Annotated in this window: 56 protein-coding genes (2 of these 56 cut by a window edge); 29 read left to right on the forward strand and 27 right to left on the reverse strand. The window is 67.9% G+C overall.

What is annotated here, in order from left to right:
• The 5 genes from BMX29_RS12425 to BMX29_RS12440 form a co-directional block, all read left to right on the forward strand.
• Positions 1 to 489, forward strand: the 3' end of a protein-coding gene (locus BMX29_RS12425) for a BCCT family transporter (RefSeq protein ID WP_092813261.1). Its footprint begins 1,173 nt before the window's first position; only the last 489 of its 1,662 coding nucleotides appear in the window; the start codon falls outside the window, past its left edge; its stop codon occupies positions 487 to 489.
• Between the two features lie 156 nt (positions 490 to 645).
• Positions 646 to 2,232 carry a GMC family oxidoreductase gene (locus tag BMX29_RS12430; RefSeq protein ID WP_092813264.1) on the forward strand — a complete coding sequence of 529 codons (1,587 nt, stop codon included), beginning with the start codon at positions 646 to 648 and terminating at the stop codon, positions 2,230 to 2,232.
• A 144-nt stretch (positions 2,233 to 2,376) separates the two neighbouring features.
• Positions 2,377 to 2,499 carry a hypothetical protein gene (locus BMX29_RS19760; RefSeq protein WP_280513624.1) on the forward strand — a complete coding sequence of 41 codons (123 nt, stop codon included), beginning with the start codon at positions 2,377 to 2,379 and terminating at the stop codon, positions 2,497 to 2,499.
• A 12-nt stretch (positions 2,500 to 2,511) separates the two neighbouring features.
• On the forward strand, positions 2,512 to 2,979 hold the full coding sequence (locus BMX29_RS12435) for a nidogen-like domain-containing protein (RefSeq protein WP_092813267.1): 468 nt from the start codon (positions 2,512 to 2,514) through the stop codon (positions 2,977 to 2,979).
• Complete coding sequence (locus BMX29_RS12440) at positions 2,949 to 4,883, forward strand: VWD domain-containing protein (RefSeq protein ID WP_092813269.1); 1,935 nt, start codon at positions 2,949 to 2,951, stop codon at positions 4,881 to 4,883. Before BMX29_RS12435 ends, BMX29_RS12440 begins: the two co-directional genes overlap by 31 nt.
• 166 nt (positions 4,884 to 5,049) lie before the next feature.
• Here the strand turns inward: BMX29_RS12440 and rpsU are convergent, their stop codons facing one another.
• The gene (gene rpsU / locus BMX29_RS12445; RefSeq protein ID WP_008885097.1) at positions 5,050 to 5,256 is read right to left on the reverse strand and encodes a 30S ribosomal protein S21; all 207 of its coding nucleotides are present in this window, start codon (positions 5,254 to 5,256) and stop codon (positions 5,050 to 5,052) included.
• A gap of 136 nt (positions 5,257 to 5,392) precedes the next feature.
• On the opposite strand from rpsU, the gene BMX29_RS12450 reads away from it, so the two are divergent.
• Together BMX29_RS12450 and BMX29_RS12455 are read left to right on the forward strand one after the other, a co-directional pair.
• Positions 5,393 to 6,100 carry a COQ9 family protein gene (locus BMX29_RS12450; protein ID WP_092813272.1) on the forward strand — a complete coding sequence of 236 codons (708 nt, stop codon included), beginning with the start codon at positions 5,393 to 5,395 and terminating at the stop codon, positions 6,098 to 6,100.
• Positions 6,101 to 6,178: 78 nt separating this feature from the next.
• Complete coding sequence (locus BMX29_RS12455) at positions 6,179 to 7,168, forward strand: NAD(P)H-quinone oxidoreductase (protein WP_092813275.1); 990 nt, start codon at positions 6,179 to 6,181, stop codon at positions 7,166 to 7,168.
• 349 nt (positions 7,169 to 7,517) lie between these two features.
• Here BMX29_RS12455 and purD read toward each other — a convergent pair whose 3' ends face one another.
• Positions 7,518 to 8,795, reverse strand: coding sequence for a phosphoribosylamine--glycine ligase (gene purD / locus BMX29_RS12460; protein WP_092813278.1), 1,278 nt, complete (start codon positions 8,793 to 8,795; stop codon positions 7,518 to 7,520).
• A gap of 431 nt (positions 8,796 to 9,226) precedes the next feature.
• On the opposite strand from purD, the gene xseA reads away from it, so the two are divergent.
• A complete protein-coding gene (xseA, locus tag BMX29_RS12465) occupies positions 9,227 to 10,780 on the forward strand; it encodes an exodeoxyribonuclease VII large subunit (protein ID WP_092813280.1) in 1,554 nt (517 codons plus the stop codon).
• A 340-nt stretch (positions 10,781 to 11,120) separates the two neighbouring features.
• Here the strand turns inward: xseA and BMX29_RS12470 are convergent, their stop codons facing one another.
• From BMX29_RS12470 to BMX29_RS12500, 7 genes are all read right to left on the reverse strand, one after another.
• Complete coding sequence (locus BMX29_RS12470; protein ID WP_092813283.1) at positions 11,121 to 13,319, reverse strand: 3-hydroxyacyl-CoA dehydrogenase NAD-binding domain-containing protein; 2,199 nt, start codon at positions 13,317 to 13,319, stop codon at positions 11,121 to 11,123.
• Between the two features lie 23 nt (positions 13,320 to 13,342).
• A complete protein-coding gene (locus tag BMX29_RS12475; RefSeq protein WP_092813286.1) occupies positions 13,343 to 14,554 on the reverse strand; it encodes an acetyl-CoA C-acetyltransferase in 1,212 nt (403 codons plus the stop codon).
• A 10-nt stretch (positions 14,555 to 14,564) separates the two neighbouring features.
• Entirely contained in the window at positions 14,565 to 15,209 is a 645-nt protein-coding gene (locus BMX29_RS12480) for a glutathione S-transferase family protein (protein ID WP_092813289.1), read from the reverse strand.
• A 404-nt stretch (positions 15,210 to 15,613) separates the two neighbouring features.
• Entirely contained in the window at positions 15,614 to 15,826 is a 213-nt protein-coding gene (locus BMX29_RS12485; protein ID WP_043845987.1) for a hypothetical protein, read from the reverse strand.
• 64 nt (positions 15,827 to 15,890) lie between these two features.
• Entirely contained in the window at positions 15,891 to 17,672 is a 1,782-nt protein-coding gene (locus BMX29_RS12490) for an acyl-CoA dehydrogenase (protein ID WP_092813292.1), read from the reverse strand.
• A gap of 26 nt (positions 17,673 to 17,698) precedes the next feature.
• Positions 17,699 to 18,109, reverse strand: a complete 411-nt coding sequence (locus BMX29_RS12495) for a MerR family transcriptional regulator (protein WP_092813295.1) — start codon at positions 18,107 to 18,109, stop codon at positions 17,699 to 17,701.
• 172 nt (positions 18,110 to 18,281) lie between these two features.
• Positions 18,282 to 18,653: a MerR family transcriptional regulator gene (locus BMX29_RS12500; protein WP_092813298.1), complete on the reverse strand. Its 372-nt coding sequence runs from the start codon at positions 18,651 to 18,653 to the stop codon at positions 18,282 to 18,284.
• A 169-nt stretch (positions 18,654 to 18,822) separates the two neighbouring features.
• Here BMX29_RS12500 and BMX29_RS12505 point away from each other — a divergent pair, with 169 nt between their 5' ends.
• From BMX29_RS12505 to BMX29_RS12515, 3 genes are read left to right on the forward strand one after another with little or no spacing between them, the layout of a single operon-like run.
• On the forward strand, positions 18,823 to 19,248 hold the full coding sequence (locus BMX29_RS12505) for a PaaI family thioesterase (protein ID WP_043845805.1): 426 nt from the start codon (positions 18,823 to 18,825) through the stop codon (positions 19,246 to 19,248).
• Positions 19,245 to 19,754 carry a PaaI family thioesterase gene (locus BMX29_RS12510; protein ID WP_092813301.1) on the forward strand — a complete coding sequence of 170 codons (510 nt, stop codon included), beginning with the start codon at positions 19,245 to 19,247 and terminating at the stop codon, positions 19,752 to 19,754. The genes BMX29_RS12505 and BMX29_RS12510 overlap by 4 nt, the downstream gene beginning before the upstream one ends.
• Positions 19,747 to 21,081, forward strand: coding sequence for an MATE family efflux transporter (locus tag BMX29_RS12515; RefSeq protein WP_092813304.1), 1,335 nt, complete (start codon positions 19,747 to 19,749; stop codon positions 21,079 to 21,081). The genes BMX29_RS12510 and BMX29_RS12515 overlap by 8 nt, the downstream gene beginning before the upstream one ends.
• On the opposite strand, the gene BMX29_RS12520 is transcribed toward BMX29_RS12515, so the two are convergent.
• Genes BMX29_RS12520 through BMX29_RS12530 form a run of 3 tightly spaced genes read right to left on the reverse strand, consistent with a single transcriptional unit; the run spans position 21,078 to position 23,615 of the window.
• A complete protein-coding gene (locus tag BMX29_RS12520; protein ID WP_092813307.1) occupies positions 21,078 to 22,079 on the reverse strand; it encodes a threonine ammonia-lyase in 1,002 nt (333 codons plus the stop codon). The genes BMX29_RS12515 and BMX29_RS12520 overlap by 4 nt on opposite strands.
• Positions 22,076 to 22,897 (reverse strand): alpha/beta fold hydrolase, encoded by an 822-nt coding sequence (locus tag BMX29_RS12525; RefSeq protein ID WP_092813310.1) that lies wholly within the window; start codon positions 22,895 to 22,897, stop codon positions 22,076 to 22,078. Before BMX29_RS12525 ends, BMX29_RS12520 begins: the two co-directional genes overlap by 4 nt.
• Before the next feature lie 31 nt (positions 22,898 to 22,928).
• A complete protein-coding gene (locus BMX29_RS12530; protein ID WP_092813313.1) occupies positions 22,929 to 23,615 on the reverse strand; it encodes a haloacid dehalogenase type II in 687 nt (228 codons plus the stop codon).
• 153 nt (positions 23,616 to 23,768) lie between these two features.
• On the opposite strand from BMX29_RS12530, the gene BMX29_RS12535 reads away from it, so the two are divergent.
• A complete protein-coding gene (locus BMX29_RS12535; RefSeq protein ID WP_244889228.1) occupies positions 23,769 to 24,299 on the forward strand; it encodes a hypothetical protein in 531 nt (176 codons plus the stop codon).
• Between the two features lie 268 nt (positions 24,300 to 24,567).
• Here the strand turns inward: BMX29_RS12535 and BMX29_RS12540 are convergent, their stop codons facing one another.
• From BMX29_RS12540 to BMX29_RS12550, 3 genes are read right to left on the reverse strand one after another with little or no spacing between them, the layout of a single operon-like run.
• Entirely contained in the window at positions 24,568 to 25,314 is a 747-nt protein-coding gene (locus BMX29_RS12540) for a TadE/TadG family type IV pilus assembly protein (RefSeq protein ID WP_092813316.1), read from the reverse strand.
• Between the two features lie 13 nt (positions 25,315 to 25,327).
• Positions 25,328 to 25,903, reverse strand: coding sequence for a TadE/TadG family type IV pilus assembly protein (locus tag BMX29_RS12545; protein ID WP_043845817.1), 576 nt, complete (start codon positions 25,901 to 25,903; stop codon positions 25,328 to 25,330).
• Positions 25,900 to 27,225, reverse strand: a complete 1,326-nt coding sequence (locus BMX29_RS12550; RefSeq protein WP_244889229.1) for a TadE/TadG family type IV pilus assembly protein — start codon at positions 27,223 to 27,225, stop codon at positions 25,900 to 25,902. The genes BMX29_RS12545 and BMX29_RS12550 overlap by 4 nt, the downstream gene beginning before the upstream one ends.
• Positions 27,226 to 27,685: 460 nt before the next feature.
• Between BMX29_RS12550 and BMX29_RS12555 the strand changes: the two genes are divergently transcribed.
• Complete coding sequence (locus BMX29_RS12555; protein ID WP_043845821.1) at positions 27,686 to 29,122, forward strand: Glu/Leu/Phe/Val family dehydrogenase; 1,437 nt, start codon at positions 27,686 to 27,688, stop codon at positions 29,120 to 29,122.
• 133 nt (positions 29,123 to 29,255) lie between these two features.
• The gene (locus tag BMX29_RS12560) at positions 29,256 to 29,576 is read left to right on the forward strand and encodes a hypothetical protein (protein WP_092813319.1); all 321 of its coding nucleotides are present in this window, start codon (positions 29,256 to 29,258) and stop codon (positions 29,574 to 29,576) included.
• Positions 29,577 to 29,650: 74 nt separating this feature from the next.
• Here the strand turns inward: BMX29_RS12560 and BMX29_RS12565 are convergent, their stop codons facing one another.
• Positions 29,651 to 30,682 (reverse strand): cation diffusion facilitator family transporter, encoded by a 1,032-nt coding sequence (locus tag BMX29_RS12565; protein WP_092813322.1) that lies wholly within the window; start codon positions 30,680 to 30,682, stop codon positions 29,651 to 29,653.
• Between the two features lie 134 nt (positions 30,683 to 30,816).
• Here BMX29_RS12565 and dnaG point away from each other — a divergent pair, with 134 nt between their 5' ends.
• The 3 genes from dnaG to BMX29_RS12580 all read left to right on the forward strand — a co-directional run bounded on the left by dnaG (position 30,817) and on the right by BMX29_RS12580 (position 35,196).
• Positions 30,817 to 32,793, forward strand: a complete 1,977-nt coding sequence (dnaG, locus tag BMX29_RS12570) for a DNA primase (protein WP_092813325.1) — start codon at positions 30,817 to 30,819, stop codon at positions 32,791 to 32,793.
• A 120-nt stretch (positions 32,794 to 32,913) separates the two neighbouring features.
• Entirely contained in the window at positions 32,914 to 34,911 is a 1,998-nt protein-coding gene (gene rpoD, locus BMX29_RS12575; protein ID WP_092813327.1) for an RNA polymerase sigma factor RpoD, read from the forward strand.
• A 12-nt stretch (positions 34,912 to 34,923) separates the two neighbouring features.
• Positions 34,924 to 35,196, forward strand: coding sequence for an HlyU family transcriptional regulator (locus BMX29_RS12580; RefSeq protein ID WP_092813330.1), 273 nt, complete (start codon positions 34,924 to 34,926; stop codon positions 35,194 to 35,196).
• A gap of 10 nt (positions 35,197 to 35,206) precedes the next feature.
• Here the strand turns inward: BMX29_RS12580 and BMX29_RS12585 are convergent, their stop codons facing one another.
• Positions 35,207 to 35,764 carry a VTT domain-containing protein gene (locus BMX29_RS12585; RefSeq protein WP_081749815.1) on the reverse strand — a complete coding sequence of 186 codons (558 nt, stop codon included), beginning with the start codon at positions 35,762 to 35,764 and terminating at the stop codon, positions 35,207 to 35,209.
• 65 nt (positions 35,765 to 35,829) lie between these two features.
• Here BMX29_RS12585 and BMX29_RS12590 point away from each other — a divergent pair, with 65 nt between their 5' ends.
• Positions 35,830 to 36,216, forward strand: coding sequence for a hypothetical protein (locus tag BMX29_RS12590; RefSeq protein ID WP_092813333.1), 387 nt, complete (start codon positions 35,830 to 35,832; stop codon positions 36,214 to 36,216).
• A 43-nt stretch (positions 36,217 to 36,259) separates the two neighbouring features.
• On the opposite strand, the gene BMX29_RS12595 is transcribed toward BMX29_RS12590, so the two are convergent.
• Positions 36,260 to 36,931 (reverse strand): SDR family oxidoreductase, encoded by a 672-nt coding sequence (locus tag BMX29_RS12595; protein WP_043845828.1) that lies wholly within the window; start codon positions 36,929 to 36,931, stop codon positions 36,260 to 36,262.
• Positions 36,932 to 37,137: 206 nt separating this feature from the next.
• Here BMX29_RS12595 and BMX29_RS12600 point away from each other — a divergent pair, with 206 nt between their 5' ends.
• The 4 genes from BMX29_RS12600 to ribD all read left to right on the forward strand — a co-directional run bounded on the left by BMX29_RS12600 (position 37,138) and on the right by ribD (position 39,647).
• Positions 37,138 to 37,389, forward strand: coding sequence for a hypothetical protein (locus tag BMX29_RS12600; protein ID WP_043845830.1), 252 nt, complete (start codon positions 37,138 to 37,140; stop codon positions 37,387 to 37,389).
• A gap of 105 nt (positions 37,390 to 37,494) precedes the next feature.
• On the forward strand, positions 37,495 to 37,929 hold the full coding sequence (locus BMX29_RS12605) for a secondary thiamine-phosphate synthase enzyme YjbQ (protein ID WP_092813335.1): 435 nt from the start codon (positions 37,495 to 37,497) through the stop codon (positions 37,927 to 37,929).
• A gap of 150 nt (positions 37,930 to 38,079) precedes the next feature.
• The gene (nrdR, locus tag BMX29_RS12610) at positions 38,080 to 38,553 is read left to right on the forward strand and encodes a transcriptional regulator NrdR (RefSeq protein ID WP_043845834.1); all 474 of its coding nucleotides are present in this window, start codon (positions 38,080 to 38,082) and stop codon (positions 38,551 to 38,553) included.
• Positions 38,550 to 39,647, forward strand: a complete 1,098-nt coding sequence (gene ribD / locus BMX29_RS12615; protein ID WP_342342391.1) for a bifunctional diaminohydroxyphosphoribosylaminopyrimidine deaminase/5-amino-6-(5-phosphoribosylamino)uracil reductase RibD — start codon at positions 38,550 to 38,552, stop codon at positions 39,645 to 39,647. Before nrdR ends, ribD begins: the two co-directional genes overlap by 4 nt.
• A gap of 7 nt (positions 39,648 to 39,654) precedes the next feature.
• Here the strand turns inward: ribD and BMX29_RS12620 are convergent, their stop codons facing one another.
• The 3 genes from BMX29_RS12620 to BMX29_RS12630 form a co-directional block, all read right to left on the reverse strand.
• Positions 39,655 to 41,637, reverse strand: coding sequence for a capsular polysaccharide biosynthesis protein (locus BMX29_RS12620; protein ID WP_092813338.1), 1,983 nt, complete (start codon positions 41,635 to 41,637; stop codon positions 39,655 to 39,657).
• Positions 41,638 to 41,678: 41 nt separating this feature from the next.
• Positions 41,679 to 42,833, reverse strand: a complete 1,155-nt coding sequence (locus BMX29_RS12625; protein WP_043845836.1) for a polysaccharide biosynthesis/export family protein — start codon at positions 42,831 to 42,833, stop codon at positions 41,679 to 41,681.
• A 391-nt stretch (positions 42,834 to 43,224) separates the two neighbouring features.
• Positions 43,225 to 44,517 (reverse strand): capsule biosynthesis protein, encoded by a 1,293-nt coding sequence (locus BMX29_RS12630; RefSeq protein WP_092813341.1) that lies wholly within the window; start codon positions 44,515 to 44,517, stop codon positions 43,225 to 43,227.
• 124 nt (positions 44,518 to 44,641) lie between these two features.
• Between BMX29_RS12630 and BMX29_RS12635 the strand changes: the two genes are divergently transcribed.
• A complete protein-coding gene (locus BMX29_RS12635) occupies positions 44,642 to 45,229 on the forward strand; it encodes a riboflavin synthase (protein ID WP_092813473.1) in 588 nt (195 codons plus the stop codon).
• A 137-nt stretch (positions 45,230 to 45,366) separates the two neighbouring features.
• Complete coding sequence (locus tag BMX29_RS12640) at positions 45,367 to 46,284, forward strand: cation diffusion facilitator family transporter (RefSeq protein ID WP_092813344.1); 918 nt, start codon at positions 45,367 to 45,369, stop codon at positions 46,282 to 46,284.
• A gap of 9 nt (positions 46,285 to 46,293) precedes the next feature.
• Here BMX29_RS12640 and BMX29_RS12645 read toward each other — a convergent pair whose 3' ends face one another.
• Entirely contained in the window at positions 46,294 to 47,502 is a 1,209-nt protein-coding gene (locus BMX29_RS12645; RefSeq protein ID WP_092813346.1) for an FAD-binding domain-containing protein, read from the reverse strand.
• Between the two features lie 189 nt (positions 47,503 to 47,691).
• Between BMX29_RS12645 and BMX29_RS12650 the strand changes: the two genes are divergently transcribed.
• The 5 genes from BMX29_RS12650 to BMX29_RS12670 all read left to right on the forward strand — a co-directional run bounded on the left by BMX29_RS12650 (position 47,692) and on the right by BMX29_RS12670 (position 51,284).
• Positions 47,692 to 48,324 (forward strand): ATP-dependent Clp protease proteolytic subunit, encoded by a 633-nt coding sequence (locus BMX29_RS12650; protein WP_043845843.1) that lies wholly within the window; start codon positions 47,692 to 47,694, stop codon positions 48,322 to 48,324.
• Between the two features lie 170 nt (positions 48,325 to 48,494).
• The gene (gene clpX, locus BMX29_RS12655; protein WP_043845845.1) at positions 48,495 to 49,760 is read left to right on the forward strand and encodes an ATP-dependent Clp protease ATP-binding subunit ClpX; all 1,266 of its coding nucleotides are present in this window, start codon (positions 48,495 to 48,497) and stop codon (positions 49,758 to 49,760) included.
• Positions 49,761 to 49,956: 196 nt separating this feature from the next.
• Entirely contained in the window at positions 49,957 to 50,409 is a 453-nt protein-coding gene (locus BMX29_RS12660) for a PRC-barrel domain-containing protein (RefSeq protein WP_092813348.1), read from the forward strand.
• A gap of 114 nt (positions 50,410 to 50,523) precedes the next feature.
• The gene (locus BMX29_RS12665; protein WP_043845849.1) at positions 50,524 to 50,907 is read left to right on the forward strand and encodes an NADH:ubiquinone oxidoreductase subunit NDUFA12; all 384 of its coding nucleotides are present in this window, start codon (positions 50,524 to 50,526) and stop codon (positions 50,905 to 50,907) included.
• A gap of 2 nt (positions 50,908 to 50,909) precedes the next feature.
• Positions 50,910 to 51,284 carry a DUF2155 domain-containing protein gene (locus tag BMX29_RS12670; protein ID WP_338110929.1) on the forward strand — a complete coding sequence of 125 codons (375 nt, stop codon included), beginning with the start codon at positions 50,910 to 50,912 and terminating at the stop codon, positions 51,282 to 51,284.
• Here the strand turns inward: BMX29_RS12670 and aat are convergent.
• From aat to acs, 5 genes are all read right to left on the reverse strand, one after another.
• Entirely contained in the window at positions 51,248 to 51,883 is a 636-nt protein-coding gene (gene aat / locus BMX29_RS12675; RefSeq protein ID WP_092813349.1) for a leucyl/phenylalanyl-tRNA--protein transferase, read from the reverse strand. The genes BMX29_RS12670 and aat overlap by 37 nt on opposite strands.
• Positions 51,880 to 53,235 carry an acetyl-CoA carboxylase biotin carboxylase subunit gene (gene accC / locus BMX29_RS12680; RefSeq protein ID WP_092813351.1) on the reverse strand — a complete coding sequence of 452 codons (1,356 nt, stop codon included), beginning with the start codon at positions 53,233 to 53,235 and terminating at the stop codon, positions 51,880 to 51,882. Before accC ends, aat begins: the two co-directional genes overlap by 4 nt.
• 8 nt (positions 53,236 to 53,243) lie before the next feature.
• The gene (accB, locus tag BMX29_RS12685) at positions 53,244 to 53,741 is read right to left on the reverse strand and encodes an acetyl-CoA carboxylase biotin carboxyl carrier protein (RefSeq protein ID WP_092813353.1); all 498 of its coding nucleotides are present in this window, start codon (positions 53,739 to 53,741) and stop codon (positions 53,244 to 53,246) included.
• A gap of 122 nt (positions 53,742 to 53,863) precedes the next feature.
• The gene (locus tag BMX29_RS12690; RefSeq protein WP_043845856.1) at positions 53,864 to 54,190 is read right to left on the reverse strand and encodes a hypothetical protein; all 327 of its coding nucleotides are present in this window, start codon (positions 54,188 to 54,190) and stop codon (positions 53,864 to 53,866) included.
• Between the two features lie 167 nt (positions 54,191 to 54,357).
• A protein-coding gene (gene acs / locus BMX29_RS12695; protein WP_043845857.1) for an acetate--CoA ligase crosses the window boundary here: on the reverse strand, positions 54,358 to 54,385 show its final stretch. 1,922 nt of this gene lie beyond the right edge of the window; only the last 28 of its 1,950 coding nucleotides appear in the window; the start codon falls outside the window, past its right edge — the gene reads right to left on this strand; its stop codon occupies positions 54,358 to 54,360.

Here is a 54,385-nt window from a genome sequence, read left to right on the forward strand (position 1 = left end):
CGCGAAGCCTACGGCGACGCGATGTTCGCTCTGCTGGACTTCTTCCCGGCGTCCGACCTGATGTCCGGATTCGCCATCGTGCTGATCGTGATGTGGTTCGTGACATCCTCCGACTCGGGCTCGTTCGTGATCGACATGCTCACCGCGGGCGGGGATCCCGATCCCCCGAAGGTGCAGCGGATCTTCTGGGCGATCTCGGAAGGTGCGGTCGCGTCGGTGCTGCTTCTGGCCGGAGGGCTCTCGGCCCTGCAGGCGGCGGCGGTGATCGCGGGCTTCCCCTTCGCGATCGTGGTGTTCCTGATCCTCATCGGGCTCTTCAAGGCGCTGTCCTGGGATCCGCTGATGATCTACCGGCACAACCAGAAATACCGCAGCGACGACGAGGCGGATCACGCCATGCCGAACGAGCTTCCGGGCGAGCTCTACGGCTCCGACCCGACACTGGCCAAGCCGCCGTCAGGCGGCACCGCGGCCAGCCCGGCCGAGTGATCCCGGCTTCCTGACCGATCGAGACGCCCCGCCTGACCCGGCGGGGCGTTTTCGCGTCGGGGAGGTGCGCAGAGCGGGCAACGCCTTGTGTTCCCCGGCCCCCCGCGCAACAGTCCGGCCCCGTGACATTCGGACCAAGGGGGAGGGCGCCACGCCATGCAGAGCGATTACGTCATCGTGGGGGCCGGCACCGCCGGATGCGTTCTTGCCCGTCGCCTCAGCGATGCCGGCCACAGCGTCACGCTGCTGGAGGCCGGGGGGCGCGACAACTACCACTGGGTCCACGTGCCGATGGGATACCTCTACTGCATCGGCAATCCGCGCACGGACTGGATGTACAAGACCGCGCCCGACAAGGGACTGAACGGCCGCTCGCTGCTCTACCCGCGGGGACGCATCCTCGGCGGGTCATCGTCGATCAACGGGATGCTCTACATCCGGGGGCAGGCGGCGGATTACGACGGTTGGCGGCAACAGGGCCTGACCGGCTGGGGCTGGGACGACGTGCGGCCCTATTTCCTGCGGTCGGAGGATTACGTCGACGGCGAATCCGAGCATCACGGCGCAGGCGGCCCGTGGCGGATCGAGAACCAGCGCCTGCGCTGGGACATCCTTGATGCCTGGGCCGACGCCGCCGAGGCCGAGGGCATCCCCAAGACCGACGACTTCAACCGCGGCGACAACGAGGGCGTGAGCTACTTCAAGGTCAGCCAGAAGAACGGCTGGCGGATGAGCATGGCCAAGGCCTTCCTGCGCGGCGCCGACAAGGACAAGCTGCGGATCGAAACCGGAGCGCAGGTCCTGCGGCTCGCCTTCGACGGCGACCGGGCCTCGGGCGTCGTCTTCGAGCAGGCGGGCGCCGAAAAGACCGCCCATGCCGCGGCCGAGGTGATCCTCTGCGCCGGTGCCATCGGCTCGCCGCAGATCCTGATGCTGTCTGGGATCGGGCCCGCCGAGCACCTGCGCGCGCACGGCATCGACGTGCGGCAGGACAAGCCCGACATTGGCGCGAACCTTCAGGACCACCTGCAATTGCGCTGCTCGTGGCGGCTGACCGGGGCGAAGACGCTGAACCAGCTTGCCGCGACATGGCTCGGCAAGGCGAAGATCGGGCTGGAATACGCGCTCTTCCGCTCGGGTCCGATGTCGATGGCGCCGTCGCAGCTCGGCGCCTTCGCGCGCTCGCGCGAGGGTCTCGAGACGGCTGACCTCGAATACCACGTCCAGCCGTTGTCGCTGCCGGCCTTCGGACAGCCGCTTGATCCGTTCCCGGCGATCACCGCCAGCGTCTGTCACCTGCGCCCGGAAAGCCGCGGGACGGTGCGGCTGACCGCGCCCGATCCGCGCGCGGCCCCCGAGATCGCGCCGAACTACCTCTCGACCGAGGGAGATCGCCGCACCGCGGCGGACGCCATCCGCCTGACGCGGCGCATCATGGCACAGGGGCCGATGGCCCGTTACAAGCCGGAAGAGCTGAAGCCCGGCCCGGATCTTCAAAGCGATGAGGACCTCGCCCGCGCGGCCGGGGACATCGGCACGACGATCTTCCACCCGGCCGGAACGGTGCGCATGGGGACCGACGACGGGGCCCCTCTCGACGAACGGCTGCGACTGCGCGGCGCGCCTGGGCTGCGGGTGGTGGATGCCTCGGTGATGCCGCGCATCACCAGCGGAAACACCAACGCGCCGACCGCCATGATCGCCGAGAAGGCCGCCGATCTCATCCTCTCCGACGCCGGCTGAGTGGATGCCGCGCTGCGGCGAAAAGGTCGGGAATTCCGCATGTTGACGTAAGGTTAATACTAATCGATGGTTCATGCATGCCCACGGTTGCGAATTTTCGGCCGGGGCTCGAACGCGATTTTATGACCCAAAGGACGGCTCGGCATGGCGAACCTTATCCCCGGCTTCGGCGAAGAATTTCTAGATCGGAGCGACGACGGCTCGACCGAGCAGATCGACGCCACCCCCATCTTCGAGGACGGCATCAATTTCTTCGGAACGCTCTAAGAGGGCTTCTGGATCAACAACAACGGTTCGATCACCTTCGCGAACCCGCGTAGCAGCTTCACGCCCGACGTGATCACCGGCGTGTCCAACAACCCCGAGATCACGCCCTACTTCGCCGACGTGGACACCCGCAACGAGGCGGTGCCAGGACCGACGCCCGGTGGCAACTCCACCGGCACGAACCTCGTCTATTACGACTTCGACGAGGCCAACGACCGCATCATCATCACCTGGGACGATGTCGGCTACTTCAGCCGCAACAACGACCTTCTGAACGCCTTCCAGCTGATCCTGACCGACCGCGGCGATGGCGACTTCGACATCCAGTTCCGCTACGAAGACGTGCAGTGGACCACCGGCAATGCGTCGGGTGGCTCGGGCGGCTTCGGCGGCACGCCGGCACGCGCGGGCTACACTGCCGGCACCGGTGAGGACGGCACTTTTTCGAGTTGCCGCAATCGGGTGTCGAAGCCGAACTGATCGAACTTGAAAATACCGAGGGCAACACCGGCACCGAGGGCATCTGGAACTTCTTCGTCCGGAATGGGGGCGTGGTCGACCGCATCGTGCCGCTTCTGCCCGAGGGCGCGCGGGGCGGCGCGGCCACCGGCGACCCGCACCTCGTGACGCTCGACGGGGCCGGCTACGACTTCCAGGCCGCGGGCGAGATCGTCCTGGTGCGCGATACCGCGAGCAACCTCGAGATCCAGGCCCGCATGGTGCCGATCGCAGACACGGTCAGCGTGATCGCCGCCGTCGCGACCACCGTTGGCTCGGACGTCGTTCAGATCGATGCGACCGACGCCCAGCCGGTGTCGGTCAATGGCACGCCGATCGAGGTCGAGAACTTCGGCCAGTATGACGTCGATGGCGGCTCCATCTTCCGTCAGGACGACCAGTACGTGGTGGTCTATGCCGGCGCGGACGGCAATGTCGGTGACGGAGACAACCAGCTGATCGTCGACGTGCGCGGCGACCGGATCGACGTGGACGTCGCCATCGACGGCTCGACCGGTTCGTTCGAGGGTCTCCTCGGGGACGGAGACGGCAACCCGTCGAACGACATCGCCCGGGCCGATGGCACCGTCCTGGCACGTCCGCTGGCGTTCGAGGACCTTTACGGCGGCTTCCGCGACGACTGGCGGGTGACCACCGATGCGCAGAGCCTGTTCACTTACGACGCCGGCGAGAGCCTCGAGGACTTCTACATCGCCGACCAGCCGACCTCGCTCATTACCTTTGCCGACATCGACCCCGACGTTCTGGCCGCGGCCCAGGCGGCGGCGCTAGCGGCGGGGCTCGACCAGGGCAGCACGGCTTTCCGCAACGCGGTGCTGGACTTTGCGCTGACCGATGACGCGTCCTACCTCGACAGTGCCGCCAACACCGCGGGCGATGCCGAGGACTACATCTCGTATACGGGCGAGACGGGCCTCGTGATCACCGGTGACGACACCTCCGAAGTGCTCGTGGGCACGGTTCTGTCCGACACCATTTCCGGCGCGGGTGGCAACGACACCATCACCGGCGGCGACGACCGGCTCGAGGGCAACGCCGGTGCCGATACCCTGTTCGGCGGTGCGGGCGACGACGGCCTGATCGGCGGCGGTGGCAACGACGTGCTCGACGGTGGCGCTGGCGACGACAACATCGCGGCCGGCACCGGGAACGACGTGCTCGATGGCGACGTGGGCGACGACCGCCTCGGCGGCGGCGAGGGCAACGACAGCATCTCGGGCGGTGACGGTAACGACACCATCCGCGGCGGTGTCGGCTCCGATACCGTCGATGCGGGTGCCGGCGACGACGCGGTCGCGGGCGGCGCCGATGCCGACAACCTCGACGGCGGCGCGGGCGATGACACGATGGGCGGCAGCTTCGCCGATGACACCGTGACCGGCGGCGGCGGCGACGACAGCCTCGGCGGCGGCTTCGGCCAGGACCTCATCAATGCCGGGCCGGGCAACAACGCCGTCGGCGGCGGCGAGGGCAACGACACCATCATCGCGGGTGGCGGGACCGACTTCCTCGCCGGTGGCGGCCGCAACGACGTGATCAACGGCGGCGGCGGCGACGACACCATCAACGGCGGCGATGGCAACGACACCGTGGATGGCGGCAACGGTGCGGACGTGTTCGTCTGGAACGAGGGCGAGGCCGGCGCGGTCGATGTCATCGAGGGCTTCGAGGACGGCAGCGACATGCTGATGCTCACTGGGGTCGAGAACGCGCCCGGCTCGGGCCTGCAGGGCCGGGTCGATGCGCTCGACATCACCACCGTCGCTGGCGGTGGCGCGGCCCAGTTGAGCTACGACGGCCAGATCATCGTGGTCGAGGGCGTGACCGCCGCGGACCTGACCGTGGACGACTTCATGTTCATCTGATCGGGCCGGAGCGATCCAAGGGAAGGGGGCGTCGCAAGACGCCCCCTTCTTCGTGGGGACCTGCGACCGGCCGCCCGCCGCAACGCGGGCCGCCAGACACGACAAACCCCCGAAGGCGGCTGCCCCGGGGGTAGTCAATCGCGTCAGTTCGGAAACGTGAGGCTCTTCAGAGAAGACCTTCGCGCTGGGCCTTTTTGCGTGCCAGCTTGCGCGCACGGCGGACGGCCTCGGCCTTCTCGCGTGCTTTCTTCTCGGACGGCTTCTCGAAATGCTGCCGAAGCTTCATTTCACGGAAGACGCCTTCGCGCTGCAGCTTCTTCTTCAGGGCCCGGAGGGCCTGATCGACGTTGTTGTCGCGAACGCTAACCTGCATGTGGTTGTCACCACCTTTCTGAGTTGGAGTTGCAAGGAAATGCAGGAGGTGGCCGTATAGCAAAGCCTCGCTAGCTTGTCCAGTACCCCTGACAGGGGCACCGCGACCCCGCCCGGCCAGAGCGACAGGAGAGATCATGACCGACGATATGCAGGACGACCCGACAGACAAGATGATCGACGCCGCGCTGATGCACGTGCCATTCGACGGCTGGACCGAGACCACGTTCCGCGCCGCCATGAAGGATGCCGAGGTGGCGCCCGCGGTGGCCAAGGGCCTCTTTCCCCGGGGCGCCGTGGATCTAGCGCTGGCATTTCACGCCCGTGGCGACCGGCGCCTGCCCGGCCGGCTCGCCGCCATGAACCTCGACGGTCTGCGCTACCGCGACAAGGTCGCTCGCGCCGTCCGCGCGCGCATCGAGCTGTCCGAGGACCGAGAGGCGGTGCGCCGGGGCATGACGCTGTTCTCTCTGCCGATCTACTCGGCCGACGGTGTGCGCGCGCTCTGGTCCACCTCGGACGCCATCTGGCGCGCCCTCGGCGACAGCTCGGACGACGTCAACTGGTATTCCAAGCGCGCGACGCTGGCCGGGGTCTACTCGTCCACGGTGCTCTACTGGCTGGGCGACGATTCTCCCGAAAGCCGCGAGACGTGGGATTTCCTCGACCGGCGTATCGATGACGTGATGCGCATCGAGAGCGCGAAGTCCGGCCTGCGCAAGCTGCCGTTCATGGGCACGCTGATGGACCTGCCCAACCGCGTCGCCGCACGTGCCGCGCCGCGCCGTCGGGACGAGGACATCCCCGGCAGCTGGCCGCCCGCGGACACGCCCGCCGCGCGTTGACCGTTGCCGATTGACCCGCGGCGGGCGGCGGCCACATCGTGCGGGCGTCAGACCGGACCGAAGAAGGAGTCATTCCCCGTGAGCCAGACCATGCGCGTCATCGAAATTTCCAAGGCCGGCGGCCCCGAAGTGCTGACCCCGGCGGAGCGCTCCGTCCCCGAGCCGGGCCATGGCGAGGTCCGGCTCCGTATCGCCTATGCAGGCGTCAACCGGCCCGACGCGCTGCAGCGCGCGGGCCTCTACGCACCGCCGCCCGAAGCCAGCGACCTGCCGGGCCTCGAGGCCGCCGGAACCGTGGACGCGATCGGCCCGGGCGTGACCGAGGTGAAAGAGGGCGACCGGGTCTGCGCGCTTCTGCCCGGCGGCGGCTATGCCGAGTACGCGCTCACGCCCGCCGCGCATTGCTTGCCGGTGCCGGAGGGCATGGACCTGCAGCACGCGGCCTGCCTGCCCGAGACCTACTTCACCGTCTGGTCGAATGTCTTCCAGCGCGGTGCCCTGCAGGCCGGCGAGCGTTTTCTCTGTCACGGCGGCTCGTCGGGCATCGGCACCACGGCCATCCAGCTCGCACGGCACTTCGGCGCGCGCGTCTTCGCCACTGCCGGGTCGGCCGAGAAATGCGCGAAATGTACCGAGCTCGGCGCCGAGCGGGCGATCAACTACCGCGAGGAAGACTTCGTCGATGTGATTCGCGCCGAGGGCGGCGCCGACCTGATCCTCGACATGGTGGGCGGCGACTACATCCCGCGCAACGTGAAGGCGCTGGCCGATGACGGCCGTCTCGTGCAGATCGCGTTCCTGTCGGGCCCCAAGGTCGAGCTGAACTTCGCACAGGTGATGACCCGACGGCTGACGATCACCGGCTCGACGCTCCGGCCGCAGAGCGACCTTGCCAAGGCCCGGATCGCGGACGCCTTGCGTGAACACGTCTGGCCGCTCCTCGACGCGGGCACGGTGGGTCCGATCATGGATTCCGAGTTTCCGCTCGAGGAGGCGGCGAAGGCGCACGCGCGGATGGAGGGCTCGGACCACATCGGCAAGATCGTCCTGAAGGTGGGGGGCGACTGACGGACGCTTCCGGTCGCCCGCGCGGTCACGATCCCGGCGGTGCGGGCCTCGGGCAGGCTGGCGGTCGCAATGCGCGATCTTGGTGCAAGCTTCGGCCAGCCGCGCTCACCGGCGGTCGCCGCCTCGAATGCATCCATCGCGTCGCTCGGAGGATATATCTGACGCGCGCTGGCATTCCGTTCCGAAGGAAAGCGCGCTTCCGCTCCGTCTTCTTGGCGAGAATATCGCGGGAGCGCGAGGGCAGAGCCCTCGCTCGCCGCCTGTCTCGCGCCCGCGTTCCGCAGCTCTCTGCTCGGGTTGATATGCTGACCTGATAAGCTCGCGCCCACGAACCGCCCGAGCGCGCGTGTCAGTCCTCCGCGGCTCCGAGCGCGCGCCAGCCGATGTCGCGGCGGCAGATGCCGCCCGGCCAGTCCACCGCGTCGACCAGCGCGTAGGCGCGGTCGCGGGCCTCTGCAAGCGACGCGCCGCGGGCCGTGCAGTTCAGCACCCGTCCGCCCGAGGAGACCACGTCTCCGCCGGATCGCGCCGTGCCGGCGTGGAAGGTCATTTCCCAGGCGGTTTCGGGCAGGGCGTCGAGCCCGCCGATGGGCTGGCCCTTCTCGTAGGCGCCGGGATAGCCGTCGGCGGCCAGCACCACGGTCATCGCATGATCCTCGGCCCAATGGACGCGCGCCTCGTCGAGCCGGCCCTCGGCGCAGGCGTGGATCAGGTCGAGGGTCTGCGCGCCGAGCCGCATCATCAGCGCCTGGCACTCCGGGTCTCCGAAGCGCACGTTGTATTCGACGAGCCGGGGCGCGCCGTTCTCGATCATCAGGCCGACATAGAGCACGCCGCGGTAGGGCGTGCCGCGGCGGGCCATCTCGGCCATGGTCGGGCGGACGATCTCGTCCATGGCCCGGGCCTCGACCTCCGGCGTCATCACCGGCGCAGGCGAGTAGGCGCCCATGCCGCCGGTGTTGGGGCCGGTGTCGCCCTCTCCGATGCGCTTGTGATCCTGCGCGGTGCCGATGGGCAGGCAGGTTTCGCCGTCGACCAGAACGAAAAGCGAGGCTTCCTCGCCGGTCATGAATTCCTCGATCACAACCTCGGCCCCGGCAGCGCCGAACTCGCCGCCGAACATGTCGTCGAGCGCGTCGAGCGCCTGCGCCTCGGTCTCGGCCACGATCACGCCCTTGCCGGCAGCGAGCCCGTCGGCCTTGACCACGATGGGCGCGCCCTTGGCGCGCACGTAAGCGGCCGCCGCCTCGTGGTCGGTGAAGTGGGCCGAGGCCGCGGTGGGCGCGCCGGCGGCCGCGCAGATCTCCTTGGTGAAGGCCTTCGACGCCTCGAGCCGTGCCGCCGCTGCCGATGGCCCGAAGACCAGCACGCCGGCGTCGGCCAGCCGGTCGGCGATGCCAGCGGCCAGCGGCGCCTCGGGGCCCACGATCACCAGGTCGATGGCGTTCTCGCCTGCGAACTCGGCCACCGCGCCGCCGTCCTCGATGTCGACCCGGGCGCAGGTCGCGATCTGCGCGATGCCAGCGTTGCCGGGGGCCACGATCAGCTTGTCGCATTTCGGGTTCTGGAGCGCCGCCCAGGCCAGCGCGTGTTCGCGCCCGCCGCCGCCGAGGATCAGGATGTTCACGCGTGCCCCCTTGGTCCGTGTCGTCTGGCCTGCCGCCGCCCGCCTCGTAGCCGGGTGTCCCGTGTCGCACAAGTGTCCCGGAACAGGGCGGGTGACCGGGGTTGCGGAAGGGAGCGACCGGCGGAAGGGATCGAGCACGGAACAGACCTCCTATGTGACGAAAACACCGGAGATCGAAGGCGTGCATGTCGTCCATTCCGGAAGTGTCAGACCCTGCCGAAGATAAACTCGAGGGACTCGGCACGTTCAAAGACTGCGCACAGGTTGTCGAGGCCACGCGGAACCGTTTCGCCCCGCTTAATGCCCGCGCGCTCTGCTGCCCGACTTGTTCCATGAAAGCGGGCGGCGACGCCGCGGCCTGAGGCGCGCGGCCCCGGTTTCCTCCGGCGCGCGCCGCGTCTAGTCTGACGCGCGGCAAGACGAGGGACGGCATGGACCTGATCGACGACGAGCCCGGCGGCAGCGGCCCCGGCAATACCCCGGAATTCACGGTCTCCGAGATCTCGGGGGCGGTGAAGCGCACCATCGAGGGCGAGTTCTCCTACGTCCGGGTGCGGGGCGAGGTGGGGCGCGTGTCACGGCCGCGGTCCGGGCACGTCTATCTCGACCTGAAGGACGACCGCTCGGTGCTGTCAGGGGTCGTCTGGAAGGGCAAGGCCGCGCAGCTCGAGACCCAGCCCGAGGAGGGACTCGAGGTGATCGCCACCGGACGGCTCACCACATTCCCCGGCCAGTCCAAGTATCAGATCGTGATCGAGACGATCCGGCCCGCGGGGCAGGGCGCGCTCATGGCAATGCTCGAGAAGCGCCGCGCCGCGCTGGCAGCCGAAGGCCTGTTCGACGACGCGCGCAAGCGGCCTCTGCCGTTCCTGCCGGAGATCGTCGGCGTCGTCACCTCGCCCTCGGGCGCGGTGATCCGCGACATCCTGCACCGGTTGCGCGACCGCTTTCCCCGCAAGGTCCTGATCTGGCCGGTGGCGGTGCAGGGCGCGGCCTGCGCGCCCGAGGTCGCGCGCGCGATCGAGGGGTTCAACCGCATGTCCCCGGGCGGCGCGCTGCCGCGGCCCGACGTGCTGATCGTGGCGCGTGGCGGCGGGTCGATCGAAGACCTCTGGGGCTTCAACGAAGAGGCGGTGGTGCGGGCCGCGGCGGCGTCCGATATTCCGCTGATCTCGGCGGTCGGGCACGAGACCGACACCACGCTGATCGACTTCGCCTCCGACCGTCGCGCGCCGACGCCCACGGCCGCAGCCGAGATCGCGGTGCCGGTGCGGCGCGACCTGCTGGCCTGGTCCGAGGAGATGCAGGCGCGGCTAGTGCGCGCGGTAACCTATCGGCTCGAGGTCCGTGGACAACGGCTGACCGACCTCGCCCGCGCGCTGCCCCGGCCCGAGAGCCTGCTCGATGGTCCGCGCCAGCGGCTCGACGTGGCGGGCGACCGGCTGCCGGCAGCCCTGGTGCGCGGGGTTCAGGTGCGCCGCGTGGCGTTGTCGGAGACCTCGGGCAGCCTGCGCCCCGCCGCGCTGCGGGCGCGCGCGGGCGAATGCCGCCGCGCGCTCGGGGCCCTGGCCCCTCGGCTTGCCCCCGCGCTCGACAGGTCGGTGGCGCAGAAGCGCGACGCGCTCGCTGCCACGGCGGGGCGGCTCAGCCCGCGCCCGATCCGCACCGAGATCGCCCGGCGGGGCGAGCGTGTGTCCGACCTCTCGCGCCGCCTCGACGCGGCTTTCGCGAAGACGACCGCCGTGCAGCGCCAGCGTCTCGATGCGCTCGACCGGCTGCGGGAGTCGCTCGGCTACGAGCGCACGCTGGAGCGGGGATTTGCGGTGGTGCGCGGCGACGGCCACGTGGTGACGACGAAAGCGGCCGCCGAGGCCGCCTCGGGCCTCGAGATCCAGTTCCACGACGGACGCCTGCGACTCGGCGGCACGTCGCCCAGGAAAGGCGCCGCCAAGAAGGGGACCCCGGAGCAGGGATCGCTTTTCTGAAGGGTCTCTAAGGACCTTCGATCATCACGGGGTGCGGACCCCGTCCGGAGGGGCGCCGCGCCGCCGCCAGCCTGCTGCGGGGGCTGGCGATCTCGCTGCTTATGACGTGCTGCGTCGACGTTTTGGGCCGCTGGAATCACAAAGCGCGCAGTCCAAACGACGGATCGCCATCGCGTGGGCCGGCGAGGGCGCGGCTCTTGAATTGCCTCGACGATAAAGAAGTCGGGGAGCTGATCCGCACGCCGGAGCCGCTGTCGGGCATCGGCAGCAAGCAAGACCCGGACGCGAACCGCATCCCCCGAACGCAAAGGGGCGCGCCCGAAGGCGCGCCCCTTTCAAGTCAGGCCGCGTCGGCCTCTGCCGGGCCGAACCGGCCGTAGAACGACTGGTTTTTCTCTGCGAGCTCGCGCAGCAGGTCGGGGCAGGTGAACCGCGCGCCGTGCTTGTCGGTCAGCGCGTCGCAGCGCTCAGCGGCGTAGGGCGCGCCGATGATGTCGAGCCAGGACAGCGGGCCGCCCGACCACGGTGCGAAGCCCCAGCCGAGGATCGCGCCGACGTCGCCCTCGCGGATATCGAGCAGGACGTTCTCCTCCAGCGCGCGCACGGCCTCCAGCGCCTGCACGAACAGCAGGCGGTGCTGCACCTCGATCAGGTCCGGCTGCTCGTCCGCGACGGGATACTTCGCGCTCAGACCCTCCCAGAGGCCTTGGCGCTTGCCCTTCTCGTCGTAGGCGTAGAACCCCGCGTTGGACTTCCGGCCGAGGCGGCCTTCGTCTTCCATCCAGAAGATCACCTCGTCGACCGCGCTATCGGGATAGGCATCGCCCATCGCCGCGCGTGTCGCCCGCGCGATCTTGGCACCAAGATCGATCGAGGTCTCGTCCACCAGTTGCAGCGGCCCGAGCGGCATGCCGACCTGCTTGGCGGCATTCTCGATCAGGACCGGGTTCACCCCTTCGGCAACCATGCGGATGCCTTCGTTGATATAGGGGATGATGCAGCGGTTGGCGTAGAAGAAGCGCGCGTCGTTGACCACGATCGGGGTTTTCCGGATCTGGCGCACGAAATCGAGCGCCTTGGCCACGGCCCGCTCACCGGTCTCCTTGCCCTTGATGATCTCGACCAGGTTCATCTTCTCGACGGGCGAGAAGAAGTGGATGCCGATGAACTGCTCCGGCCGCTTGGAGGCCTTGGCGAGATCCGTGATCGGCAGGGTCGATGTGTTGGTGGCAAAGATCGCCTCCTCGCCGATCACCGCCTCGACCTTTTGCGTCATCTCGGCTTTGACCTTGGGGTCCTCGAACACCGCCTCGACGATCAGGTCGCAGCCCTTGAGGTCGTCCACGTCTGCCGTCGGCGTGATGAGGGAGAGGACACGCTCCTTCTTCTCCTCGGTGGCCTTCTTCTTCTGGATGCCCTTGTCCATGTAGGACGCGGTGTAGGCCTTGCCCTTCTCGGCGTTCTCGACCGACTGATCGAGCAGCACCACCTCGATCCCGGCCTGAGCCGCGACGAGGCTGATGCCCGCGCCCATCATGCCGGCACCGAGCACGCCCACGCGGCGCACGGTCTCGTCCGCCACGTCGGGCCGGTTCGCGCCCTTCTCGAGCGCCCCCTTGTTGATGAACAGCGAACGGATCATCGCGCCCGAGGACGGATTCATAAGCACGTTGGTGAACCAGCGCGCCTCGATCTTGAGCGCGGTGTCAAAGGGCACGAGCGCGCCCTCGTAGACCGCCGACAGAAGCGCCTTGGCCGCCGGGTAGACGCCCTGCGTCTTGCCGTGAACCATGGCCGAGGCGCCCACGAAGGTCATGAAGCCCGCCGGGTGGTAGGGCGCGCCGCCGGGCATCTTGTAGCCCTTCGCGTCCCACGGCTTGACGATGTCGGCGTCCTTGGCGTTCAGCACCCATTCCTTGGCCGCGGCGACCGGATCGGCCACGACCTCGTCCACGAGACCGGCCTTCTGCGCCTTGATCGGGTCGCTCAGCTTGCCCTCGAGCAGGAAGGGCGAGGCTGCCATGGCGCCCATCTTGCGCACGAGGCGGGTGGTGCCGCCGCCGCCCGGGAAGATGCCGACCATGATCTCGGGCAGGCCGATCTTGGCCTTCGGATCGGGCGTGACGAAGATGCGGTGGCACGCGAGCGGCAGCTCGAGCCCGATGCCGAGCGCGGTGCCGGGCAGGGCGGCCGCGATCGGCTTGCCGCCCTTCTGGGTCTTGGGGTCCATGCCGGCGAGCTCGATCTTGCGCAGCACGCGGTGCAGACCCATCACGCCGTCGAAGAGACCCTGCGCCGGGTTCTCGCCGGCGGCGTCCTTCATCGCCGCGATGGCGTTGAGGTCCATGCCCGCGGCGAAGCTGTCCTTGCCGGAGGTGATGACGATGCCCTTCACGGCCTCGTCCGCCAGCGCGTCGTCGATCAGACCCTCGAGGTGCTCCCCGGCCTCCATCGACAGCACGTTCATCGATTTGCCCGCGCAGTCCCAGGTGATCACGGCGACGCCGTCGGCGCCCTTGTCCATCGTGAAATCGGTCATTGTTCCTGTCTCCCTCTGGCCGCTCACACGCGCTCGATGATGGTCGCCGCACCCATGCCGGACGCGACGCACAGCGTGGCGAGACCGGTCTCGCGGTCCGCGCGCTCCATCTCGTCGAGGAGCGTGCCGATGATGATGGCGCCCGACGCGCCCAGCGGGTGGCCCATGGCGATGGCGCCGCCGTTCACGTTGAGCTTGGAGTGATCCACATCGAAGGCCTGCATGAAGCGCAGCACCACGGACGAGAACGCCTCGTTCACCTCGAAGAGATCGATGTCGGAGATCGCCATGCCGCTCTCGCGCAGGATCTTCTCGGTCGCGGGGACCGGGCCGGTCAGCATGATCGTCGGGTCGGTGCCGATCTTGGCGGTCGCACGGATACGGGCGCGCGGTTTCAGGCCATGCGCTTCGCCCCATTCCTTGGAGCCGACGAGCACGCCCGCGGCACCGTCGACGATGCCCGACGAGTTGCCGGCGTGGTGGACATGGTTGATCGCTGCAAGGTGCGGGTATTTCAGCATCGCCACCTTGTCGAAGCCGGGCATGGTCTCGCCCATGTCCTTGAAGGACGGCTTCAGCGCGCCGAGCGATTGCATGTCGGTGCCCGGGCGCATGTACTCGTCATGATCGAGGATCGGCAGACCGTTCACGTCGCGAACCACGTGGATCGACTTGGCGAACCGGCCTTCTTCCCACGCCTTGGCGGCGCGCTTCTGGCTCTCGACGGCGAAGGCATCGGCGTCGTCGCGCGAGATGCCGTACTCGGTCGCGATGATGTCGGCCGAGATGCCCTGCGGCACGAAGTAGCTGTCGAAGGCCACCGAGGGGTCCACAGCGATGGCGGCACCGTCCGACCCCATGGCCACGCGGCTCATCATCTCGACGCCACCAGCGATGTAGGCACCACCGGCGCCCGCGCGGACTTGGTTGGCGGCGAGGTTCACAGCCTCCATGCCGCTCGCGCAGAAGCGGTTGATCGAAAGGCCCGGAATGCCCTCGTCGAGCTCGGAGGCCAGCACCGCGGTGCGCGCAAGGCAGCCGCCCTGCTCGGCGACCTGGGTGGCGTTGCCCCAGATCACGTCCTCCACGGCGAGGCCGTCGAGGTTGCTGCGGTCCTTCAGCCCGTTCAGCACCTGCGCCGAGAGCGAGACGCTTGTGACCTCGTGCAGGGCGCCGTCCTTGCGGCCCTTGCCCCGCGGCGTGCGGATGGCGTCGAAAATGTAGGCGTCGGTCATGGAGCCTCCTTCACTCTTTGCCCGCCGCGGGCCAGGCGCGCGGCATCAGGTCGTAGGGGGATTGCCAGCGCGGCTGCTCGCTCAGGCGGGTCAGCCACGCGTCGATATTGGGCCAGTCGGCACGGTCGAAGCCGAAGGGCTCGGGATAGTAGAGATAGCCGCAGCAGGTCAGGTCGGCGTTGGTCACGGCGTCGCCGACGATCCAGTCGCGGCTTGAGAGATGCGCGTCGAGCACCTGGTAGGCGGCCTTGAGCCGACCCTTGGTGAACTCGATCGCCTCGGCCGGACGCTTTTCCTCGGGCAGGAAGTTCATCAGGAACCGAAGCATTCCGGCCTGTGAGCTGAGCTTGTGGTTGTCCCAGAACTGCCAGCGCAGGATCTCGCGCGCCGTGCTGGCGTCGCGCCCGCCGAACGGGCTGCCCTTCTCGACGAGATAGCCCTGGATGACGGCCGATTGAGACAGGCGCACGTCGCCGTCCACCAGCACGGGTGCCTCGCCCATCTCGTTCACGTCGCGCCGGTAGGCCGCGCCGCGCGTTTCGCCGTTGAAGAAATCGATGAACACGGGCTCCCAGTCGAACCCGCCCATCTCGAGCGCGAGCGCGGCCTTGTAGGAGTGGCCGGATTCGCCGAAGCAGTGCAGCTTTAAGGTCATGCGATGTCCTGTCGGTCGGGAAGATGGAGGGGGCGGGAGGCCTCCGGCGGGAGTATTTGGCACGAGAAGAAGCCAGGGGGCGGCTCTGCTAACCCGGCGTTAAGCCGACTTGCGCCAATGTCTCCGTGCGGTACAGGCTGGAGAGCCGATGACCGCACGAGGAGAAGCCCCGCCGGCCCGCTCGCGCTCAAGCCAGCTGCGGTGCCGGCTGGCGGGGTGGACCGGCTGCTGCCCGCGCTGCCATTCGAGGGTTCGATGAACGGTCCTTCTTCTCGTCCGAAATACTCCCGCCGGAGGCGTCCCGACCGGGACGATAATGGACCGGTTAGCGGACCGGGCGCTTTGCAGGATGTTCCCGCGAAGTGACAGCTCGTCATGTGCGCGCCCCCTCCCAAGGTCGTGCGTCAGCGCTTGCGCGCATCCAGCTCGGCGTTGAAGAGCCGGAGCCGGTGGCCGAGCGCCTCGTCGTCGGTGATCGAGTCGAAGTGTTCGAACACGAAGGACAGCGCCTCGCCCTCGTCGAGCCCGGCCTCCTGCGAGAACTTCTTGAGGCGGCGGTAGCCGTCCTCGGTCATCGCGACGGGAAAGCGGCGGGTCAGGCGGAAGCGTTTCGGCATGTGGTCCTCCTCGGGGGCGGTGGCGCCCGGACGGCTGGTCTCCGGTCCGAACGCCACCCTCCGCTCAGAAGTTCGCCGCGTCCAGTTCCATCACCGGCTCCGCGCCGCTCTCGATCCGCTTCAGAAGCGTTCCGGTCTCGGTCAGTTCGCGCGCCATGTAGTAGCGTCCGGTCGCAAGCTTGGAGGTGTAGAACGCCTCGTCCGAGGTGCCCGCCGCCAGTGCGGCCTTCGCGGCCACCGCCATCTTCGACCACATCAGGCCGAGGCAGACGTGCCCGAAGAGATGCATGAAGTCGTAGGAGCCCGACAGCGCGTTGTTCGGGGACTTCATGCCGTTCTGCATGAAATACATCGCCGCCGCCTGCAGGTCCTTCGACGCGCTCTTCAGCGGGTCGAGGAAGTCACGGTCGAGCGTCTCGTCCTGGCCCTTGTGCTCGGCCGCGAAGGATTTCACCAGCTCGAAGAAGGCCATGACGTGCTTGCCGCCGGACTGGCCCAGCTTGCGGCCCACGAGGTCGAGCGACTGGATGCCGTTGGTGCCCTCGTAGATCATCGTGATCCGGGCGTCGCGGACGAACTGCTCGAGGCCCCATTCGCGCGTGAAGCCCGAGCCGCCCAAGGTCTGCTGCGCGAGCACGGTGGTCTCGAAGCCCTTGTCGGTCAGGAAGCCCTTGATGACCGGGGTGAGCAGCGAGATCATGCCCTCCGCGTCGGCATCCTCGTTGCGGTGTGCGCGATCGATCATCTGCGCGCCCCAGAAGGTGAAGGCGCGCGCGCCCTCGACGAAGCTCTTCTGTGCCAGCAGGTTTCGGCGCACGTCGGGGTGCACGATGATCGGGTCGGCCGGGCCGTCGGGATTCTTGACGCCGGTCACGTCGCGGCCCTGGAGCCGGTCGCGGGCGAAGCCGAGCGCGTTCTGGTAGGCCACCGCGCCTTGGGCGTAGCCCTGCAGGCCAACGCCGAGGCGCGCCTCGTTCATCATTGTGAACATCGCGCGCATGCCCTTGTGCAGCTCGCCCACGAGGAAGCCCTTGGCCCCGTCGTAGTTCATCACGCAGGTGGCGTTGCCGTGGATGCCCATCTTCTCTTCGAGGCCGCCGCAGCTTACCGCGTTGCGCTCGCCGAGGCTGCCGTCCTCGTTGACCATGAACTTCGGCACGATGAAGAGCGAGATGCCCTTCACACCGTCCGGCCCGCCGGGAACCTTGGCGAGCACTAGGTGGATGATGTTCTCTGACAGGTCGTGCTCGCCTGCCGAGATCCAGATCTTGGAGCCGGTGATCGAGTAGCTGCCGTCGTCCTGCGGCTCGGCCTTGGTGCGGATCAGGCCGAGGTCGGTGCCGCAATGCGGCTCGGTCAGGTTCATGGTGCCCGACCAGATGCCGTCGATCATGTTGGGCAGGTAGGTCTGCTTCTGCGCCTCCGTGCCGTGTGCGTGGATCGCCGAGTAGGCGCCGTGGGTGAGGCCCTGGTACATGTTGAAGGCCATGTTGGAAGACACGAACATTTCGCCCACGGCGCAGTTCAGCACGTAGGGCATGCCCTGGCCGCCGTATTCGGGATCGGCGTCGAGGCCCATCCAGCCGCCCGCGCGCATCTGCTCGTACGCGTCCTTGAAGCCCTCGGGCGTGCGCACGACGCCGTTCTCCAGTGTGCAGCCCTGACGGTCACCCACCGGGTTCAGCGGCGCGAGCACGTTTTCGGAGAGCTTGCCGGCCTCTTCGAGGATCGCCGACGTGGTATCGGCGTCGAGGTCCTCGTAGCCCGGAATGTCCTGTTCGTGGACCTTCAGGACCTCGTGCAGCACGAAGGCCATGTCCTTCGTGGGTGCGGTGTAGATCGGCATGTCAGCTCTCCTCCCGTGTCAGGGTCTCACTCGGCCGCCTTCTTCGGCTGGCGCATGGAGGCGAGCATCTTCTCGCCCCACTGCATCTGTTCCTCGAGCTCGGCGATGGCGTCGTCGAGCTCCTTGCGGCGGGCGACCATCTCCTCGAGCCGCTTCTGGGCGATCTCGTAGGTCTTCGCGAGTTGCGTCGCCTGCGCGTCGCCCATGTGGTAGAGGTCGAGGAGCTGGCGGATTTCCTCCAGGCTGAAGCCGAAGCGCTTGCCGCGCAGGATCAGCTTGAGCCGGGCCCGGTCGCGCCGGCTGAAGAGCCGTTTCTGGCCCTCGCGCTGGGGAAAGATCAGCTCCTTCGCCTCGTAGAATCTCAGGGTCCGCGGCGTGACGTCGAAGGCGTCGCACATTTCGCGGATGGTCATCGTCTGGTCGGTATCTTCGGTCATTTTTGTCCTGCGCTGTCGTCGCGGAAAGCGCCGGTATTGCAGTGCCGGCCTATCGCTACAACGACGATTGACGTTTACGTAAGCTCTACGTCGCGTCACTTCTAGTTTTGACGTTGGATCATCTTTCAGAGCCCGCGGGCGGCTGCAAGTCGGCCCCCGGAAAGGTGCGCGATCACTCGCCGAGCGAGGCCGCGGTCTCGTCGCGGAGGGCGCGCAACTCGTCGCGGGCGGCGTCGAGCTGGCGGCGCTGTTCGTCGAGTTCGGCCATCTGGCGGTCGGCCAGCTTGATCCACTCGCGCATCTGCGCCTCTGTGCCTTCCTTCTCGTAGATCAGCAGCCACTGGCGGATGTCCTCGAGGCTGAAACCGAAGCGCCGGCCCCTCAGGATCAGTGTCATCCGCGCGATCTCGCGGCTGCCGTAATACCGCGACCGGCCCTGCCTCTCGGGATGCAGAAGCTCGATGTATTCGTAGTAGCGAAGCGTGCGCGGCGTCACGTCGAACTTGGCGCACATCTCCTTGAAGCTGAGGCGGGTCTCGGTCATCTGCGCTCCGGTGTCGCGGGTGGCGCAAATCTAGGGGTCCCGCGCCGCGGGAGCAACTGGAACGCGCAGCGGCGTCGCAGCGTTCGCCGCGCAGCCGAGCCTCGGGACAGGGTTGAAGCCCGCCCGGGGCGATGCGCATAACGGTCCGGACGCACGCCAGGAGCTTTCCATGACCGCCGAGAAGGACCGCATCGCGCGGCAGTTCATCGAGACGATTCCCCACTCGAAGGCGCTGAACATGCGCATCACAGAGATCGGGGACGGTTTCGCGCGGATCGAGATGCCCTACGACGAGCGGCTGGTCGGCGACCCGCAGACAGGCGTGATTCACGGCGGCGCGGTGTCGGCGCTGATGGACACGACCGGGGGCGCGGCGGTGATGAGCCATCCCGAGGCGCCCGCGGGCACCGCGACCATCGACCTGCGCATCGACTACATGCGCGCGGCCCAGCCGGGACAGACCATCGTCGCCGAGGCCAGCGTCTACCACATCACCCGCAACGTCGCCTTCGTGCGCGCCACGGCAATGGACGACGACCGCGACCGCCCCGTGGCCAGCGCCACCGGCGCCTTTACCGTGGAGCGCAAGTCATGAGCCGTCGTCAGCCCGAGCCCGTGCAGGTCGTCAAGCAGCGCCGTGACGCCGCGCTTCACGCGCTCGCGGGCGGCGTGCCCTACATCCAGTTCCTCGGCATCCAGTTCGACCGGCGCGGCGACGAGCTGACCGCGCTGCTGCCGTTCCGCGACGAGCTCATCGGCAACCCGTTCCTCCCGGCGATCCATGGCGGCGTGACGGCGGCCTTCCTGGAGGTCACGGCGGTGATCTCGCTGAGCTACCAGTGGCTCTGGGAGGACGTCGAATCGGGCGAGCTCCGGGTCGAGGAACTCGAGGCCGGCAACCTGCCGCGCCTGCCCAAGACCATCGACTTCACCGTGGACTACCTGCGGTCGGGCCTGCCGCGCGACGCCTATGCGCGGGCCCGCGTCACCCGGTCGGGACGGCGCTATGCCAGCGTGCAGGCCGAGGCGTGGCAGGACAACCGCGACCGGCCGATGGCGCAAGCCACGGCGCACTTCCTGATGCCCCGCAACGATGGCTGAGGCTGCGGCGCACGTCGCGGCGCCACGTGACGTGACCCACGGCCGGGTGCTGCGGATCGCGCTGCCCATCGTCGCCTCGAACGCCACGATCCCGATCCTCGGCGCGGTCGACACCGGCGTCGTGGGGCAGTTGGGAGAGGCCGCGCCGATCGGAGCCGTGGGCATCGGTGCGGTGATCCTGTCCGGCATCTACTGGATCTTCGGTTTCCTGCGGATGGGCACCACCGGACTTGCCGCGCAAGCCGAGGGGCAGGGCGACCGCGCCGAGGTGGCGGCAATCCTCACCCGCGTCCTCATGATCGGCCTTGCCGCCGGCACCGCCTTCATCCTGCTGCGTCCGCTGATCTTCTGGGGCGCGTTCGCCATCTCTCCGGCCAGCGAGGAGGTCGAGCGGCTGGCGCGCGGGTACATGGGCATCCGCATCTGGTCGGCGCCCGCGGCCATCGCGATCTACGGCCTTCTGGGGTGGCTCATCGCGAAAGAGCGCACAGGCGCCGTCCTCGCGCTTCAGGTCTGGATGAACGGCGTGAACATGGTGCTGGACCTCGTCTTCGTGCTGGGCTTCGGCTGGGGGGTGAACGGCGTTGCCTTCGCCACGTTCCTGTCGGAGTGGTCGGGCCTCGCGCTGGGTCTCTGGCTTTGCCGCGCGGCCTTCCGGGTGCCGGACTGGCGCGACTGGCCGCGGGTCTTCGACCGGGTCCGGCTGACGCGAATGGCGCAGGTGAACAGTGACATCCTGATCCGGTCATTGCTACTGCAGTCGATCTTCATGTCCTTCCTGCTGTTCGCCTCGGACCTCGGCGACGTCACGCTGGCGGCAACGCAGGTCCTGCTGCAGTTCCTTCAGATCGTGGCCTACGGCCTCGACGGGTTCGCCTTCGCCGCCGAGGCGATGGTGGGGCAGGCGATGGGCGCGCGGTCGGTGGCGATCCTGCGGCGTGCGTCGGTCTTGTCGTCGCTCTGGGCATTGGTGGCGTCGGTCATGTTGTCGGTGGCGTTCTGGGTGCTGGGCCCGTGGATCATCGACGTGATGGCCGAGTCAGAGGACGTGCGCGCCGCGGCGCGGCTCTACCTGCCGTGGATGGTTGCGGCGCCGGTCGTGGGGCTGGCGTCGTGGATGCTCGACGGGCTGTTCATCGGCGCCACCCGTACCGCCGACATGCGCAACATGATGGTGATCTCGGCGGCGGGCTATTTCGCCGCCGTCTTCGCGCTGATGCCGCTGATGGGCATGCACGGGCTATGGGCCGCGATGCTGCTGTCCTTCGTGTTCCGGGCGATCACCCTCGGCCTGCGCTATCCGGCCCTGGAACGGGCAGCCGCCTAAAGCGTGTCGAGCGCACGGGCGAAGGTGCCCGCGTCAACGTTGCCGCCCGAGATCGTGACGATCACGGTGTCGGCCTCGATTTCCTTGCCGTGGAACAAGGCCGCCGCCAGAGCCACCGCGCCGCCGGGCTCGGCCACGAGCTTGAGCCGCTGGAACGCCAGCCCCATGGCACGCAGTGCCTCTTCGTCCGACACCGCCAGTCCCGGCCCGCACAGCCGCGAAAGGATCGGGAAGGTCAGCCGACCCGGCGCAGGCGTCAGGATCGCATCGCAGAGGCCCTTTTCGGGTCCGCCGTGCCCGGTGATGCGGCCCGCTTCCAGCGAAAGCCGCGCGTCGTCGAAGCCCTCGGGCTCCACCGGGCGCACCCGGAACCTTGGCATCTGGTCCTCGAGCGCCAGCGCTATTCCCGAGGTCAGCCCACCGCCGCCGCAGCAGACCAGCACCTCGGCGTCCTCGATCCCGAGGGCGCGGGCGTCCGCCGCGATCTCCAGACCCGCGCTGCCCTGGCCTGCGATCACGCGCGGATCGTCGAAGGGTTTCACGAGGCTGAGGCCCCTCTCTTCGGCGAGCGCGGCCCCGAGCGCGTCGCGATCCTCCCGCCCGCGATCGTAGAGCACGACCTCCGCGCCCAATGCGCGGGTGTTGGCAATCTTCAGCGCCGGTGCGTCCGAGGGCATGATGATGATTGCGGGCACGCCGTATTCCTGCGCCGCGCGCGCCACGCCCTGCGCGTGGTTGCCGGACGAGTAGGCGATGACACCGCGCCTGCGGTCGGCCGACGGCATGGCCGACAACGCCGAGCGCGCGCCGCGATACTTGAAACTGCCGGTGTGCTGGAGGCACTCGGGCTTGACCAGCACCCGGCGTCCGGCGATCTCGTCGAGAAACGGCGAGGACAACAGCGGCGTGTGCCGCACGTATCCCGCAATACGGTCGGCAGCCGACAGGATGTCCCAGCCTGTGACGGCCTCCGGCTCGGTCCCGGTCGTTGCGCTCATCGCAGCATGTCCAGCCAGCGGTTCAGCGCGTCCAGCGCCTCGGGCTCGTCGAGGAAGGGGATATGGCCCCGGTCCGGCACCTCGGTGCGGACCATGTCGGGGCGCCGGTCGATCATCTCGGCAAAGGTCTCGGGGGACAGCAGGTTCGAGTTCGCCCCCCGGATCACGCAGAGCGGCAGGCCGGAGAGGGCGTCGAACAGAGGCCAGAGATCCGGCGCGGGCTGCGCGCCCTGTCCCAGCACCGCGTCGCGCAGCGCCGGATCGTAGGGAATGGTCAGCCCGTCCGGCCCCTCGCGGTAGAGCGCGCGGACCTCCTGCGCCCAGCGTTCGGGCGGCACGTTGGCGAAGTCGGTCATGACCTTCGGGCGCGCCTCGGCGGCTTCCTCGAAGCTCTTCCAGACCGGGTCGCGGCCGAGATAGCCGCGGATCGCGTCCATTCCGGCGGGCGCGATCACCGGGCCGACGTCGTTCAGCGCGACGCCGGTCAGCCGGTCCTTGGCCGTCGCCGCCAGCATCATCGCGATCAACCCGCCGCGCGAGGTGCCGAGCACCGCCGCGCTGTCGATCCCGAGATGGTCGAGCAGTTCCACCGCGTCGCGCGCCTCGACGGGAACGGTGTAGCTTTCGGTCGGGCCCCACTCGGACCGGCCGCGGCCGCGGTAGTCGGGCCGGATGAGCCGCACGCCGTGCAGGTGCGGGGCGACGTAGTCGAAGTCATGGTGGTCGCGGGTCAGCCCGGACAGACAAAGAAGCGGAAGGCCGTCGCCCTCGTCCTCGTAGTGCAGGGTCAGACCGTCGGAAGAGGTGAAGTCGGGCATGGTCGGGTCCGTTCGGGCGGAGGAAAGGGGATCAGGCGCCGGCGAGGCCGGGAACCTGGGTAAGGTCGGTCAGCACGTGGTCGGGGCGGTTGGGCAGGCGGTCCACCGGCGCGCCGGCACGGTTGGCCCAAACGGTGGCAAACCCGTAGCCCGCGGCGGCGGCTGCGTCCCAGCCGTTCGAGGAGACGAACAGCACCTCTGACGGGTCCGTGCCGAAGCGCTGGCCCACGAGGTCGTAGACCGCGCGGGCGGGCTTGAAGACGCCGACGCTCTCGACCGACAGAACGTCGTCGAGGTGATCGCCGATTCCGGCCGCGTCCACGGCGCTTTGCAGCATCTCTGGGTTGCCGTTCGACAGGATCGCGCAGTTCAGGCCGCCTTCCTTCAGCGCGCGCAGCATCGCGGGCACTTCCGGATAGGCGTCCAGTTCGCGGTAGAGGTCCAGAAGGCGGGCGCGCAATTCGGGGTCGCCATCGAGCCCGCGATGCTCCAGGGCCCAGTCGAGCCCGTCTTCCGTCACCTGCCAGAAGGTCGTGTGGTCGCCGGTGACCGCGCGCAGCCAGGTGTATTGCAGCTGCTTCGTGCGCCAGTCCTCGGCAAGGCCCGACAGGCGTTCGGCCAAGGCCTCGCGGCCCGGCTCGTCTGCGGCGCGGCGGGCCGCGGCGGAAACGTCGAAAAGTGTGCCGTAGGCGTCGAAGATGCAGGTGGTGATCGCCATGCGCGCGTCCTTTCGGGCCGGTGGTGGCGGTGACACTGGCACGCCGGGCTGGCAACGGAAAGGGGCGCGAGTCGGCGCGCGCGGCATCCGGCTTTCGCCCCGGCGCGGGCCGGGGTAGTCAGGCGGGCGACCGCAGGCAGGGAGGCCGCCCCCTTGAACCCGACATCCGAACCGACGAGACCCGACGCCGCTGACGATGACACCGTCCTCGCCACGCTCCGGCCCTCGGCCGCGCGCCGGTGGATGGGGGTTGGCGCGCTGGGCATCCTCGGGGCGCTGCTTCTGGGGCTCGCGCTGGCGCCCGAGGTCGCGGTTCTCTGGCGCCTCGCGCTGGCCGCGGGGGCCGTTCTGACGGCGCGCATGGCCATGACGATGGAGCGCGCGACGCGCCGGGGGCTCGTGCTGACACCTGGGGCCCTGCGCGAGGAGGGGGAGGGCGGAGAAATCCTCGCCCGCCTCTCCGACGTGCGCCGGGTCGACCGTTCGGCCTTTGCGCTGAAGCCGTCGAACGGGTTTGTCATGCTGCTCGCCGATCCCGCCCCGCGCGCCTACCGGCCGGGCCTTTGGTGGCGCATCGGGCGTCGCGTCGCGGTGGGCGGCGTGCTCTCGGGATCGGAGACGCGGGGGCTGGCCGACAGCATCGCGGTGATGATCGCCGGCACTGGTGACGGCCCGCGCGGCTGAAGCTCCGGAACCCGAGGCGGTCCCGAGGTCGGTCCCCGGCCACAGCCCGCGGCCTGGCACGGCGGGCAGGCTTCGCGTCACACCAGGTCCACTGGAATGGCGACGCCGCTGCCGATCCCCCGGGCAGATCGCGCGCGTGATCAGTTTCCGCGGCTCCGGAAACCTTTTCCGGATCGAAGTCGACACTCCGCGATACGACCCGTCAAATGCAAACGGGCCCGGCGCTGGTGGCGCCGGGCCCGTTCGCTGTCACGAGTGGATGTCGCGATCAGCTGTGGCCGTTTCTGCGACCGCGCTTGGGCTCCACGTTCTCGCCGCCGTCGACGTTGGCCGCGCACTCGTCGGATGCCTGGCCTTCGTCGTAGTTCTCGGCGTTGTTGTTGCACAGCGAGTTGCCCGGCGCATCCTGGTCGCCGTTGCCCCAGCCGTTGTTCTGGTTCGAGTTCGAGTTGCTGCCCGCGTCGAACAGCACCTGCGGCGCGAAGCGCGGCCGGGTGAACGAGTAGCTGGTGATCTCGAAGGCATCGAGACCGGCTTCGAAGGCGGGCGTGTAGTCCGTCCAGGTCTCCACGAGGATCACCTGGTCGTTGCGCGCCATCACCGGCAGCATGTCGGCCTTGTTGGTGACGTTGCCGTCGATCGGTGCGCGGGCGCCACGGCTTTCCGACCAGACGACCTGATAGTTCATCTCCTGGTTCGGCCAGCTTTTCGTCTGCTTGACCACCGAGATGCGCATGTCGGTCTTGGCGGGCTCGGAGTCGAGCATCGCCAGCACCAGTTCGTAGGTCGCGTCGATGTAGGCGTCGTCCAGCGGATCGGTCTCGCGCGAGATCATGTCGCCGACCGTGTAGTTGATCCGCTGCTCCTGGTTCGACTGGCGGGTCACGTCGTGCCAGACCCAGAAGGCGCCCATGAGCCAGAGGATGAAGGGCAGCGCCAGCATCACTTCGATGTTGATGGAGCCGTCCTCTCCCCGGTGGAACCGCGCGAGGCGGGTGTTGATCCAGTTTTTCATAGGATGTCCCTCCTCAGATCGGTTCGTGGACGAAGGCGGCCTCGGCGACCATGCGCGAATACCCGGCCTCGTCCTTCACGAAGCGCTCGCCCAGGCCCGTGGTCGGGAACAGCGGCTCGTACTTGTAGCAGGCGAGGAGGAGCATCAGTTCGTTCTCGCGGCCGTACTCGAACTGGACCACGGGCTTCACCTCGTCCTCGCTGGTCCCGCCGGAGCCGCTGGCCGTCTGATCGACGGTCATGTCCGCGCAGTGGATCGAGGTCGGAACGCCGCCCCAGTCTCGGATGTCAAGCTTGACCATCTCGAGTTCGAGGTTGCTCTCGCACTCGGGCAGAACTCCCGCGTAGTCGCAGATCTTGCCCTTGATGCTGTCGCGATCGTAGATCGTGCCGGTCCCGAGACGCAGGTCGCGGACGGTCTTGTCCATGGCATGTTCGAGCATCGTGAAGCGTGCGGTGGCGAAGCCCAGCTCGAGTCCCGATGCGACGAGCAGCATGAGGAGCGGGGCCCAGAGGGCGAAGGGAAGGACCGAGTTGCCGTCCTCTTCCTTCGCGAAGCGGCGTGCGCCGTTGATGAACGTGCCGATCATTGGATGAGCCTCAGCTGGTTGATCGCGCGGGCGATGGAGTAGAACGCGTCCTCGATCTCGAGACCCTCGACCCGGTAGAAGTGGGCCGGGGACGAGGCGCACGAGCGCATGACGTCCGCGCCGTGGTCCTGGACCTCGAAGCCGATGGACCAGATGACGATACCCTGCGCTTTGGCCGCGTCGCAGATGCGGTCCATCAGGTTGTCACCGATGCCGGCGCTGTACTTCTGGTAGTAGAACGACGACCAGTAGTAGCTGTTCACGTTCCGGCGCAGGTAATACCACAGGTTGTTGTTGGCCCAGTGCGCGACGTCGGAGTCGCTGTCGTAGGCCCAGTCCGAAAGGCGGAACGAGCGGTCGTGCTGTCCGTCGGTCATCAGCACGATTGTCTTCAGCGTGTTGTCGTCGTCCCAGTTCGCAGGGCGACCGGTGAAGGCGGCGTCGACTTTCTTGTCGGAAATCAGCTTGTTGACGAGCGGCCGGTGATCGGGGGACAGGAACGCCGTCGCCCATTTCATGCCCAGGAAAATCGAGGTGCCGGCACGCGGCTGAAGTTGTCCGATCTGGTTCTTGATCGCGGTGCCGTCCTGCGACAGCGGGCGGATACGCTCGTAGCTGTAGCGCGGACAGATCGTGTCGTCGCGCGCGTTATCGCCGAAGTAGTTGTACTGATAATGCTGGGTTTGCTCGTAGGTGACATTGGTCGCCAGGTTGGGGCTGTCGAACTGCCAGTCGTCGACTTCGAGGCAATGCGAATAGCCGTGCTTCCAGTTCACGTCGAAATAGGACGCGATGTCGGGGCCGGCGTTGACCTGCTCGGAGTAAGGGACCAGCGAGATCGAAACGAGGTCCTCGTTCTCTGCGTCGAGCACGGTGTCGATGAACGTGTCCGCCGCCGATTGGAGGTTCAGCATCTTGTTGTTGTCCGCCATCGAGCCCGAGATATCGAGCACGAGCGAAATCTCGACGTTGGCGATCCGCTCCTCGGCGCGGCTGGCGCCCTTCGAGGTGTAGTCGCGCTGGCCCAGCATCCGCGTGAACGTGGCGGTGCTGCCCAACTCGGCGGTGCCGGCGACGTCCTTGAAGTTGATGCCGACCTTGTCCTGCACGTCGGTGACGGCGTCGGGCATCGACATCTTGGTAAAGTAGTCGTGAACCACCACGTCGGGCGGCACGAGCTGCTCGAGGTCGGCCGCGGCGAGCACGGCGCGGTCGAGCGTGTTCTGAACATTCGTGCGTTTGTACTCGCGGATCATGAGGTCGATGCCGACCCCGCCGATCGCCATGAGGCCGAGTGAAACGAACATCATCAAAATGGACATCGCGCCGTCTTCATTGCGCGCGAATCTGGCTGCTCCGGACATAAGCCGGGCCTTACGCGAAATGCCCCGGGCCGGCGGTTCGGCCGAGGGCAGTCCTGGCATTTTCTGTGCCATGCCAATACCTTTCTCCCCGCCGTGCGAGGACACACCAGTCATGTTTGTCCGCGAGCAGACCCCCACATGCGCTGTCGTCGGAATGGGCTATTTCTGCACGTGTTTCCGGGCCAAATTGGGGCGCAAACCCCGCAAGATTTTGCTTTCCAAGGGCTTAACGGAAACAGAGTTGGGCAGGGCCCCGCCATTGTTCGCGGGATCCGCGATCAGGGCGCTGAATAAACCGATGTGTCCCCTTCATCTTTCCGCGCTAGGCTGCCCGGGAGGACGGCACGCGGGCCGACCGCGTGCGTCCCTGAAATTGCGGCCTTCGGGCCGGACCGGAACACGATCAGGAGCGCATCCCATGTCGCACAAGCCCCTCAACGAGCCGTCCTTCCGCGAAAGCGTGGACCTGATGTTCAACAGGGCCGTGAAGCTCCTGGACCTCTCGCCGGGCCTCGAAGAGAAGATCCGCGTGTGCAACGCCACATATACCGTCCGCTTCGGCGTCCGGCTGCGTGGCAAGATCCACACCTTTACCGGCTACCGCGCCGTGCACTCCGAGCACATGGAGCCGGTGAAGGGCGGCATCCGCTTCGCCACGTCGGTGAACCAGGACGAGGTCGAGGCGCTGGCCGCGCTGATGACCTACAAGTGCGCCTTGGTGGAGACGCCCTTCGGCGGATCGAAGGGCGGGCTCTGTGTCGATCCGCGGGAATGGGACGCCCACGAGATGGAGCAGATCACCCGTCGCTTCGCCTACGAGCTGATCAAGCGCGACCTCATCAATCCGTCGCAGAACGTGCCCGCGCCCGACATGGGCACGTCCGAGCGCGAGATGGCGTGGATCGCGGATCAGTACAACCGGATGCACACCACCGACATCAATGCCAAGGCCTGCGTCACCGGCAAGCCGCTGAATGCCGGCGGCATCGCCGGCCGGACCGAGGCCACGGGCCGCGGCGTACAATTCGCCCTGCGGGAATTCTTCCGCCACTCCGAGGACGTCGCGCGGACCGGGCTCGAGGGCAAGCTCGATGGCAAGCGGGTGATCGTGCAGGGCCTCGGCAACGTGGGATACCACGCCGCCAAGTTCCTCTCCGAGGAGGACGGCTGCAAGGTCGTTGCGGTGATCGAACGCGACGGTGCGGTGATGCGGCCGCAGGGCCTCGATGTCGAGGCGGTGCGCCAGCACATCATGGAAACGGGTGGCGTGAAGGGTTGCCCGAACGCCGACTACACCGAGCTCGGCAATTCAGTTCTCGAGCATGAATGCGACATCCTGATCCCCGCCGCGCTTGAGGGTGTCATCAACCTGTCGAACGCGCATTCCGTGCGCGCGCCGCTGATCGTCGAGGCTGCGAACGGCCCGGTCACGGCGGGCGCCGACGACATCCTGCGCCAGAAGGGCACCGTCATCATCCCCGACATGTATGCCAACGCGGGCGGCGTGACGGTGTCCTATTTCGAGTGGGTGAAGAACCTCAGCCACATCCGCTTCGGCCGGATGCAGCGGCGCCAGGAGGAGGCGCGTCACCAACTGATCGTCGACGAGCTGGAGCGGCTCGACCGCTATCTTGGCGATGCCTGGTCCATGTCGCCCGGCTTCAAGGAGAAGTATCTCAAGGGCGCGGACGAGCTGGAGCTGGTGCGCTCGGGCCTCGATGACACCATGCGGATCGCCTACCAGTCCATGCGCGAGCCCTGGCACACGCGCGAGGACGTCTCCGACCTGCGGACCGCGGCCTACATGGTCTCGATCGATCGCGTGGCGCAAAGCTACCGGGCCAAGGGGCTCTGACGCCAAGTCCCGTCAGGGACGCGCGGATCCCCGCCCATCGCGGAGTGGGCGGGGATGATATATTGACGCACACGACCTAAATCGGTCTGCAAGGGCGCCAACCGTGACACCAACCGAAACGGGAGCAGGCGATATGACTGACTGGATGAAAACCGCGGCGTGCGCCGCATTCCTGGCCGCGGCAACCGGCGGCGCAATGACCTCCGCAGCATCGGCGCAGAACGCCGAGCAATGCGCGGTGCAGGCCGACCTCGTGATGGAGGTGGTCCAGAGCCGCGGCGAGGGCCGCTCGGCAGCCGAAACCGTCGAGGCGGTGCAATCGAATCTCGAAGGCCCGCGCGCCGAGTATGCCTCGGTGGTGCCGGCCATTGCGGATTGGGTGTACACACTGCCCGAGGACCAGCTCGGCCCCGGCGTCGGCGAAAGCTGGACCGAGGCGTGCAAAGCCCGCTGAGGCCGGCCGCCTCATAGCAGACCTGAACATTACCGACCGCCCCCGGGCTCGCGCAGAGCCGGGGGCGGTCGCGCTCAGGCGGGGGTGCCGACGCTGGACGCGCCGGGCACGGCGAGGTCCTCATGGTCGTTGCGGTCCTGCACTTCGAGGAACACGCGCTGGACGTCAGGCGCTGCTTCCCTGATGCGTCGCTCGGCTTCGCTCACGACCTCTTCCAACCGGCCGGCCAGCACGTCGTCGCGGAAGTCGACGCTCAGCGCCAGCAGGATATCCGAAGGCCCGAGGTGCATGGCGCGTACCTCGTTCACCGCGATGATTTCCTCGTAGCCGTGCAGGATCTCTCGGACATTCTGCTTGATCTTGGGGTCCGCGGCTTCGCCGATCAGCAGCTCCTTGACCTCGAAGGCGAGGATCGCGGCTGTCGCGGCCAGCAGGATGCCGATCAGGATCGAGGCAGCCGCGTCGAAAATGGCCGCGCCCGTGATCCACGTCAGCAACACGCCCAAAAGCGCTATGACGATACCGGCGAGCGCGGCGGTATCCTCGCACATCACGACGAAGATCGAGGGATTCTTCAGGTCGCGAAACTCGGTCCAGAGCTTTCGCGGCCGGTTGCGGGCGTCCGAGATCAGGCCCTTGCCGTCGCGGGCCTCCTCGAATTCGCGGAACGCGACCGAGCAGGAATAGCCTTCGAACACCGCGGCGATCAGCAGAACGACGACGGCGGTAATGGGAAAGCCCTCGTTGTGGCCCTCGCCGTGCAGAATCGCGCGGATGCCCTCGTAGATCGAGAAGCCGGCGCCGAGCGAGAAGAGCAGCACGGCGACCACGAAGGCCCAGAAGTAGATTTCCTGGCCGTAGCCGAACGGGTGGGTCTCGTCGGCGGGCTTCTTCGCCCGGCGCATCCCGTAGAGCAGGCAGGCCTGGTTTCCGGTATCCACGACCGAGTGGAAGCCCTCCGCCAGCATCGCCGAGGACCCGGACAGGGCGGCCGCGATGAACTTGGTGATTGCGATCCCCGCATTGCCTGCCAGCGCTGCGAGGACCGCCGCGCGGCCTTCTTGCTGGTTCCCGTCGTCTCCGGATGTCGGTTGTCGCGATCCCATGATTGGCTCCCGTGCTTGGCGTGGGCGCCCCAGTCGTCGCGACGCTACGCTTTGACGACGCGGGCCGAACCGCATCGGTTCCCGCAACGGCGGAGCCTATCGACTCGCGCGGCGGCCGTGGTCATATAGGCGGCATGAGCCTGCCCCTCGGTTTTCTCGACGAGCTGCGCACCCGGCTGACCCTCTCCGAGGTCGTCGGGCGCAAGGTCATGTGGGATCAGCGCAAGTCCAACCGTGCCAAGGGCGACTACTGGGCGCCGTGCCCCTTCCACCAGGAAAAAAGCGCGTCCTTCCATGTGGATGACCGCAAGGGCTTCTATTACTGCTTCGGCTGTCAGGCGAAGGGCGACGCGATCGGTTTCGTGCGCGAGACCGAGAACGTGGGTTTCATGGAGGCGGTCGAGATCCTTGCCGGGGAGGCCGGGATGCAGATGCCCGCCCGCGATCCCCGCGCCAAGGAGAAGGCGGACCGCCACACCCAGCTGATCGAGGTGATGGAGGCCGCCGTCGCCTTCTTCCGCCTGCAACTCAGCCGCGGCGTCGCGGCCGAGGCACGGGCCTATCTCGACAAGCGCGGGCTCGGTCCGCAGGCGCGCGAGACATTCGAGATCGGCTTCGCCCCCGACGGCTGGCAGAACCTGTGGGATCACCTGACCGGAAAGGGCATCGCGCCGGACCTCATCATGGGCGCGGGTCTCGCCAAGGCGTCGCAGCGGGGCAGCAAGCCCTATGACGTCTTCCGCAACCGCATCATGTTCCCGATCCGCGACGGGCGGGGCCGCGCCATCGCCTTCGGCGGCCGCGCGATGGATCCCACAGACAAGGCGAAATATCTTAACTCTCCGGAAACCGAGATCTTCGACAAGGGGCGGAACCTCTACAATCTCGGTCCGGCACGTGCGGCCGCGGCCAAGGGACGGCCGCTGATCGTGGCCGAAGGCTACATGGACGTGATCGCATTGTCCGAAGGCGGGTTCGACGCGGCGGTGGCACCGCTTGGAACGGCTGTCACGGAACGGCAGCTTCAGACGCTGTGGCAGGTGGCGGACGAACCCGTCGTGGCGCTGGACGGCGACCGCGCCGGCGTCCGCGCGGCCTACCGGGTGATCGACCTCGCGCTGCCGCTCCTGACCGCAGGCAAATCCCTGCGCTTCGCGCTCATGCCCGAAGGCAAGGACCCCGACGACCTTCTGCGCGCCGAGGGACCCGAGGCGGTGGGCCGCGTGATCGAGGCGGCGATGCCGATGGTCGACCTGCTCTGGCAGCGCGAAACCGAGGGCAAGGTCTTCGACAGCCCCGAACGCCGCGCGGGCCTCGACAAGGCGCTGGCCGAGGCGGTGAGCCTCATCCCCGATCCGGGTCTCAAGCGCCACTACGAGGATGCGGTCCGCAACCTCACCTGGGAGATGACCCGCGCGCAGCGCCGGAAGGGCCGCGAGGCGGCGGGGCAGGGCGGTGGCTTCGGCAACCGCCCCTGGCGCCCCCGTGGCGCGCAGGCACCGGCCCAGCCCTCGGCCGAGACCAAGGCGTCGCTTCTGGTCACCCGCGAGGATGCGGAGCTGCACCTGCGCGAGGCGGTGATCCTGGCCGCGCTCGTTACCACGCCCGAGGTCGCCGACGCCTTCGAGGCCGCGCTCGAGGCCATGCCCTGCGCCGACCCGGTCCATGCCCGCCTGCGCGACGCCATCCTGACCGCAGATCCGCTCACCTCCGAGGCCGTGCGCGCCCGTGCCGAGGCTGCCGTGGGCGCAGAGGCTCTTGAATCCCTGCTCTCCGCGCGCCATCTAGCCGTCGTTCCCTGCCTGCGCCGGCCGGGCGACGCCGAACTGGCGCGGGTGACGGTAACCGAGGAGCTGGCCAAGCTGACTGCGGCGCTCGGACGCCGCGAGGCCGAGTCCGAGGCCGTCGAGGATCTCGATGCCCATCCCGACGAGGTAGTGACCTACAGGTTGCGGCAGGCTTCGGAAGAGATGGCCCGCGCGCAACGCGCGGTGCAGGAGGACGACATCGAATACGATGTGGGCGACAACGGCGCCCGGATCGACCGCGGCGAGCGGAATGCCTTCGCCGCGCTCATGGATACAATCCGGTTCGACAAGACGCGCAGGTAGGCGTCTTTCGCAACCAGCTAAAGAATCGCGCCGGACGGGTGTGCGAATCGCTTCATCACGCTATTGATTCGCGTTAATCGAATCGGTGAAGCACGACCGGCCCCTCGAGAGGAGAGCTTTATGGCAGCCAAGGACAACGAAGACGCCAAGCCCGAGGTGCAGGAAGAGGAAGTCTCGCTCGACATGAGCCAGGCGGCGGTCAAGAAGATGATCGCCGAGGCGAAAGAGCGCGGCTACATCACCTATGACCAGCTCAATCAGGTGCTGCCCCCCGATCAGGTGTCGTCCGACCAGATCGAGGATGTCATGTCGATGCTCTCCGAAATGGGCATCCAGGTGACCGAGGACGACGAGGAGTCCGAGGAGGAGGGCGACAAGGGCTCGACCGACCTCGTGCAGACCTCGTCCAACAAGGACGTCGCTCTCAGCTCCGGCAGCAACGAGAAACTCGACCGCACCGATGACCCGGTTCGGATGTATCTGCGCGAGATGGGCTCGGTGGAGCTTCTGTCCCGCGAGGGCGAGATCGCCATCGCAAAGCGCATCGAGGCCGGCCGGAACACGATGATCCAGGGCCTCTGCGAGAGCCCGCTGACCTTCCAGGCGATCACCATCTGGCGCGACGAACTTCTCGCGGAGGACATTCTTCTGCGCGACGTGATCGACCTCGAGACCACGTTCGGCAACCAGGTCGGCGAAGAGGGCGAGCTCGACACGCCTGTGGTGTCGTCCGAAACTGCCGGCAATGCCGAGCTGCGCAAGGAAAAACCGTCCGAGCCGGAGTACGACGCCGACGGCAATCCGATCCGCCGCGAGGAAGAGAGCGACGACGAGGAAGAGCAGGCCAACATGTCGCTGGCCGCGATGGAGGCTGCTCTCAAGCCGCGCGTGCTCGAGACGCTCGACCGCATCGCGTTGGACTACGAAGAGCTGGCCGCGATGCAGGACAACCGCATCTCGGCCACGCTGAACGAGGACGGCTCGTTCTCCGAGGCGGACGAGGGCCGGTATCAGAAGCTGCGCGGCGAGATCGTGAAGCTGGTGAACGAGCTTCACCTTCACAACAACCGCATCGAGGCGCTGATCGACCAGCTCTACGGCATCAACAAACGCATCATGGCCATCGACAGCGCCATGGTGAAGCTGGCCGACCAGGCGCGTATCAACCGCCGCGAGTTCATCGAGGCCTATCGTGGCTACGAGCTCGATCCGAACTGGATGGAGCGGATGGGCCAGAAGTCCGGCCGCGGCTGGCAGATGTTCATCGAGAAGTCGTCCGACAAGGTCGCCGACCTGCGCGGTGACATGGCCCAGATCGGCCAGTACGTGGGTCTCGACATCGGCGAGTTCCGCCGCATCGTCCAGCAGGTGCAGAAGGGCGAGAAGGAGGCCCGACAGGCCAAGAAGGAGATGGTCGAGGCCAACCTGCGCCTCGTGATCTCGATCGCAAAGAAGTACACGAACCGTGGTTTGCAGTTCTTGGACCTCATCCAGGAGGGCAATATCGGCCTGATGAAGGCGGTGGACAAATTCGAGTATCGCCGCGGCTACAAGTTCTCCACCTACGCGACGTGGTGGATCCGTCAGGCGATCACCCGCTCGATCGCGGACCAGGCGCGCACGATCCGTATTCCGGTCCACATGATCGAGACGATCAACAAGCTGGTCCGCACCGGGCGCCAGATGCTCCACGAGATCGGCCGCGAGCCGACACCCGAGGAGCTGGCCGAGAAGCTGCAGATGCCGCTCGAGAAGGTCCGCAAGGTGATGAAGATCGCCAAGGAGCCGATCTCTCTCGAGACGCCCATCGGCGACGAGGAAGACAGCCAGCTCGGCGATTTCATCGAGGACAAGAACGCGGTCCTGCCGCTCGACGCGGCGATCCAGGACAACCTCAAGGAAACGACGACCCGCGTGCTGTCGTCGCTCACCCCGCGCGAGGAACGCGTCCTGCGGATGCGCTTCGGTATCGGGATGAATACCGACCACACCCTCGAGGAAGTGGGCCAGCAGTTCAGCGTGACGCGCGAACGGATTCGCCAGATCGAGGCGAAGGCGTTGCGCAAGCTCAAGCACCCGAGCCGTTCGCGCAAGCTGCGATCTTTCCTGGACCAGTAAGCGGGGGCAGGGATGTCGCTGTTTTCGAAACTCTTCGGCGGTGGGGGCGGTCAAAAGGCTGCTCCCGCCGCCGATCCTGTCGAATACAAGGGCTTCCGGATCACGCCGGCGCCGCTTTCAGAAGAAGGCGGCTTTCGTCTGGCCGCGAAGATCGAAGGCCCGGACGGACAGGAGCATCAGCTCGTGCGCGCCGACCTGCTGCGAGACCGGGACGAGGCCGAGGCCGCCTCGGTCGCCAAGGCGCAGCAGCTGATCGACCAGATGGGCGTGCGCCTCTTCGACTGAGCCGCCGGCGTCACTCCGCGCTGCGGAAGTAGCGCCACGTCACCTTCAGTATGTAGAACACGAGGGCCGCACCCGCGACCACGAGGGGTCCGTGTGCGGACCAGACATGCCCCCAGACATACGTGACCAGAAGCGCGATCTTGCGACCGATTGTGACGAGCAGGATGCCCCAGATCATCGCAGAGCAGAACGTGATCGGCAGATAGGTCCGGCTTCGGATACCGGTGGCAGTGGCGATCAGCACCGGGGCGATGAAGCGCGCACCGGGGATGAACCGGAATACCGCGCAAAGGACCCGAGGTCGTCCTGCGAAGCGCCGGGTCATGCGCTGGGCCCACGGATGGGACAAAGCCCTCAGAACCCGCGGGTGTGATCGGAAATACCGTGCGCCGTAATAGGTGGCGAGGTCCGTCGTCCAGCCGCCCGCGGCGGCCGCCAGTATCGCCCCCCAGAGAGGAAAGAGGCCTTTGCCCGCCAGCACGCCCGCGGTGATCGCGACCGTGTCGCCCTCAAGCGCGCAACCGAGCCAGACGAAGATCAGCCCGTATTCCGAGACCAGTTGCTCGATATCCGTGTCCTCCTCGGCGCGTCGTCCCGATTGACGTCGCCGGTGCTCTCGCTAGCTTCCCGGCCATGCCTGATTTTCGCACGACCTGCCAGATCCACGCCGCGGTGCTTGCCGCGCTCTTCGCCGTTTACATGCTGTTGCCGGGACTTTCGTTCCTTGCCTTCGACATAACGGCCACGCCCGAGGCCCGCTTCGTCGCGCGTCGCACCTCGATCATGCTGCTTGGCTTGGCGGTCATGGTTTTTCTCCTGCGCGGCGTGCCGCCCTCGGTGGCGCGGCAGGCGGTCGTGCTCGGCATGATCGTCGTCTGGGGCGGTCTTGCGGTCTTTGGCGTGGTGGCTCTGATGCGTGGGGTGATTGGCTGGACGTCAATCGGCACGATCGTGGTGGAGGCCGTGCTCGCGCTTCTATTCGTTCCCCACCTGCGGTCGCGTCCACGCGACGACGTCTGATCGGCCGGGCGGGGCGGTTGCGCCCCACCCGCCAGCGTCGTCCTCAGCCGTTCGGCATCACGAAGACCTCGCGCACGCAGGCGCGAGGATCCGCGGTCAGCGCGTAAAGCACGGCATCGGCAATGTCTTCGGGCTTGAGCTTGTCCGGCTTGGCCTCGTCGAAAAAGGGTGTGTCGACCATCCCCGGAGCGATGATCGTGCACCGGCCGCCGAATTCGCGCATTTCCTCGGCGAGGTTGCCGCCATAGCCATGCACGAACCACTTGGTCGCCGAGTAGACAGACCCCGAAATGTGAGTGCGCCCCGCCGCCGAGCCGGTCAGCAACAGGTGACCCTTGCTCTCGCGCAGGTGCGACATGGTGGCCTTCGCGGTCCACAGAAGGCCCATCACGTTGAGCTGGACCATCTTCTCCCACTCGGCCGGGTCCGCGCCCTCCGTTCCGCCGCCGGACGATCCCGCGCCGGCATTGGCGAACGCCGCATCGACGCCGCCATAGGCTTCGGCGAGGCTCGCCACGGCCTTCTGTTGCTGGGCGAGGTCGGTTGCATCCCCGGGCAGCGCCATTGCGGCCTCGCCCAGCTCGTCCACCAGCGCGGAAAGCTTGTCCTCGGAGCGGGCGAAAAGTCCGACGTTCCAGCCTTCGGCGACAGCCTTGCGGGCGGTTGCCGCGCCGATGCCGCTGGATGCGCCTGTGATGAAGAGCGTTCGTGCCATGGTTACTCCTGGAAATGCGATTTCGGGTTGGTTTCTCTTGATCGGGGAGGTCCCCCGTGTCATTGCCGTCCCAACGTTCCCGGACGCGTCCGGGTTGCACGTTTCCCGCATGGCCACGGCCCGTGCTTCGCCCCTGTTTTCGGGAGGGCGAAACCTTTTTCTGATTCGTGACGTTAATGCCCCGTAGCCAAACGGGAGTTTCAGTCATGCGACGCATTGGTTTTGTCGCCCTCGGAAGCATCGCAGCAGTCGCCGCCTCGGTGGCCGCCGCTCAGGTCATGACGGGCCAGACCCAAGAGGTCATCGAGATCACCGTCAGCGCGGACGAACTGCAGGAATGCCGAGAGACGCTGGCGCAGGTGGCGTCCATGCCTGCCGTGCACGACAACGGAACCCCCATCCTATTCGACGCGTCCAGCGATCTGCCGAGCGTGCGTTGCGTCGTCGGCGACGTGTGATTCCCATAATTTCTCCCATGACAGCGGCCCCGTGCTGATCCGGCGCGGGGCCGCTGTCATGTTCGCCCCCTTGCGGCGGAGCGTGCCGCGCGCCACGCTTGCCGCATGACGAGCCAGCACCAGACCGAGTTTCGCATCCGAACCAAGGGCCCCGGCCTGACCGAGATCACCAGCGACGTGGCCGCGTGGCTCGACGGAACCGGAGTGACGGAGGGCCTTGTGACGCTCTTCATACGCCACACGTCGGCCAGCCTTCTGATCCAGGAAAACGCCGATCCGGACGTGCAGCGGGATCTGTCGCACTGGCTCGAGCGCCTGGTCCCACGTGCGGACGATCCATCGATGCGCTGGCTGACCCATGTCGCGGAAGGCCCCGACGACATGCCGGCCCACATCAAGGCCGCGCACCTGCCGGTGTCGCTGCAGATCCCCGTCGGCAACGGGGGCATGCGGCTAGGGACGTGGCAGGGCATCTACGTGGTCGAGCACCGCGACAGGCCCCATGAAAGGCGCATTTCGGCGCATCTGATCGGCGCGTGATCCTCACTGAGAGGCGCGCCGCCCCCGCATCTAGGGCCGGCAAATCCCCTCTACCCAAAGTATGGCCAACCCCATATAGTGGCTGTGGATAATCGGGGCGCGCCCCCATTCGCGGCAGGAAGTTCGGGACGACAGGGAAGGGGGACGGCCATGCGCTGCCCGTTTTGCGGCAACATCGACACGCAGGTGAAGGACAGCCGTCCAGCCGAGGACCACGTCTCGATCCGGCGGCGGCGGTTCTGCCCGGCCTGTTCGGGCCGCTTCACCACCTACGAACGCGTGCAGTTGCGCGACCTCGTCGTCATCAAGTCGAACGGCCGGCGCGAGGACTTCGACCGCGACAAGCTGGAACGCTCGATCCGCATCGCCATGCAGAAGCGCCCGGTCGAGCCCGAGCGCATCGACCAGATGATCTCGGGGCTGGTGCGGCGTCTCGAGAGCATGGGCGAGACCGACATTCCCTCGAAGCAGATCGGCGAGATCGTGATGGAGGCGCTCGCGCGCATCGACACTGTCGCCTATGTCCGGTTTGCCAGCGTCTACAAGAACTTCCAGGCCGCGGACGACTTCGACAAGTTCGTCAGCGAGCTGCGGCCCCCGAACGCGACCCCCGCCGACAAGTGACCGCCGCCGACGACGCCCGCCACATGGCCCACGCGCTGGCGCTGGGCCGCCGCGGCATGGGCCGGACGTGGCCGAACCCGGCCGTCGGCTGCGTGATCGTCAAGGGCGGCCGGGTGGTCGGGCGCGGTTGGACCCAGCTTGGCGGCCGTCCCCATGCCGAGACCGAGGCGCTGGCGCAGGCCGGCTCCGCCGCGCACGGGGCCACCGCCTACGTCACGCTGGAGCCGTGTGCCCATCACGGACAGACGCCGCCTTGCGCCGAGGCGCTGATCGCGGCCGGCGTGGCCCGCGTGGTGGCGGCAGTCGAGGATCGCGACGACCGGGTGTCCGGCGCGGGCTTCGCCATGCTGCGCGCGGCGGGCGTGGCGGTCGAGACGGGCGTCTTGTCCGCGCAGGCGGAAGAAGATCACGCCGGCTTTTTCCAGCGGACCACCGAGGGCCGCCCCTGGCTGACGCTCAAGCTTGCCACCAGCTATGACGGGCGCATCGCCACCGCCACGGGCGAGAGCCGCTGGATCACCGGCCCCGAGGCGCGGGCGGCGGTGCACGGGATGCGCGCGCGCTACGACGCCGTGCTGGTGGGCGGCGGCACCGCCCGGGCCGACGACCCGAGCCTTACCGTGCGCGGCTGGGGCGATGTCCCGCAGCCGGTGCGCGTGGTCGCGGCGCGGCTTCTGGATCTGCCTTCGGACGGTCAACTCGCGCGGACGGCGGGCGACGTGCCGGTCTGGCTCTGCCACGGCCCGGACGCACCCGGTCCCGCGCGGGCCGGTTGGACAGGTCGCGGCGCGCGGCTGCTCGAATGCCCGCTCGCAGGACGGCAGCTCGATCCTCGCGCGGTGATGGCGGCTTTGGGCGCGGCGGGCCTGACGCGCGTGTTTTGCGAGGGTGGCGGCATGTTGGCCGCCTCGCTCCTGTCGGCGGGGCTGGTGGACGAGGTGATCGGCTTCACCGCGGGTCTCGCGCTGGGGGCCGAAGGACAGCCGAGCCTAGGGCCGCTCGGCGTCGACCGCCTCGACGAGGCGCCGCGGTTTGCTTTGGTCGAAACCCGGGCCGCCGGGCGCGACGTGATGCACCGCTGGCGGAAGACCTGAGCGCGCCCTAGCGCCAGAGGTGCGCCCGGCTTGCCAGGATCCCCTGCAGCTTCGACAGCCCGCGGTTCAGCCGTCCCGGACGGGCGACCGTGCCGGTCTCGAGACGGTCCAGCACCACCTCCACGGCACAGGGCACGCCTGTAAGCGGATCGACATAGCGCGGATAGTCGATGAGCGCGGCGTGGACGAGGCCGGCGAGCGTCGGGCGGGGGCCGCCGTGGCGGCGCACCGGCACCGGGCCAAGGTCCCGCGTCAGGCCCCAGCCGGCGTAGAACGGCGCGCCCAGCGTGGTGACCGGCACGCCGCGCACAAGCGCCTCGAACCCGGTGAGCGAGGTCATCGTCCAGACCGCGTCGACCGCGCGAAGGAGCGCGGCGATGTCGCCCTGCGGTGCGACCACGTCCGCCCATCTCTCCGGTGCCTCGACCTCACCGGGGCGCAGGCCCGCGGCGACGTCGGGGTGCGGCTTCCAGACGATGACGGCATCGGGGTTCTCGGCGCGGACGCGTGCCAGCAGGTCGGCGTTCGTGGTGACGACAGGGCTTCCCAGCCGGACCGAGGCGTCGTCCTCGACCTGTCCGGGCACGAGGATACGGTGCCCATCAGGCAAGGCCGGCGGCGCGCCGGTCAGGTTGTATTTCGTGACCGAGCTATTGGCGAGCCGGGCAATCAGCGCCTCGGCGCGCGCGGCCTGATCGTCGGCCAGTTGCGCCCGCGCGGCGATCAGGGTTTCCAGACGAGATGGCCGCGCGGGATCGTAGTAGATGCCGAGATCGTCGGTCACCAGGGACGCCGGCGGCACCAGTTCGGCCCCCAGGCCGCGGGAGCGGATGAAGCCGTCCTCGACCCGCACGGCCGCGTCGTCCGGCAGCGCCTTTCCGGCCCAGACCATTTCGCGGCGGCCGTCGCGTGCGGCGCGGTCGGCATCGTCAGAGAACACCACGCGACGGTGTCGGCCGTAGAACCGCTGGAGCGGTGTGCGCTTCCACAGTCGCATTCCCCGGCCAACCCAGCCGACGCGGTCCTCGCGCCAGCCGCGTGCGGCGGCTTCGAGCGCCACGATCGCGTCCTCGATCTCGCCTGCGCGGTCGCGGAAGGGGTCGTACCACGCCGGATAGAGCATCGCCGCCCCGGCGAAGAGCTGGGCGCGCGTCAGGGGGCGACCCCGGCGCGACAGCCGGTGTTCGTCGTCGGTCAGGCCCCAGCCGGCATAGAACGGGCGGCCGAAGACGCGGGGGCGGTGCCCCGCGAGGATCGCCTCGAACCCCATCTGCGAGGACAGCGTGTATACGGCGATCGCGCCGTCGAGCAGCGCCCAAGGGGACAGCGGCGCGTCGCAGAACGCGATCCGTCCGCCCGTATCTTCGGAGCGGTAGTGTCCGGCCCGCAGGCCACGCGCGGTCTCGGGGTGGGTCTTGAGCACGATGCGCGCGCCGGGGTTCTCGTCCTGGGCGTAGTAGAGCATCTCGCGGAACCGCGCCCGGTCGCCGTCCGAGGCGCGCACCGAGGCATCCTCGCGCACCTGGTCGATCACCAGCACGTAGCCCGGTTCCGGGGCAGGGGCGTCGGGATCGACGGCGGCGTACTTGGTCAGGTGAGCACGGCGGATGCGCGCGATCGCGTGGCGCGAGCGGGTGAGGAGCGCGGCGTCGTCCAGCGGATGCGTGGCCAAGAGCGTCTCGAGGTCCGAGGGGGCGCCTGCGTCGAAATGCACGCCGCTGCGGTCGATCAGCAGGCCGAGCGGTGGCTCTCCGGCGCGGCCCGGAAAGAGCGAGCGCAGCCAGGCGTCCTCGATCCGCACCAGCGGCGCTCCGGTGCGCGCAGCCACCCGTTCCCCCCGCCAGGCGTAGGGCGACGCGCCCCAGACACCGACAGCGTCGCCGGGGCGCGGCCAGCCGAGCGCCACGCGCTCGCCGTGCAGTTCGAGGATGCGGCGGATCCGGGCGGAGCGGGCAAGACCCGCGGTGTAGACGCGAAGACGCCGGGGCATCTCTGCCCCGGCGTCGTCCCCTGTCCCGAGGGGAGTCACGGTCAGCCGCCCGAGGCGGCCCCGAGCGTGTCCGCCGTGGTGGCCAGCGTCGACACCGTGCCGAGCGTGCCGGTGATCGATGCGATCACCTTCGACCACTGCGTGAACGGCGCCTCGGTGACGTAGAGCGTGTCCTGGTCGCGCACCACGAAGTCGCGGGCCATGAACATGCCGTTCGGCTTGGTGAGGTCGAGCACGTAGACCATGCGCTGCGCGCCGATCAGGTCGCTGCGGCCAAGCACGGCGTTGGCGATCTCCTGCGGCTCGTTGCGGAAGATGAAGACGCCCGTGGGGTCCGAACCGGTGGGCACGAGGCCGCCGACCTGCGCGATGGCCTCGACCGCCGAAATGGTCTGGCTCTCGAACGGCACGCGGGCCTGGGTGCCGGTGGCGCCGAGCGCGGTGAAGGACCGGCTGTCCTCTTCCACCAGGATCTTGTCGCCGCCGCGCAACGCGATGTCGAACTGCGGATACTCGTAGAGGTCCTGGAACCAGACGGTCCCGGTCATGCCGCCGCGCTGGACCTTGACCTGCGCGATCTCGGGCTCGATCGCGACGCCGCCGGCATTGGCGAGCATCGACGACAGCGTGCGCGTGGGACGTTCGATCGGGTAGACGCCCTGGCCGCCCACGGCACCCAGGATCGATACGGTCTGGCCGTCGCCGGCGAGCCGGCGCACCTGCACCTGCGGGTCCGGCGTCTGGTCGGCCAGGCGGTCGGTGATGATGCGGCGCACGGCCTCGGTCGAGTTGCCGGCAGCGCGGATCCGGCCGGCATAGGGCACGAAGATGAAGCCCGCGCCGTCGACCTGCACCTCTTCGAGGATGGTCGCGTTCGACGTCTCGCCCGCGAGGAGGCCGTCATCGACGTTTTCCCAGATGGTGAGGCCGAGGCTGTCGCCGGGGTTGATCGTGTCCGAGCCGACGACGCCGGCGTTGACGAATTGCTGCGAAAAGCCGAGCGCGGGCACCACCGCGGTCGCGCGGGTCACGCGGTCGCTGACGGCGATGACGAAGGCGTCGCCTTCGCGCTGGACGGACCCTGCGTAGATCTCGCGCTTGTTGGGACCGACGCGGGGCAGGCCGCACGAGGCGAGGATCGACGCCGCCACGACAACGGCGACGCCCCGCGCCCAACGGGAGGGGGTAGGATTCACTGCTCGGTCTCCTCGACCTTGTTCTGTTCTGCCTCGGTGTCTTTTTGGTCACCCTAGCAAAAAAAGCCACCGACGGAAGCGCTTGGGCGATTCGAGCCGCCGGGGGCCCGGGGAAGTGTTGCCATCGGGACGCGGTGACGCGGCGGGGGTGGAGCGGGACCCGCAGCGCCGGGAAGGGGTCTCACAGAGGGGCGGCGCGCGGAATATGCCCCCGAAAACCGGCATCCGGGCGCGACTTAGGTTCGGCCTGCCTGGGTGAGGAGAGGGCATATCGGACGGCCGGCGGGGACCCGCCCGTCAGGCTTCGTCCGTCCGGACCGCCAACCTCACGACGGTGCCGCTCTGCGCGCAGCTTCCGCCTGTCGCTCTGTTCCGCGCCGCCGAAGCCCGCTCAGGTCACCGCGCGCAGATGCTGGCGCGGCGTGGCGGTGCCGTGGCGCAGCGCATCGTAGGGATCGTCGCCCGCGAGCATCATGTCCACCACCTGCCGCAGGAGCTGACGCCGGCCTCGTGCCGAGTAGAACCCGCCCGCCAGCTGGCTCGTCTCAAGCAGGTAGCGGCGGTAGTCGCGGTAGGCTGTGCTGTCGGGCCGCGCGGGCTGGGCGAAGAACTCGGTCAGCGGTTGGGTCGAGACGAACTCGGGCTTGGCATAGACCGCGTTGCCGAAAACCTTGAGGGGTATGCCCCGCCACAACACCTGCTGCGCGGCGGTGGAGTTGACCGTCACCGCGGTGCGCGCGTCGTCCAGAAGCTGCGCGAGCTTGCCGCCGCGGACGAAGTGGACCCGCTCGGCGACGTCGTGCTCGGCCGCCAGCGCGCGGATCGACCGGCGCAGGTCCACGCGGCCATCCTCCAGCGGATGCGCCTTGAAGACGAGGTGATGGTGCCGGGGCGCGCCCTTGGCGAAGCCCTCGATGACCACGCGCAGGAAGTCCGGCATGGACCGGAACGGCGAGTGGGCCTGGAAGCTGGAGTCGTGTTCGAGCTGCAAAAGCGCGAGGTGGTAGGGAAAACCGCCGCGCCGGATGCGGCTTTGCGCGACGAAGCGGTCGAGCGCGGTCCACGGCAGAGTCAGCAGGCGCTTGAGATAAAGCTGGAATTCCCGCCGGACGCCAAGCGACCGGTGCGGGCGGAAACCGGCATAGGCCCGGTTCCGGGTCAGCACGAAGAAGTGGTAGAGCGCGCCGTAGAAGATGTGCTGGCGCATGTCGCCCCAGTGCGCGGGCGGCAGCGGCGCCTCGAGGTCAGAGTTGGCCAGCGCCGCGCGCATGTCGTCCACCGACGTCCGCATCAACCGGGAGTGCCCGTTCGACCCGCCACGCTCGTAGGTCGTCCAGTAGGGCCGCATGTAGCCCTCCTCGAAGACGTGAACGGTCAGGCCCGCGGCCCGTGCGATCTTCACCGCCTCCGCATGGATCGGGCGCACGTCGCCGTAGAGGACGAGGTCGGTGACGCCGCGCTCGGTCATCAGAGTCGCGAGGTGCGCGGGCCAGTCCGCGGCGGTGCCCCGGTAGGGCAGGTAGCTCGCCCGGTCGGGCCAGAAGGCCGCGTCTCCGGCGTTGAAGCCTACCCGCCAGACCGACGCCCCCGCAGCGCGCAGCATCACGCCGAGCCGGTGGAAGAAGGGCCCGTGTGGGCCCTGCAGGAACAGAAAAACCCGTCTCTCTCCGGTTGCGTTGGACATGTGCTGCGACTATTCCCCGAGGCGTCCGAGCGCCGTTCATATTGTGGCAGTTCGGCGAAATTAAGGCCCGCGCGTCAAGCGCCGTCCGGACGGGATGGCCGCGCCCGTGCCAGAGGGGACGACGATGTTTACCGGACTTGTCACCGACGTCGGAGAAATCCGCGAACTCGAGCAGCGCGGAGACCTTCGCGCCCGCATCGCCACAGGCTACGACACGTCGACCATCGCGACCGGCGCCTCGATCGCCTGCGACGGCGTGTGCCTGACCGCGGTCGCCACCGGCGCCGACTGGTTCGACGTCGAGGTAAGCGGCGAAACCGTGTCCAAGACCAATCTCGGCGCGTGGAACGTTGGCTACCGGCTGAACCTCGAACGCTCGCTCCGGGTGGGTGACGAACTGGGCGGCCACATCGTCTCGGGCCACGTGGACGGGGTCGCCGAGGTGGTGTCGATCCGCGACGAGGGCGACAGCACCCGCGTCCGCCTGGCCGCGCCCGAGGCGCTGGCGAAGTTCATCGCGCCCAAGGGGTCCGTCGCGCTAAACGGCACGTCGCTGACCGTGAACGAGGTCGAGGGCCGCGAGTTCGGCATCAACTTCATTCCGCACACCAAGAAGGTCACCACCTGGGGCACCGTGCAGGAAGGCGACCGGGTGAACCTCGAGATCGACGTGCTCGCCCGCTACGTGGCGCGACTGGGCGAGGCAGGCTGAGCCGAGAGCGTCCCGCGCCGGGGTGACTACCGGCTAGGCAGTCGCGGCCCGAGTCCGGGCTGCAACGCAACCCGGGGCTGGACGCTGGCCCTTTCGGTGCCACCATGGAACCTGCAAGTTTCCGAAAGAGCGCCGCCATGCCGCACGATCACCACCACCATCACCACGTCGATCCCGACGCCGGCGACCTGCGGGTCGCGGCGGCCATCGGCGTGAACGTCCTGCTCACCGTCGCGCAGATCATCGGCGGGCTGGTGTCGGGCTCTCTCGCGCTGATCGCCGACGCGATCCACAACCTGTCGGACGCGGCCTCCCTGGTCATCGCGGTGGTGGCACGGCGGATTGCCCGGCGCCCGGCGGATCCGTCCATGACCTTCGGCTACGCCCGCGCCGAGGTGGTGGCCGCGCTCATCAACTACACCACGCTCGTGGTCATCGGTCTGTGGATCGGGGCCGAGGCGATCGGCCGGTTCTTCGCGCCCGAGCCCGTGGCGGGCTGGATCGTGGTGATCGTCGCGGGCATCGCGCTGGTGGTGGACCTTGCCACCGCGCTGCTGACCTGGGCGATGGCCAAGGACAGCGTGAACATCCGCGCGGCATTCCTCCACAACCTCGCCGATGCGGCGGGGTCCGTGGGCGTGATCCTGGCGGGCTCGCTGGTGCTGCTCTTCGGATGGACCTGGGTGGACCCGGTGGTGACGCTGATGATCGCGGCCTACATCCTGTGGATGAGCTTCAACGAGATGCCCGGCGTGATCCGCATCCTGATGCTCGGCACGCCCCCCGACATGGCCCCGGACGAGGTGATCGAGACATTGCGCGGCGTGCCCGGCCTGCGCGACGTGCATCACGCCCACCTGTGGCAGATGAGCGAACACCGCGCGTCGCTGGAGGCGCACCTCGTGATCGAGGAAGGCCACTGGCCGCGCGCCGACGCGATCAAGGCCGAGGCCAAGGTGCGCCTGTCGGAACGTTTCGGCATCGGGCACGCGACGCTCGAGATCGAGTGCGCGCGCCACGCCTGCGACCACGTGAAGGTGTTCGGCGCGGCCTGAACAGGGCGCTTAGGCCTCGACGCCGCGAAGGCCGCCGATCAGCTTCGGGATTGCGTCCTTGAACTTGAAGAAACCCGCCGTGGCGTTTGGCCACGCGCGCCGGTCGTAGTCGCGCAAGGGCCGGACCACGGGCAGGTCCTTCACGCCCTTCAGCAGGTCCGCCGCGGGACCGACGGGCGGATAGGATGTCACGATCTGCTCGGCACCCGCGGCAGCGGCCCATTCCGATACGGCCTCGGCGCTCGTCAGTCCGCGTGTCGTCTCTCCGGCGCGATCGCCGAGGCGCGCGAGCGTGTCGTCCAGTGCCCGGGTCTTGAATGCACCCACATGCTCCGCCGGGGTCAGGATCGACAGGCGCCGCACGGTGTCGAGCGAGGCGGTCGCGCGCGGCTCCAGCCCCGCCTCGAACAGCCCTTCGGGCGCACAGTCGTCCTCGTGCAGCAGCAGGACCGAGCGTTTCGACGGGTCCAGACGGTCGCCCTCGGGCGCGGCCATGCGCTCGGGGTTCGGGGCGCCGCTCACGAGGTCGGCCTCCTGCGCCAGCTGGTATTTCGGATGGAACCGTCCGTCCGTGAACTTGCGGATGTTTGAGGCCCGTGCGAGGTAGGTCTTGCCCGGCGTGTGCAGGCCGCCGACCCAGCGCCAGCCCAGCGTGTTCGACGCCGGGTCCCCGTCGCAGAGGTGGCGCAGGAAGAAGTCCGCCCCGAGCGCCAGCGGCAGCTTCAGGGTGAAGAGCCAGATCGAGGCGAACCACATCCGGGCATGGTTGTGCAGGTAGCCGGTCTCGACCAGCTCGTGCGCCCAGTGGTCGAAGCACTCAATCCCGGTCTCGCCCTTGCAGGCCGCCTCCCAGCGCTCGCGCAGGCCGGATTCGGACTGCACCCGGTCCCATGACTGCACCAGCTCTCCCCAGTAGGCGCCCCAGACCGACGGCCGCATCTCGAGCCAGCCCTTGTTGTAGGTGCGCCAGAACAGCTCGTCGATGAACTTGCCCGCGGCCTTGCGCGAATGGAGGTCGAGCACCGCGCCCAGCACCTCGGGTTCGGTCACGAGACGGTGACGCAGGTACGGTGACAGCTGCGAGACGTTGTCGTGGCCCCCGGTGCCGAGGTCGAAGTTGCGCCGGGTCTCGTAATCGCGCGCGGCGTTCGGAGCGAACGCCCCGAGCCGGGACAGGCCGGTCTCCCGGTCGGGCGGAAAGCGGTCGAGTGCCTGCATGATGTCTCCTCCGGGACGGCGCTTGCGCAGAGCTAGGGGGAGGGCGCGCGGCATCAACCACGACGAAATGTTGGGGCGTCCCTGGGCCCCGAATCGCGGAGCGGCCCCTTGCGGGTCCCCGGGGGCGTCACTAAGACTCTGGCAACGCCTCAGGGCTAATCAATTCCAGACGCGCAGGCAGGCCGACACATGACCGATCCCTTCGAGACATACATGAACACGCTGGTCCCCATGGTGGTCGAGCAGACCAGCCGGGGCGAGCGTGCCTACGACATCTTCTCGCGCCTGCTGAAGGAGCGGATCATCTTCCTCAACGGGCCGGTCCATGACGGGATGTCCTCGCTGATCGTGGCGCAGCTGCTGCACCTCGAGGCCGAGAACCCGTCGAAGGACATCTCGATGTACATCAACTCGCCGGGCGGCGTGGTGACCAGCGGGCTGTCGATCTACGACACGATGCAGTACATCAAGCCGAAGGTCTCGACTCTGGTGATCGGGCAGGCGGCGTCGATGGGTTCGCTCCTGCTGACCGCGGGCGCACCGGGCATGCGCTTCTCGCTGCCCAACAGCCGCGTCATGGTCCACCAGCCCTCGGGCGGCTACCAGGGTCAGGCGACGGACATCATGATCCACGCCGAAGAGACGCTGAAGCTCAAGAAGCGCCTGAACGAGATTTACGTGAAGCATACGGGCCAGACCCTAAAGAAGGTCGAAGCCGCGCTCGAGCGCGACCACTTCATGTCGCCCGAGGATGCGAAGGAATGGGGCCTGATCGACGATATCGTCGAAAGCCGGAAAGAGGTGCAGGACGCCACGTCCTGATCCTCCGGCAGCGGGCCGAATGCGTGGGGCGTCAGCGCCCCGTGCGGCAAGATTTCGGATTGTGACAGGCAATCCACTGCCCTAGTCTACTGGATCAGGCGGGAGACGCCCCGCCGATCCGCGGACGATCGAACGGGGCGCGACACGACCCAGGCCGGGAAAGGTTTGATATGGCGACGAACTCTGGCGGCGACAGCAAGAACACGCTCTACTGCTCCTTCTGCGGCAAGAGCCAGCACGAGGTGCGCAAGCTGATCGCCGGCCCGACGGTGTTCATCTGCGACGAATGCGTCGAGCTGTGCATGGACATCATCCGGGAAGAGACCAAGGGCTCGGGGCTCAAGTCCCACGACGGCGTTCCGACCCCGCAGGAGATCTGCAAGGTTCTCGACGACTACGTGATCGGCCAGAAGATCGCGAAGCGCGTGCTCTCGGTGGCCGTCCACAACCACTACAAGCGTCTCAACCACGCGTCGAAGTCTTCGGACATCGAGCTGTCGAAGTCGAACATTCTGCTGATCGGCCCCACGGGCTGCGGCAAGACGCTGCTGGCGCAGACGCTGGCGCGCATCCTCGACGTGCCCTTCACGATGGCCGACGCGACGACGCTGACCGAGGCGGGCTACGTGGGTGAGGATGTCGAGAACATCATTCTCAAGCTACTGCAGGCGTCAGAATACAACGTCGAGCGGGCGCAGCGCGGCATCGTCTACATCGACGAGGTCGACAAGATCACCCGCAAGTCCGAGAATCCCTCGATCACGCGCGACGTGTCGGGCGAGGGTGTGCAGCAGGCGCTTCTGAAGCTGATGGAAGGCACCGTGGCCAGCGTTCCGCCGCAGGGCGGCCGCAAGCATCCGCAGCAGGAATTCCTGCAGGTGGACACCACGAATATCCTGTTCATCTGCGGCGGCGCCTTCGCGGGTCTCGACAAGATCATCGCGCAGCGTGGCAAGGGCTCGGCGATGGGCTTCGGAGCGGACGTGCGGAACACCGAGGACCGCAACGTCGGCGAGGTGCTGCATGAGCTTGAGCCCGAGGATCTGCTGAAGTTCGGCCTGATCCCGGAATTCGTCGGACGTCTGCCGGTTCTCGCCACGCTCGAGGACCTCGACGAGGACGCGCTGGTGACGATCCTCACCCAGCCGAAGAACGCCCTGGTCAAGCAGTACCAGCGCCTGTTCGAGCTGGAGGACACCGCTCTTACCTTTACCGACGACGCTCTGAAAGCGATCGCGAACAAGGCCATCGCCCGCAAGACCGGCGCGCGCGGTCTGCGTTCGATCCTCGAGGACATCCTGCTCGACACTATGTTCGACCTGCCCGGCATGACCGAGGTGGTCGAGGTCGTGGTGAACGAAGAGGCGGTGACCTCCGAGGCGAAGCCGCTGATGATCTACGCCGACGAGAAAAAGCAGCCGGCGTCGGCCGGCTGATCGTCAGAGCGAAAGATTTTTACGACGAACAGGGCGTGCCATTGGCGCGCCCTTTTCTTTTGTCCGATCTGCCCTGCGTTGCCCGCAAGGGCATCGGCCGGCCTGATCCGACCTTTCAAAACTGTAATCTTCGCTCAGGAACGTCTTTATAAAACAAGTGTTTATGTGGTGTATCACCAATCACGGGAGACACGTCATGAACAGGCTTCTCATCACCACCGCCGCTCTGGGTCTCGTCGGATCGATGGCCGTGGCCGAGCAGCACACGTCCGACACCTCGGGCGCCAGCAGCGCCGCCATGTCCGACATGCAGGGTGAGTTGATCCGTACTACGGACATCACCGGCGCACCGATCTACACCTTCAACGAGGCGCAGGACGAAGGCTGGGACCCGGACTTCACCTATGACGCCGTCGGCGGAGACTGGAACCAGGTCGGCACCATCTCGGACGTCGTTCTCGACCAGTCGGGCAACCTGCGTGGCTTCGTCGCGGAGATCGGCGGCTTTCTCGACATCGGCGACAAGGACGTCCTGATCTCGGTTGAGGACGCGAACCTCGTGGCTGCAGAGGAGTACGCGTGGGTCACGCGCCTCAACGAAGAGGACCTCGAGTCGCTTCAGGGCGTCGGGGACGATTTCTGGGACTGATCCCGGGCGCAACCGGGCCGCGCCTTGCGTGCGGCCCGGTGTGTGCGGCGCCGCCGCCACTGGACCTCGGGCGCACCATCGGTCATATACGGGGCACCAGACCGGGAGCCGTCCATGTCGTTTCTCAAGAGCCTGCTGCAAGCCGTGACTTGGTGGAACGGCAGCACGCTGAACACGCTGATCTACACCAAGCGCAACGGCCGCAAGGTCGGTGAGGACGCGCAGGGCAACACGTTCTACGAGACCAAGGACGGCAAGCGCCGCTGGGTCATCTTCAACGGCGAGGCCGAGGCCTCGCGCGTCGATCCCGACTGGCACGGCTGGCTGCACCACACCTGGAAGGAGCCGCCGACCGAGCGTCCGCTGCGGCACCGCGCTTGGGAAAAGCCCCACATCGAGAACCTCACCGGGACGGCGCTCGCCTATGCGCCCGCAGGGTCCATCCGCAAGGAGCGCCCCGTGGAGCGCAGCGACTACGAGGCGTGGAGCCCGGAATAACCATGACCGTGATGAGGTCCGCGCTGGCGGCGTGCATCCTGGCCCTTTCGGCAAGCGCGGTTTCCGCCCAGCAGGTCGAGACAGCCGAGGGCTCGGGCGCCGAAATGCGCGTGCTCGATAAACTGACCGGGCAGGTTCAGGACGTCACTCTGGCTGCGGGCGACAGCCGTCGTTTCGGCCGGATCGAGGTCGATGTGCGGAACTGCCGCTATCCCTCGGGCGATCCAGCGGGCGATGCCTTCGCCTTCCTGACCGTGCGCGAAACCGGCATCGCCGACCCGGTCTACCGCGGCTGGATGATCGCCACGGCCCCCGCGCTCAACCCGATGGATCACCCACGCTACGACGTCTGGGTATTGCGCTGCACGACCTCCTGACCCGAGGCGGGCAGGGGCAGGGCATTGAAATCCGCGTCGTGTGTCAGCGCCTCCGCCAGCCGGGCGTGGTAGTCCCGTCGGGGGATCTCGATACCGCCGAGGGACGCCAGGTGTTCTGTCAGGAACTGCGTGTCGAACAGCACGAAGCCGGTCCGGCGCAGGTGATCCACCAGCCATGCGAGCGCGATCTTGGAGGCATCTCGGCGGCGGCTGAACATGCTCTCGCCGCAGAAGGCGCCGCCAACAGCCACGCCGTAAACCCCGCCGACCAGCTCCGATCCGTCCCAGATTTCGAGTGAATGCGCGTGACCCGACGCGTGCAGATCGCGGTAGAGATCGACGATCTGGTCGTTGATCCACGTTTCCTCGCGCTCGGCGCAGCCCTCCATCACGTCGGCGAAGGCCCGGTTCACGCTCACCGAGACCCGGTCCTGTCGCAGCGTCCGCGCGAGGCTGCGCGAGATGTGGAAACCGTCGAGGGGGATGATCCCGCGCAGGCGCGGGTCCACCCAGAAGATATCCGGGTCGTCGCGGTGCTCAGCCATGGGGAACACCCCGACCCGGTAGGCCTGCAGAACGAGCTGCGGCGTGATGCTCACGCGTCGCCCGGCGCGATCTCGGCCAGCCACTGTTCGAGCCAGTGGATGTTGTAGTCGCCGCGCTGCACGGCCTCTTCCTCGAGAAGCGCGCGGAAGAGCGGCACGGTGGTGTCGACGCCGTCGACGATCAGCTCACCCAATGCGCGGTTCATGCGCGCCAGCGCCTCGTCCCGGTCGCGGCCATGCACGATCAGCTTGCCGATGAGGCTGTCGTAGTAGGGCGGGATCTTGTAGCCGTCATAGAGCGCGCTATCGATCCGCACGCCAAGGCCACCGGGCGCGTGGTACTGCGTGATCCGGCCCGGGGAGGGCGCGAAGCTCGGCACTTTCTCGGCGTTGATGCGGGCCTCGATGGCGTGGCCGTTGATCTTCAGATCCTCCTGAGCGAAGGACAGCGGCTGCCCCGCGGCGATGCGGATCTGCTCGCGCACGAGGTCGACGCCGAAGATCGCCTCGGTCACCGGGTGTTCGACCTGAAGCCGGGTGTTCATCTCGATGAAGTAGAACTCCCCGTCCTCGTAGAGGAACTCGATGGTGCCGGCGCCGGAATAGCCGATTTCGGCCACCGCGTCGGCGCAGGTCTTGCCGATGCGGGCGCGTTCCTCGGCGCTGATTGCGGGGCCGGGGGCCTCTTCCAGTACCTTCTGGTGACGGCGCTGGAGCGAACAGTCCCGCTCGCCCAGGTGGACCGCGTTGCCCTTGCCGTCGCCGAACACCTGCACCTCGATATGGCGCGGGGTGGTGAGGTACTTCTCGATGTAGACCGCGTCGTTGCCGAAGGCAGCCTGCGCCTCGGACCGCGCGGTCTGGAACGCGCGCTCGAGATCGGCCTCGCCCTGCGCCACCTTCATGCCGCGCCCGCCGCCGCCGGCGGTGGCCTTGATGATGACCGGATAGCCCATGTCGGCGGCCAGTGCCTTGGCCTGCTCGACATCCTCGACTCCGCCCTCGGAGCCCGGAACGCACGGCACGCCGAGGTTCTTCATGGTCTCCTTGGCGGTGATCTTGTCGCCCATGATACGGATGTGCTCGGCCGAGGGGCCGATGAAGGTGATGCCGTGATCCTCGACGACCTGAACGAAGCGCGCGTTCTCGGACAGGAAGCCATAGCCCGGGTGGATCGCCTGGGCGCCGGTCACTTCGCAGGCCGAGATGATGGCCGGGATCGACAGGTAGGATTGGGTCGAGGAGGCGGGGCCGATGCAGATGGTCTCGTCGGCCATGCGGACATGCATGGCGTCGGCGTCGGCCGTCGAATGCACGGCGACCGAGGCGATGCCCATCTCGCGGCAGGCGCGGATGACGCGCAGGGCGATCTCGCCCCGATTGGCGATCAGGATCTTGTCGAACATCGTGGGCCTCACTCGAGGATCACGAGGGGGGCGCCGTACTCGACCGGGGCGCCGTCCTCCACGAGGATCCGCGTCACGGTGCCCGCGCGCGGCGCGGGGATGTGGTTCATGGTCTTCATCGCCTCGACGATGATGAGGGTATCGCCCTCTCCCACCTCGGTTCCGACCTTGATGAAGGCCGGTGCGCCGGGTTCGGGCTGCATGTAGACCGTGCCCACCATCGGCGAGGTCACCGCACCGGGGTGCTGGGCGGGATCGGCGGGTTCGGCCGGAGCCGCGGCCTGCGGGGTGGCAGCCTGGGCGGGCGCCGGTGCGGCCGGTTGTTGTGCCGGGGCCTGCATCTGCATCGGTGCCGCCGCCGGGGCGCCGCGGCTCACACGCACGTTCAGGCTGTCGTGCTCGTCGTAGTCGCGCTTGACCTGAAGCTCCGTCAGATCGTTTTCGCGCAACAACTCCGCCAGCGCCTGGATGAAGGCCACGTCCGCGTCGTGTTTGTTTCCTGCCATGTGATCCTCGACCTTGTCCGCCGCTCGCCACCCGAAGGGGTGGCAGTTTCCGCGGCTTATAGGTGATGGCCGGACCGGAGGAAAGGCGGTCCGGCCTCGCAATCACATGTGGGGCGGCCGGACTACCGGTCCAGCCCGGAGGCGTAATTTGCGGCTGCCGCGTCGGGCGGGGTATCCGCGGGCCCGGTGCCGCCATCCAGCAGGGCGGCGATGCGCAGCTGCATGATCGACGGGGGGGCGATGTGGTCGCCGGGGTTCTCGAGCACCTTCGCCAGTTCCTCCTCGGCAGAGGGAGCGGGCGTCCGACGCTCGCCCAGGTTACCGGAACTTGCGGCGTCGGTGGCTTCGACCCGCTTGGGGTCGGGGCTGCGGGCTGGGGCAGCCGGCAGTCCGAACGGGTGGCCCGAGACGAGCGGCGCCGCGGGGGACGTGGGCAGGGATATCTGCATCTCGCGGGCTCCTTCGACACGCAGGGTATCAAGACTTAACGGAACGAGAATACCACGACGCCCAAGGAAATTTTCCGCTTTTCCAACAACATGGTTAAGCCATTGATCCCGAACGAGGAGGGGCGGACCTTTCGGCCCGCCCCCTTCTCTGTGTCGTGCTGTCCCGCTCAGCCGCGGTTCTGGCGATTCTCGATC

The sequence above is a fragment of the Roseivivax marinus genome (assembly GCF_900109705.1).
Classification (GTDB): domain Bacteria; phylum Pseudomonadota; class Alphaproteobacteria; order Rhodobacterales; family Rhodobacteraceae; genus Roseivivax; species Roseivivax marinus.

What these genes read in the sequence shown, in the direction of transcription:
- BMX29_RS12430 (WP_092813264.1), top strand. Translation starts at nt 646, where the DNA reads ATGCAGAGCGATTACGTCATCGTGGGGGCCGGCACCGCCGGATGCGTT.
- BMX29_RS19760 (WP_280513624.1), top strand. Translation starts at nt 2,377, where the DNA reads ATGGCGAACCTTATCCCCGGCTTCGGCGAAGAATTTCTAGATCGGAGC.
- rpsU (WP_008885097.1), bottom strand. Translation starts at nt 5,256, where the DNA reads ATGCAGGTTAGCGTTCGCGACAACAACGTCGATCAGGCCCTCCGGGCC.
- BMX29_RS12450 (WP_092813272.1), top strand. Translation starts at nt 5,393, where the DNA reads ATGACCGACGATATGCAGGACGACCCGACAGACAAGATGATCGACGCC.
- xseA (WP_092813280.1), top strand. Translation starts at nt 9,227, where the DNA reads ATGGACCTGATCGACGACGAGCCCGGCGGCAGCGGCCCCGGCAATACC.
- BMX29_RS12470 (WP_092813283.1), bottom strand. Translation starts at nt 13,319, where the DNA reads ATGACCGATTTCACGATGGACAAGGGCGCCGACGGCGTCGCCGTGATC.
- BMX29_RS12475 (WP_092813286.1), bottom strand. Translation starts at nt 14,554, where the DNA reads ATGACCGACGCCTACATTTTCGACGCCATCCGCACGCCGCGGGGCAAG.
- BMX29_RS12480 (WP_092813289.1), bottom strand. Translation starts at nt 15,209, where the DNA reads ATGACCTTAAAGCTGCACTGCTTCGGCGAATCCGGCCACTCCTACAAG.
- BMX29_RS12485 (WP_043845987.1), bottom strand. Translation starts at nt 15,826, where the DNA reads ATGCCGAAACGCTTCCGCCTGACCCGCCGCTTTCCCGTCGCGATGACC.
- BMX29_RS12490 (WP_092813292.1), bottom strand. Translation starts at nt 17,672, where the DNA reads ATGCCGATCTACACCGCACCCACGAAGGACATGGCCTTCGTGCTGCAC.
- BMX29_RS12495 (WP_092813295.1), bottom strand. Translation starts at nt 18,109, where the DNA reads ATGACCGAAGATACCGACCAGACGATGACCATCCGCGAAATGTGCGAC.
- BMX29_RS12500 (WP_092813298.1), bottom strand. Translation starts at nt 18,653, where the DNA reads ATGACCGAGACCCGCCTCAGCTTCAAGGAGATGTGCGCCAAGTTCGAC.
- BMX29_RS12505 (WP_043845805.1), top strand. Translation starts at nt 18,823, where the DNA reads ATGACCGCCGAGAAGGACCGCATCGCGCGGCAGTTCATCGAGACGATT.
- BMX29_RS12510 (WP_092813301.1), top strand. Translation starts at nt 19,245, where the DNA reads ATGAGCCGTCGTCAGCCCGAGCCCGTGCAGGTCGTCAAGCAGCGCCGT.
- BMX29_RS12515 (WP_092813304.1), top strand. Translation starts at nt 19,747, where the DNA reads ATGGCTGAGGCTGCGGCGCACGTCGCGGCGCCACGTGACGTGACCCAC.
- BMX29_RS12520 (WP_092813307.1), bottom strand. Translation starts at nt 22,079, where the DNA reads ATGAGCGCAACGACCGGGACCGAGCCGGAGGCCGTCACAGGCTGGGAC.
- BMX29_RS12525 (WP_092813310.1), bottom strand. Translation starts at nt 22,897, where the DNA reads ATGCCCGACTTCACCTCTTCCGACGGTCTGACCCTGCACTACGAGGAC.
- BMX29_RS12530 (WP_092813313.1), bottom strand. Translation starts at nt 23,615, where the DNA reads ATGGCGATCACCACCTGCATCTTCGACGCCTACGGCACACTTTTCGAC.
- BMX29_RS12540 (WP_092813316.1), bottom strand. Translation starts at nt 25,314, where the DNA reads ATGAAAAACTGGATCAACACCCGCCTCGCGCGGTTCCACCGGGGAGAG.
- BMX29_RS12545 (WP_043845817.1), bottom strand. Translation starts at nt 25,903, where the DNA reads ATGATCGGCACGTTCATCAACGGCGCACGCCGCTTCGCGAAGGAAGAG.
- BMX29_RS12550 (WP_244889229.1), bottom strand. Translation starts at nt 27,225, where the DNA reads ATGTCCATTTTGATGATGTTCGTTTCACTCGGCCTCATGGCGATCGGC.
- BMX29_RS12555 (WP_043845821.1), top strand. Translation starts at nt 27,686, where the DNA reads ATGTCGCACAAGCCCCTCAACGAGCCGTCCTTCCGCGAAAGCGTGGAC.
- BMX29_RS12560 (WP_092813319.1), top strand. Translation starts at nt 29,256, where the DNA reads ATGACTGACTGGATGAAAACCGCGGCGTGCGCCGCATTCCTGGCCGCG.
- BMX29_RS12565 (WP_092813322.1), bottom strand. Translation starts at nt 30,682, where the DNA reads ATGGGATCGCGACAACCGACATCCGGAGACGACGGGAACCAGCAAGAA.
- dnaG (WP_092813325.1), top strand. Translation starts at nt 30,817, where the DNA reads ATGAGCCTGCCCCTCGGTTTTCTCGACGAGCTGCGCACCCGGCTGACC.
- rpoD (WP_092813327.1), top strand. Translation starts at nt 32,914, where the DNA reads ATGGCAGCCAAGGACAACGAAGACGCCAAGCCCGAGGTGCAGGAAGAG.
- BMX29_RS12580 (WP_092813330.1), top strand. Translation starts at nt 34,924, where the DNA reads ATGTCGCTGTTTTCGAAACTCTTCGGCGGTGGGGGCGGTCAAAAGGCT.
- BMX29_RS12590 (WP_092813333.1), top strand. Translation starts at nt 35,830, where the DNA reads ATGCCTGATTTTCGCACGACCTGCCAGATCCACGCCGCGGTGCTTGCC.
- BMX29_RS12595 (WP_043845828.1), bottom strand. Translation starts at nt 36,931, where the DNA reads ATGGCACGAACGCTCTTCATCACAGGCGCATCCAGCGGCATCGGCGCG.
- BMX29_RS12600 (WP_043845830.1), top strand. Translation starts at nt 37,138, where the DNA reads ATGCGACGCATTGGTTTTGTCGCCCTCGGAAGCATCGCAGCAGTCGCC.
- BMX29_RS12605 (WP_092813335.1), top strand. Translation starts at nt 37,495, where the DNA reads ATGACGAGCCAGCACCAGACCGAGTTTCGCATCCGAACCAAGGGCCCC.
- nrdR (WP_043845834.1), top strand. Translation starts at nt 38,080, where the DNA reads ATGCGCTGCCCGTTTTGCGGCAACATCGACACGCAGGTGAAGGACAGC.
- BMX29_RS12620 (WP_092813338.1), bottom strand. Translation starts at nt 41,637, where the DNA reads ATGCCCCGGCGTCTTCGCGTCTACACCGCGGGTCTTGCCCGCTCCGCC.
- BMX29_RS12630 (WP_092813341.1), bottom strand. Translation starts at nt 44,517, where the DNA reads ATGTCCAACGCAACCGGAGAGAGACGGGTTTTTCTGTTCCTGCAGGGC.
- BMX29_RS12635 (WP_092813473.1), top strand. Translation starts at nt 44,642, where the DNA reads ATGTTTACCGGACTTGTCACCGACGTCGGAGAAATCCGCGAACTCGAG.
- BMX29_RS12640 (WP_092813344.1), top strand. Translation starts at nt 45,367, where the DNA reads ATGCCGCACGATCACCACCACCATCACCACGTCGATCCCGACGCCGGC.
- BMX29_RS12645 (WP_092813346.1), bottom strand. Translation starts at nt 47,502, where the DNA reads ATGCAGGCACTCGACCGCTTTCCGCCCGACCGGGAGACCGGCCTGTCC.
- BMX29_RS12650 (WP_043845843.1), top strand. Translation starts at nt 47,692, where the DNA reads ATGACCGATCCCTTCGAGACATACATGAACACGCTGGTCCCCATGGTG.
- clpX (WP_043845845.1), top strand. Translation starts at nt 48,495, where the DNA reads ATGGCGACGAACTCTGGCGGCGACAGCAAGAACACGCTCTACTGCTCC.
- BMX29_RS12660 (WP_092813348.1), top strand. Translation starts at nt 49,957, where the DNA reads ATGAACAGGCTTCTCATCACCACCGCCGCTCTGGGTCTCGTCGGATCG.
- BMX29_RS12665 (WP_043845849.1), top strand. Translation starts at nt 50,524, where the DNA reads ATGTCGTTTCTCAAGAGCCTGCTGCAAGCCGTGACTTGGTGGAACGGC.
- BMX29_RS12670 (WP_338110929.1), top strand. Translation starts at nt 50,910, where the DNA reads ATGACCGTGATGAGGTCCGCGCTGGCGGCGTGCATCCTGGCCCTTTCG.
- accC (WP_092813351.1), bottom strand. Translation starts at nt 53,235, where the DNA reads ATGTTCGACAAGATCCTGATCGCCAATCGGGGCGAGATCGCCCTGCGC.
- accB (WP_092813353.1), bottom strand. Translation starts at nt 53,741, where the DNA reads ATGGCAGGAAACAAACACGACGCGGACGTGGCCTTCATCCAGGCGCTG.
- BMX29_RS12690 (WP_043845856.1), bottom strand. Translation starts at nt 54,190, where the DNA reads ATGCAGATATCCCTGCCCACGTCCCCCGCGGCGCCGCTCGTCTCGGGC.